Origin of the sequence: Pedobacter antarcticus (assembly GCF_900103515.1) — a bacterium.
GTDB lineage: Bacteria > Bacteroidota > Bacteroidia > Sphingobacteriales > Sphingobacteriaceae > Pedobacter > Pedobacter antarcticus.
Genome location: NZ_FNGZ01000001.1, coordinates 654,874 through 712,544 on the forward strand (window position 1 = coordinate 654,874; position 57,671 = coordinate 712,544).

Below are 57,671 nucleotides of genomic sequence, written 5' to 3' on the forward strand. Positions count from 1 at the left end.
ACGACATACCGGCAGTGAGCAAACCTCCCACCAATCCAATACGCGTATTAAAAATACCTAATAAAGTTAATGAACCAATAATTACAATGGAGGTGCCTAATGCATATGAAAAGCCATAAGTGCCGTTTTGGGTATGCCACTTAATATTATCTTCGACAACTTCTCCTTCTTTATTCTTGTGCGCTTTATATTCATTAGGCTTACCATTGTAAAAGAAACTCATCAGCGGACTATTTGCAACAAACGGTACAATTCCATCTGCCTCATACTGGAAAGCTTTAAGTCCGCCAATCCATACCATCACGATAAAAATGGCCATTCTCATTAAATTAAAAAACTGACTTTGTAATTTGGCTAGGGTAATTAACATGTTCATCGGTTATCGCTTTAAATGTTTATAATTTAATAGCAAAATTAAGTAGCCGCCGCCCTGCTTACAATGGACAGATATGGATATTATCTGGACAAATCTGCAACTATAGATATCCCAACATTGTTCCGAAATGCACTGGGTGTAACACCTGTATGCTTTTTAAAATAGCGACTAAAATAATTCTCATCGTCAAAATTTAGCTCAACAGCAATTTGTTTCATACTTTTATAACTCAAATGAATCAACTTTTTAGCCTCTAAAATAACTCTTTCCTGAATAAGGATTGATGGTGATTTTAAAAAATGCTGTTTACATATTTTAGAAAAATTATTTGGCGAAATACCCATTTGGTCAGCATAAAAAGAAGGTTGTCTTTCTTTATTAAAATTGCATTCCAATAAGGTCTTAAATTTCACTACTGGATGATGTATATTCTTTCCCTCATCAATCACATTGTGTTCCGATTTGATTTTACTACATAATGCTAATATCAATTGTAAATAAGCTCGCACTACTGCGGTATATAAAGATGAGTTTTGCAATTCAACAGATAATTTTTCTAAAATAGAATCTATTTCAATATAACTAGCTGGCTCGAGGTTTATGTAGGGTTGCTGATATATATTATTAAATAAAAGACCATTACAAGCAACTTCTTTTTTATGATATTCTATACAATAAAAATCACCATGAAATTGCAGTATTCTGGTTTTAAGTGGCTGTTCTACATTAAAAGAAACCATTTGATAAGGAGTTGCAAACAATATAATTTTACCTTCAAAAGGGTATTCCACCAAATCTATAGTTACCTTTCCCCTTCCTTGTAAAAGATAGATGGAATACATTGCTGCTCCACCAAGTCGATTGATAGTAGTTGTGTTGAATTCCTGAATGATACAGCTATTTTGATTTACTTGATTTTCTATCATTGGTTATTGTTGGTATTTATAAGCACATATAATGTACAGAAAATATCCATGGCCCTATAGTGTGAAATTGCAGCGATCTTAATTTGAGAACATTGATTACCTGTCATCTAGTTCATCGGCCAAATTAATTATTTGTTTTAAATCATACAGAAAGGTGTTCGAGAAAATGTCTTGAGGCTCACTTAGTGTCACATGGTTTGAACGCTACTAAAAGCTCTTTAATGTTTTTTAACCAAAAGACATTAATTATATATACCTTAGGTTAATAAACGTTTCGCGTCTTATTAAACTCAGGGGTAATAAAACTTTATTAACTGTGAGAGATGCAAGCACTAACCAAATAAATCCTGCAAAAATGAAGCTAAATTATCTCGCCTGTTTAGGTATGTTGTTGATCATATTCAATGCCTGCAGTAAAAATGGCATCGAAAATGTTGCGCCTGAAAAGCCAGAACTAGAAGAATCAGTTTATCTGCTTTTAAATAAAGAAACAATAGATTTTAAGGTCTTTAAAGGTTCTAATAGTGGAGGTAAAGACGTTTCCGCGACTGAGGAGCCCGAATCATTTTGGAACAAAGATAAATTGGCAGATTTAAAGTATGACACTTTAATCGTCAGAAATGACAGTATTTTTGAAAGACCTGCAAAGTATGAGAAAAATGCATTTAAATATAAAATCAGTAATGATACAATTTACCAGTGGAATCGATATGCCAGCTTTTGGGCATTATATGGATTAAAAAAAGCCGATAGAATTGAGCATTATGGGTCTTATTATTCTTTTCAAAAAGTTAGCCCGCCTTCCGTATTTGCAGAGAATGGACATAGAGATGGATTAGTTAATTCATCAAAATATTTCAACGATAGTGAATATATGTTTAAGAGTCCTGCAGACATGAAATCGGTAAATGACCAGGCTGCCTGGTATAATGTCCGATATGTATATAAAAAGGTTAATAAGACACCCGGCTAGCTGCTATAAACTATTATAAAACCAATAGTCCAAAATCTCTTAAACTATAAACCGGCTCGGAATACCAGAACAGCTCAAAATGTTCCATTGTAGTCTCAAAATCAGCTTTGGTTTCCTGAAAAGTATAAACCTTAGTATTAGAAACCGCAATTTTCTGCAAGAAAGCAGAGAGCCATTCTCCTTCTTCCCGACTGGTTTGGATGTTGAAGCTTTCCTTTTTATCATGGAAAGTTAAGATCATCATTTCGATTGCCTTATTTTTTTTATATCTGGAAAAATGCTCCTGCTCGGGCTTCCCTCCTAACCAAATTACCTTAGCAGTTGGTTTCGTATTGAGTTTATGATCATCCTTTAAAGACTTTTCAATGAAATCTGCTGAAATAGTTGTTCTGGGAATCTTAAAATCAAACCATTCCTGTAATTTATAATCGAAGCAAATGCCATGCATAAAATTAAACAGTGATTTCTTTAAGCCGAAACTAAACCTATCATGGTCGATACCTGTTTTATCAATATAATTGATATCATTATTAGCGAATGTTCCTATAGTTTCGGTTTCTTTAACTACACCAAATCTTTCTGGATACATGCCAACAGGACTATGAGCAGTCATCGCGAACTGATGCCAGAAGCCTGATTGCACTACTCCTGCTTCGAATAATTGCCTGACCATTTCCAGACTGTCAACAGTTTCCTGAATTGTCTGGGTTGGGTAACCATACATCAGGTAAGCATGAACTAATATTCCTGCTTCAGTAAGGTTCCGGGTAACCTGAGCTACCTGCTCAACAGATACTCCTTTGTCAATCAGCTTTAACAACCGATCAGATGCGACTTCTAAACCGCCTGACACGGCGATACAACCTGAGGCTTTAAGTAAAATAGCTAAATCTCTGGTAAAGCTTTTTTCAAAACGGATGTTTGTCCACCAGGTTACGGTTATTTTTCTTCTTAAAATTTCGAGTGCAACTTCCCTCATCAGCGCAGGCGGAGCTGCTTCATCTACAAAGTGAAAGCCATTCTGACCGGTATTCGCACTCAATTCTTCAATTCTATCTACAATCAGTTTAGCTGCAACAGGCTCGTAGACTTTAATATAATCCAATGAAATATCACAAAAGGTGCATTTCCCCCAATAACAGCCATGCGCCATTGTCAGCTTGTTCCAGCGTCCATCACTCCACATCCGGTGCATCGGATTCACGATCTCTATAACTGAAATATAACGGTCTAAATGCAAATCACTATAATCCGGCGTACCTACGTCAAATTGCTTATAATCACTTCTTAACGCATCGTTCTTATAAACTACTTCACCATTCTCCAGTACAAATGTTCTTTTATACAGGTTAAATGGAGTATCATTTATAATGGCATTAAAGATCAGTTCTAGCGGTAGTTCTCCATCATCCAGGGAGATATAATCAAAAAACTCAAATACCCTGTTATCAGAAAGGGAGCGCAATTCTGTATTGGCAAAACCACCACCCATTGCTATTTTTATTTCAGGATAATGTTGCTTTACAAATTGCGCGCACCGGAAAGCGGCATACAAATTTCCTGGGAAGGGAACAGAAATAACAAATAATTTAGGCTGAATATCGGCAATTTTATCTGCTAAGATTTTAACGAGAATTTCATCCATATACGTATAGCCTTGATTCAGGACCCCATACAGCTCATCAAATGAATTTGCGCTCCTGCCTAATCTTTCGGCATAACGACTAAAACCAAAATTGGGGTCGATACACTCAATAATGAAATCCGATATATCTTCCAGATACAGCGTCGCTAAATGTTTCGCTTTATCTTGCGTTCCCATTGAGCCAAATGCCCAGTCCAATTCCTCTAACTGCGTAAATCTGGATGCCTCTGGCAGATAATCCTCCTGGCATATCTGCAAAGCTAAGGTTGGGTTTTTGCCCTGTAGAAAAGCGATTACCGCATCGATTGATTTGATATATTCCTCTTTTAAAGCAATAATCCGTTTCGCATTTGGACTTTTGGATTGGTCGGCCCGCCCCTCTGCATGTAAAAAAAGGTTTTCTAATCCTTTACGTGAAAATAAGGCAAGAATCACTTCAATACCCAGATCGGCCTGTGTTGAAGAGATATTTTTAGTGTTCAAAAAACCCTTGATATAGGCAGTGGCAGGATACGGCGTATTCAGCTGTGTAAAAGGAGGTGTAACAAGGAAAATATCTGTTTTCAAAATTGGATTGTATTTCGCTGCAAAATTATCCATAATTATTTAGTAAACAGCATCTGAATTTCCCTGAATTGCCGGCCAGTTCAACTGCCCCAAAAATATAGCCTATTTTTTCTTTCGACAGTTCTATACTTTGATTGATTGAATATCTGCTTTATTTGAAAAGCAAAGGTGTAAATTCTGATAAGTATCTGCGCCATACCTGGTAACTATGCACCCCGTCCGACTCCTTATACTCAAAGCTGATATTCTTAGTCTTCAGCCACTCGATATACTTTCTGACTGACGGTGTTAGATAATCATCTCTTCCAATTGCAATCCAGATCAGCTTAAGCTTTTGATTAATCGATTCATCCAATTTGGGGAATGCCTTTGCATAATCCGGATCGAGCAGAATTACTGCCGGGCTGAAGCCTCCTACATAGTCAAAAACATCCGGGTGGTTCAGTCCGATATCAAGCGACTGTCCTCCTCCCATTGACAGTCCAGCAACAGCGCGGTATTTTTTTGTTTTGCCCACATTATAAAATCCTTCGACCATCGGGATGACCTCTTTGAGGGTTGCTGCGACAAAAAGCCGCTCGTTCTTTTCATAGGATTGCTTATTTCGTACCCCACTTCCGGGATCAAACATCTCCGGAGCTCCATATCCAAGTGTGTTGACAATTATCATAGGTTTCGCCTTTCCTTGCGCAATCAGGTTGTCCATAATGATATTCTCACGTCCTGCGGTAACCCATGCGCTCGTTTCGTCGGTAATACCGTGGAACAGATATAGAACCGGATAAGGTTCCGGACGTTTAGGATCATAGCCTGGCGGTGTGTACACACGCATGTCACGCTGGTCACCGATTATTGCAGATCTAAAAAAATGCTGACTTAAAACCCCGTGAGGTACATCATTCACTTCCCAGCTTAAAGTCGAAGGTCCTGGTACATGTACCAGGCTTTGACCTAATGCTCTTTTAAATAAAGGTTTTATGTAAGGATTGTTTGGATCGGGCATATTATTACCATCCACAACAAATGAATACCGGTAGACGTCAGGAGCGAACGTTTCCAGATAACTCCATACGCCAGCGGTATCGATAGACATTTTTCTGGGCTTGGCGTCATCCATAATCAGCATTACTTTCTTTGCATTCGGCGCCAGAAACCTGAACGTTACAGCACCAAATTTATCAACCTCAGGGGATTGGATGTTCTTCTGTACCGGGGTCGCTGGTATTGTCTGTGCAACTACATCTGCCTGTTGTATCATACATAGGAATAGATAAATAATTGATAGATTATGCTTTAACAGGCTTTTTAGCATTGCATGAATGGGTTATTAAGCCACGAAAGTAGGTCTGTGTTGTTAACTCAACAATAGCGTTTCATTATCATTATTTAACCTCTGGAGCGACTATGTTACCCTAATATATTTTGGAGTTTAAATACACCGGCAGAAACAATTTTTAAGCTAGTTTAGTAATTGATTTAGAAACAGATCTCCTTGCAAATGTTTTCATCCATAAATTTAAGTGGGTGCAACTTAAGTTTTACTCAGGTGTCTTATAAGAGGAATTAAACCTGTTCATTCATGAAATACTATTTAATCGTTGTTTGCTTTTTATTAATTAATACCTGCCTGTTTGCCCAAAATAAAAACCTTAATGACTTTGTAAAAAAATATGCCAGCGAGCATGATTTTAATGGAACCATATTGGTGCAAAAAGGGTCAGCACCCCTCCTATATCATCAAAGCTTTGGAATTGCTGAACGCGCATTTAACAGTCCAATAACCAATGAAACGGTATATCAGGTCTGCTCAATTACCAAAACATTTACGGCCGTTTTAATTCTTCAGCTGGTTGAAAAAGGAAAGATTAATTTAGATAAAAAAATCATAGACTATCTGCCCGCCTATAAAGGTGAAGCTGGCAAGAAAGTATCTATCCACCAGTTGTTAAACCATACCTCTGGAATGAAGAATATAGATACTGCTAAGGACGCCAATTTCATGAAATACGGTATAGGATTCTTTCATGTCCCATATACTTTAGATGAAATTGTTAACAAATTTTGCTCAGATCCACTCGTTAATGAGCCGGGGACAAAATTCGATTACAACAATGGGGAATACATGATCTTAGGCAGAATTCTGGAAGAGCTGTATAAGATGTCATACGAGCAGATTTTAAATCAGCAAATTCTCATTCCTTTAAATATGAGTAACTCCGGCTTACTTTCGCACTATAAATTGATAAAAGGCTTGGCTACACCATATTACAGAAGTGCAACCCAAAATATAATTCCTAATCTCCCTGTCTTCGTCGAAGATTTTTCTGCTTCCGGGGCCATGTATTCTTGTACAGCAGACCTAATTAAGTTTAATAATGCTCTTTTTAATTATAAACTGATTAGGCAGGAAACTCTCGATCAGCTGCTCACTCCCGGATTGGATGAATATGGATATAGTGTCTGGATTAGAGGTGGTAAAGGACCAGACGTAAAATATAAGCGTATGGAAAGGTACGGAAGGATTATGGGAGCGAACGCTGCTTGGTTCCACTATTTAAATGATGATGTGACAATTATCATATTATCCAATACGAACTTTACCGACTTAGGTGATTTTGCCAGAAAAATCGGACAATTCATTTTTTAATTGGGTTCATCTAATGAATTTTAATCCGCTATTTTTACCATTCAGATCTGAGATCGTACCAGCCCCTCACTTTGGCTAATAACTATGGTAATAGACTATAAGAAAATTGACTTATTTGGGAAATCATTTATCCAAAAGATAGTATTACAACCTCCTTTTAAATTTGCATTCCCTGTATCAGAACAAGCCTGCTTTTTATATATGCATAAGGGTGAGATGCAATATCAATTCGATGATGAACACGTAAATATTCCAACTAATTACTCGTTATTTCTAAATTGCATAAACTCGGGACGACAAATACATAATGCCGGTTCAAATAGTAATGGAGAAATTGTAATCGTTACTTTCCACCCGGATATCTTAAAGAAAATATACGAAAGAGAACTTCCTATGTTGCTTCAACGACCAGGGAGTATAATATCCAATCTGTCAAGTGAAAAAATAAATAATGACTTTCTGATACAGAAGTACATTGAGGGGCTCTTGTTTTATTTTGAAAACCCATCCCTGGTAAATGATGATATCTTAATTTTAAAATTGAAAGAAATCATCCTGTTACTATCACAAACTCGCAATGCCGAATCGATACAAGTAATACTATCACAGCTTTTTTCGCCGGTAACCTATACTTTCAAACAAATAATAGAGGCGCACCTGTTTTTACAGGTTCGGGTCGAAGAATTGGCACGAAAGGCCAATTTAAGTGTTTCATCATTTAAAAGAGAATTTGCAAAATTGTATAGTGACACCCCTGCAAATTATATTAAAACCCAAAGGCTGGAAAAAGCTGCAGAACTACTTTTAGCTTCTGGTAACCGGATCACAGACATTGCCTTTAATTGTGGTTTTAATGATTTGGCAAATTTCACTAAAAGCTTTCACGATAGATATGAGGTTACGCCAACTAATTATCGGCTAAAACTAAAGCACAAGCCATAAGCAGCGATCGCCGCTGCCCATTATGGTTCTTCCAGCTGATTTTCATTGATGTATTCAGAGCACCTCTATTCCTGCTTTTCAGGAGGCGTATCTTTCCTGAGAATCCCCTTTTCTACACTATCATTTAATAAGTGCTCAGCATAGGTCCAAATTGAAGACGAACCATCCTGAATGGCTTTTTTCTTACTATAAACAGTATGATATTCCACGTCAAATTCCGCCCAGGTACCACCATTATTAGTGGAATTTTGCAGTAGTGGTTCAAACCTGTCCATAGTTCTGGCAAATTTAGCATCGTCAGTGATCCCTTCTTCAAATTCTTCCCATATCGCGATAAATTCTTGAGCTTGTAATTCCGGTAATATTCCAAAAATACGGTTCGCAGCCAAGCGTTCCTCATCTGTATTGGAGTGGTTTTTTGAGGTGTCGTAGATAAAAGTATCACCCGCATCTATTTCTACTAAATCATGAATCAGCACCATCTTCAGTACCTTAAGCACGTCAATCGGCTTATCAGAGTGCCCTGCCAAAACTAGTGTCATCATTGCTAAATGCCAGCTATGCTCTGCATCGTTTTCATGCCTTTCACTATTAAATAATTTAGTCCTGCGCTGGATATATTTTAATTTATCAATCTCTTTAATAAAAGCCACTTGTTGCAGCAGATCACTTGTAACCATCACTTTGAAAATCTATAATTAGAAATATACGAACGAAAATGCCAAAGTTAGATAAATTGGCTGGAGAGTGCATGACCCAAATTGCCAAATAATTGAGCCAATCCACAAAGTTCCTTCCTCTTTCCTTTGACACCTTTGTGATATGAATAAATGACTATTTAACTATATGTCAATAATATCCTATTCAAATCAAACAATCATAAAATCTAAATCATGGGACTTTCAAACTTAGGGATCTTTCACACAATCGTTGGCATACTTGCCATTGCTACTGCAGTCATATCGTATGTAAAATACGGCAAAATCAATTTGGCAGAATTATATGGGAAGATCTATTTTTACGGAACTGTAATTACTTCATTAACCGCATTAGGTATTTCAAAACATGGTGGATTTAATCCAGGACATGTCTTTTCGATATTAATTTTGATTTTAGTATTTGTAGCATACTTTCTCTATTCAAAGAAAAAAGGGAGCAACCGGAGCCGGTATTTTGAGAACTTTTTCCTGTCATTCAGCTTTTTTCTATCGTGGCTTCCTACCATTAACGAAACTTTTACGCGTATTCCAACCGGCCATCCTTTAGCGAGCGACTCAACTGACCCGATAATAGGTAAAACACTAATTATTATCTTAGTATTATTTATTGTTGGCTCAGTTTATCAATTTAGAAAACAAAAGAAAATAAACACCGATGCAGGTCTTTAGACAAAGGTTGAATCACTGGGATCAACACTCAATTCCTATGTGCTTGCAATAACAGAAGTATTATCATTAAATTTGCCGCCGAAATGAACACCGTGCTGAAGGCCGGGAATACTTTAAACGATTACGAGAAACAAATGGAAAAGAACGATTTTGCCTCGATCTGGCTGGAAGAAAGCGGGAACCCTGCTATAGAAGAATTAGCACAACTGAATCTAGATATTGCCGGTAAAACCGAGAAAACGTTAGCTGATAAAGGACTGTCGGTAAATGACCTGGCTGTCTCCCTAGATATCAATTCACAAGAAATAGAAAGGTGGTTAAAAGGCAGACATACTTTTAGTATGAAGATAATACAGGAGATTTCCGATATACTCGAAGGTTATTCCATACAACCAGAATGATCCAGTAATCTGCAGAAGATAGCTCTTCTTACGCCCCTCCTACAATCTTAAGTTACGAGGGGCGTAAACGAAATCCTACCCTTTCATCTGGCTTTCAAAATTTGCACCCCTTCTGGTGCTGCTATAATAACTTTAGATGCTATTTGATAAAATAAGGAATGATCTATAACGCCTGGTAAAGATTTAATCGTCTTATTTAACTCGCCGAGATCCGGCATGGTATCAAAATATACATCGAGCAGAAAATTGCCATTAGCTGTGATCACGGGGTCATTTGTCTTGTCATTTATACGCAAGCTTAATTTAAGCTGATACTTACTGTATAAAGATTCTACAGTGCTTTTAACAAATGTCAGTGCTTTAGGAAGTAGTTCTACACACAGAGGAAAAGTTGTATTGAGAACGGGAACAGATTTATCCTTATCCACCAGGATAATGAATTCCTGTGCCATAGCAGCGCATATTTTCTCTTCAGTATGAATACCGGCACCACTTTTTAAGGCATTTAGATTTTCATCAACCTGATCACAGCCATCGAAATGATAATCTATTCTACTTAAGTCAGCATAGTCCAGACAGGCCAAACTGAAATTTTGAAGGAGCTGAGCTGTTGGCAATGAAGGAGTCACAAAACTCATGGAATCTTTAAAGGCTATTTCCTTGTAGATCAGATCGACGAGGTGACCTATAGTAGCCCCAGCGCCCAATCCAATAATCTGATTCGGTTTCAAAAAGGGTAAAGCCGCTCTTGCAGCCTCTTTTTTTAATTCGTTCATTAGATGTTATAAAAAATTTAAAAGATCAATTGCTTTCTGATATGAATATTCAAATTATCCAGGCAGTTATTAGTTCGTAATTATTGATTAAACTACCAACCTTTCTGCAGGTTTTTGTAATTTAACGTTGAATATTCGAAAATCACATGAAAAAAGTACTGTTTTTGCTATTACTGATGCATCAGGGGTGGGTACAGTCAGCTGCGAATTCTTTAAAGCAGCCCAAACAACCTGTCGACAGCATGTCTGTATACAATCAGCAGCTTCATCCAAAAGAGATGAAGAAGGACCTTGAGGTGTTCCTTGATATCCGTAAAAAAACTAATTCTGGTCTTTATCGATATCGGACTCAAAAACAGATTGATAGTATCTATAAATGGGCTTTTAAAGAGGTGCGTAAGCCGATGTCCACACTCGATTTTTACAAAATAATTTTGCAGCTGACTGATTTTGAAGGAAGTTGCCACAACTATACAGAACCTCAGGCCAGCCTGGTCAGGTATTTTAATCAGCAGCGCGGCTTCTTTCCGTTTGCGCTTAAATATATTGAGGGAAATATGGTTTTTAACAGCAAAACAGACAAAATCCCTGTAGGGTCCCGGGTGACTAGTATTAATGGCATTACAGACAAGAAGCTGATGCAGTCCTTTTATAAATATTTAACGGCGGACGGTTTTAACCAGACACAAAAGCTATCGGGAAGTGTAAACGGAAGTTATGGTTTACGTTATCTTTATGAGTATGGGATCAATGATAAATTCACCATCGGATTTATCCCCCCTGGCACGACTGAACAGCAAACCGTGACGGTACCAGCTGTAACGCTGGAAGAAAGAAAAGCCAACCTCACCTTGCGACATAGTGCGCCTGTCGATAGTATAATTGATTACAATGTGCAGCCCAAGTACAGTTTTAAGATGGTGAATCCATCGACTGGTCTGTTAAACCTGCGGATATTTTCCATGGCATCTGGAACAGACGATCCGGCATTTCCAATATATGTTGCGTTTATCGACAGTGTATTCCGCTCACTTAGCGACAACAATATACCTAATCTGATTCTGGATATTCGTGGCAATCCCGGCGGCAGTGATCCTACTTATGAACAACCGATGATGTACCTGACGGATTCCACTTTCAAAGAAAATACCCGGGCCTATACTATATTTGATAACGGGATTCCATATGAAAAATATTTTTGGGGAATATCTACTGCAGTAAAAATGGATTCGGCAGATAAAGCTGACGGGAAGCGAATGCTGAAGGACTATTTCCCCGCATTACGGAATGGTAAGAACTTGCAGAACGTCAAGTATAATCCGGTTTATTACCCAAAGCAACCTGGTTTTAAAGGGAAGCTCTATTTACTCATTGATGAAAATGTAGCATCTGCGGCTTCTCACCTGGCTTCGCTGGTAAAAGCTTATGCACGCAACGTAACCATTGTTGGCGTAGAAACAGTTGGAGGATATTATGGTCATAACGGCCATATGTCATTAATATATGAACTTCCCCATTCAAAATTAAAGACTAAGTTCTCTACGGTTTTTGTTGAGCAGGATGCACCGGTAAAGTCAGATCAGCCAATAGGCAGGGGCATTATTCCCGATGATACAGTCTGGCCTACTTTCAGTGATTTTATGCAGAATCGGGACACGCAAATGGAATATGTGCTCAAACTAATCGCTGAGAAGAATGAAATATTCTAACATATTGATCTGTAGGGGTATGTGACAAATGAGCCCCTGTGCAATTCTTATTAACCTGGATGAGCTTATAAAGTTTGGGCACAGAAAAACTTAAACCTGATTTTTGCAAGGGGCTCAGAAGGCGTAAAATTCTTATTTTTTTGTATAGTTTGAATACTCCGAAATGGTCTGTATATCAGCAGACTGACCAAGAAATTTAGCTTGAATACCGAGGTTTGAAGTCGTAGTCACGTAGCGCTTCGCCTGATCATTCCAGGTGTATTTTAAGGTAAGATCTAATTTATCGGCTTTAAGAATCGCGATTTTAACCGGTTTTTCATTCAGTGCTTGTATTTGTTCCAGTTTTTTAGTTCTAAGATTGATAGTCATATATGACCTGCAATCTTTTAAAAACGCAGCTTTTTTAGCAACAGTTCCGGGATCCACCTTGTAGCTGATAACCAGCTGATCTGATGTTTGCTTCTCGATCTTGTAGCTTGCGTCGTCTATTTTGCTCGCGTCGTCTGGTTGATTCTGATTTTTTCTAAAAGAATTAATCTCCGACTTCGATGGAGATTTCCCTTCTATAGAAACTACGGTCCATTGCTCTTCTTTTGGATTGGATGGGTCATAGGTTGCCACGGTAGTTTTTTCTTTACCAGCGGCAATCACTGTTTGTTTCAGTTCGTAGGCAAAGTCTTCTGGTTGCTTAAGATTGTTCGGATCAAGAATACTTTCATCGATATTGTTTTTGGAAAAGGCATCTAATACTGCTACTTTCTGAGCAGAAACATGGAGAGATGCGACTAACAGACATACGACTAATAGCGTCTTTACCCCATAATTTTGAAATCCGGACATTGTTTCTTCAATACTTGCAACTTTAATTTTATGACCAACTATTTTCAACTTTAAGTCGGCCATTGCATTTGTTTTTGTCATCATTTTGATATTATTATTGTTTTGATGCCTCAAAGTTATCGGTAGCTAACTTCGCTAATACGACTACTTAAGTGAAACAACGAAAATATCTGCTGAATTGACGAACGGGTCTCTTGAGTTGACCCCGGCTAATAGTCAAGCCACGTTTTAAACAAAGGAGCTTTTGTTCTGCTGACAATAAGGTCATCATCTGCGCAGTTTTTCACCTTAAGTTTAAGCTTACCGTTGAAGAAATTATGAACTTTTTCTATCGAATTGACATGTACGATATACTGACGATTTACTCTAAAGAAGTTTTTAGGTTCTAATTCCTGCTCCAAGGTTTCCAGGGTATGCGGCACGACATTTTGCTCTCCGTTGAAAAGAACTGCATAACTAATATTCAGATTAGAATAGAAAAAAGCGATATCCTCGACACTCACTTTTTTATAGCCGTCCCGGTAGGGAAGCAGAAAACGAGTTCTGTAGTCCTTTGGCTGGATCTGAGCAATCAGTTCCTCAATCAGGGGGTATTCCAAATTTGATTGCTGCACAGACTTTTCAAATTTGACAATGGCCGCTTCCAACTGCTCTTTCTCAATTGGTTTGAGCAAATAATCTATGCTGTTGTATTTAAATGCTTTGATAGCATACTCATCGTAAGCAGTTGTAAAAATTACCGGGCATGTCACCTCTGCCAGGTTAAAGACTTCGAAACTTATACCATCTGCCAGTTGTATGTCCATTATAATCAGGTCGGGACATTCATTTTCAGAGAGCCAGTCTACGGTTTTCTTTACACTAGTTAAAACACCAACGATCTGAATATTTGGTCTGATTTTTAGCATCAGGCGTTGTATCCGGTCTGAGTTGGGTTTTTCATCTTCCAGAATTAATATCTTCTTCATTATATTCAATAATAAGGGGGACTTTTACAGTGAAACTTTCATCATCTCTCTCTACAACTGGCTTTCTACCACCTAATAAAGCATATCGATCGATGATATTTTTTAAGCCTATGCCAGTAGATTTATTTTCTTTAATCAGCGGTAGTAATATATTCGAGACCACCAGTTCATCGTCATCATTAGAATAGATGTTCACAACTAAAGGATTATCTTCTTCTGTACGGTTATATTTTAATGCATTTTCTATGAACAGCTGAAGCGTAACCGGAGGTATCAGCATGTCGAGTTTAGACTCATCAATATTAATCTGAAAGACACTTCCGCCCCCCATCCTATTCTTAATTAGAAAAAGATAAGCATCAAGAAACCTAAGTTCCTCACGCAGACTGATCAGTGTTTTTTTAGAATTTGTTAAAAGATAACGGTATACTTTAGCGAAATTCTCCGTATAGTCATATCCTAGCTGCTGGTCTTTCAATATCAATTCTGCGAGTACACTGAGGTTATTAAAAACGAAATGCGGGTCAAGTTGTAATTTAAGTGCCTCGAGTTCTATTTCAGCCGCCATCTGTTTATGCTGTGCAGCCTTAATCTCAAATTCGGCTGCCTTCCTGGTGGCCGTCTTCCAGTTTCTCAATAAATAATCACCAGTAGTGAGGGCACTAACTACCAAAGCCCAAAGTATGATGGATATAATTGTATATGTCGCCTCTCTCAGGCCAAGTGCCGGTAATCGGGGATCCACAGCAACTCCAACTATTATTAAATAAGTTATTGATAATAATATGATAAAGAACAGTACTCCTATAATCTGATAAAACACCTGAGTGAGCAGACGTCTGAAAGGATGGATCATCCATGGGACTTTTTTATTGAGCCTTCTGTCTATCAGCATACTTATTGCGAGAATAGCTATACAAAAGGCCAAATTTATAAGAACATCGGCTACTATTCTGAAAACTGGTAAATCAATATATTTCTGCCAATACGAATAAGGGAGTATAACGAATGTTGTCGCATAGGAGCCGATAAAGGTAAATGCAATCAATAGTAAATTCTTTGAGATACTCTTCTTTATCATATTAGATATCTTTTCCCGCCATTCAGAGGTTAAAACCAGTCGGGGTAGTCCGCAAAAATAACAAATAAAGATAGCTCTGTTGAAATCTGCTCAACCTATAACATCAGATATTCCTATTCACTGGCACCTGTGTGTTTTTTGGAGCTGTTCGTTTTCGATTAGACAAGCAAAAAAATATCAGTGCTGAAAATAATATGATTGCCCAAGGAAAAGATGAGGCGCCTAGTTTTTCCAGCAAAACCCCGCCGGTAATACCGCCGATTGCAATTGCCAGATTAAATACAGTCACAAACATAGATTGTGCGACATCAGAATTATCACCGGCCCGATCTGCCATATCCTTTTGAAGTAATGTAGACACACCTCCAAAGGAAATTCCCCACAAAGCTATGCCAAAGTATAATAAAGGTTGGAATTGATTGGCTATAACTAGTGAAAATGCGCCCATGGCAAATGCCAGCAAGCTTACTTTTACAAGAAGAATAAGCCACCTGTCAATTAAAATACCTACTATACCAATTCCTATAAGGGATGATACACCAAAGATCAGCAATATTAAATCAACCCTGTCAGTGAGGCCAAAATCAGAGAGATAAGGGGAAATATAAGTATAAAGAATATTATGGGCCAGTATCCACATGAACATAATAAGCAATATACGCCTTATACCCCCGAGCATAAATACACGGTAAGCACTTAATTTTTTCTGTGGTACCAATCCTTTGACATCAGGTAATGCAATGATCATCCAGATCATAAGTAATAAAGATAATGCAGACATTGTCCAGAAAGCACCCTCCCAACCAAAAACTTTACCAAGCCATACCGCCAATGGAAGACCTATTGCTAAAGCAACTGGCTGTCCGGCACCCACTACCGCTATAGCCCTTCCAACCATACCCGGGTGTACGATACCCCTTGAATACCCGATCAATAGACCCCATGTAATTCCCGCTGCCATACCCGCTATAAACCGGGCACATAAAGTAAGTATATAACTAGTCGATAAAGCAGTTATTGCATTAAATACAAAAAAACCGACCGTGGCCATTAATAGCAATCGTTTTCTTGGCCAGTGAAGCGTCGCTGAAATAATTGGAATTGCCGCCATTACAGACCCCAGGGCATAGAGTGTAATCAGCTGCCCGACTAAAGATTCCTTTATCCCCAGGCTTGCTCCTATCTCTGGTAGTAAACCAGCCGGCATGGTTTCGGTCATTATTGCAACAAAACCCGCTAAAGCCAACGGAACTAATTTTAAAAATGGTAGCTGTTTTGATAACACTGAATCTTGATTCATTTTAGTTCTTTTAATTGTGTATGCTATTTGATTTGTGAATAGGCTCATTTCTGGAGCGCTACATCGAGCAAAAATAGACCGGAAAATCAGTTTGTTATCAGTACTATTTTGGTATAATTAGGTATGTTTGTATGATGAGAAAAGAAAGTATGCACCATCAGGTGGAAATAATCTACAGCCAGACGGATCAGTGTCCGATGACAGACAGCTCATTTAATTTTTTCCAGTTCGTTCATATTGTGTCTGGGAGCGGATCGCATGAAGTAAACGGAAATCGTATAACTTATCAGGCTGGTTCATTTTTACTGATTACACCAAATGATTATCATGCTTTTTATGTAGAAACACTAACCGAATTTCTGATTATCCGTTTTAATAAAGGCTATATTAAAGAATACCAATGGAAGAGTATTGATCATATCGAATGCCTGCTGCATAATGCGTCCCATGTATCTGGATGCATTATTGAAAATGCGAATGACAAATTACTTGTTAACTCAATCGTAGGATCAATCCTGCATAATATTAAATACAATGATCTGTATAATAATGACCTTAATCAACATTTAATCAATGCCTTGATTGTAATAGCAGCAAGGAATATAGCTAAATTTAAACCCGCCAATATTAAAGAACACGCGAATAAAAAGATCGTCGACATTATAAATTATATCCAATCGAATATTTACTCGCCAGGGCAATTGAAAGCACCTGTTATTTGCGGTAAATTCGGTGTATCTACTAATTATCTAAGTGTATATTTCAAAGAGGCATGCGGCGAAACTATCACGCATTTTATTGCAAATTACCGTCTTCGTCTCATTGAATACAGATTAAATTTTAGCGATTGTAGGATTAATGAGCTTGTAGAGGAATTTGGCTTTGCTGACGAAAGTCATATGAATAAGTTTTTTAAAAGGCATAAAGGAATGAGTATGAGCACCTATAGAGGCGCGAAAGATGCGTTAGTTATAAGTGCCTGATCTGATAAGCTCTGGCTAAAAAGAGAACTCCGGTCAGGGCTAGGTTCATCGCTAAAACAGTCAATATGAAAAATGGTGTATGATGAGCTGGCAAACTACCCAGGTAATCCGTTAGCGGCACTTTATTAATCACTGCGTAGGTAAGCAGAAAGAAAAATATCTCGAAAAGTTTTTTGCCCCCTGTTAATATACCAAGCGCTACAGCCAGTAATACAATTAGCGTTGCCCCATTGAGCAGGCCCGCAACACCATATATATTAGAAGCTGATATACTACGAATAATGACGGGTAAAGACAAACTTATCGATAATAATATACCGGCTATAATTTGAGCAGGCAGCATACGCTGTAAGGGTTTATATGATGCATACGCAAAGTAATGAATCCGGTTAGTTTTCTCTTTAGTAACCAGTTCTGACCAGCGTGTCACCTGCAAAAACAATAACACCGGCAGCAGATAATTATAGGCGAGATCAAAGGGAACTAAAAACATAGCTCCCCATAAAGCTGCATTCAATAACCACAACCATTTATTACCCTGCCTTATCAGTAATAAAAACTCAGTTCTGATAAGCGGAAAAATCCCATAGTTAAATGACAGTGGCGGTAATATACCCCTGGTTATTCCTGCCGGATTAATTAACTGGACGGGTTTAAGGGATGCTAATGCCTGGAGTTTCTTTTTTTTATTGGTTACAGCCTGATTGAAATCAAACCGGTGAAAAAAAAGAGAGGATATATATATTAAAAGTAATCCAAAGCCTATCCAGACCACGCGACTGAATATAAATACAGATGTCCAGTTAAGGCCCTCCCATTCAAAAAATTTATAGGTTTTGTGCCCGTTAAAAATAAAGCCAAATGATACAGACTTGATATTTTCGTGAAAATTGGTATTAATATGTTGGGTAATACTTTTACTGATTAGGCTTAAACCAAATGGATCAAAAACACCGGAAGAGTCATTACCGCCTTTATTATTGATAAATGACATACAGACACCGCATAATAGAAAGTATATTATAAACTGCAGAATACTACGCTTACCCAGAAAAACTTCTGCTGTCACAGCCAGAGCGGCTACTACAAATAACGCCGGTATAGCGAAGAATAAATAAGGAAGAATAAAGTTACCCAGAATAAATGGCTGGTCTGTTCCGCGCACGAGAAACACAACAATGCTTACCATAAACGTAATACCGGTAATAGTTAGCAATACCAGGTAATTACTGATCTGCTTGCTTAGCAGATATTTAAAATTAGTAAGAGAGGTGGTGGCTATAATAAGACCTACTTCTGTTTCGATATCTTTTTTAATACCACTGTTAACCAGCACGAAACCATAGAAAGATAACATAACAGTAGTCATAATCCCTGATACGTAACCTACCCAGGCTGAGTTGTAAACTCCCCGGTACCCCGAAGCGCTTAAGGTGGTATAACCTGCGGTATCCGGTGGCACAAATGAGTAAGCTATGAAGACGGTAACCGCCAATGTTATCAAAAATGAATAGCTACGGGTACGCTGCAGGTAATCGGCTTTTATAATGTTGTAGAGATATTGCATAGCTTAGCCGTTTTTATGGGTTAAAAACAGGTAAGCGTCCTCTAACGTGGCTGTAACGGAGATTGATTCAGGAGCTACATTATCTTTGGTACTGATATAACGTACTTTTATCCTATCGCTCTGACGGGCCGTATCAATCACTTTGTATTGATTTTTAAATTGATTAAGTGTATTACTTTCCAGCAGCACCTCAAATATCCGGCCCTCGGCTTGTTTGATAATATCATACTGTGGTGCATGTGTGATTAGCTTACCATCCTGCATAATAGCAACCTCGTCTGCAATAGTCTCAATATCTGATACAATATGCGATGACAGGATAATAATACAATCGTGTGCCAGATCGTAAATTAGCTGGCGAAACCGCATCCGTTCTTCCGGATCGAGTCCAACCGTGGGCTCGTCAAATATCAATACTTTAGGATCATTAAGCAATGCCTGTGCTATCCCGATCCGCTGTTTCATACCACCTGAATAAGTTCCTATCGGCCTTTTGGCATCGGCGGTAAGGTTGACACCCTCCAACAGCAAATCTATACGCTGCCGAAGCCTTTTACCACCAATACCTTTCATAGCGGCTATATACTCCAGAAACTCATAGGCGTTAAGATTAGGATACACACCGAAATCCTGCGGTAGATAACCGAGTACTTTGCGAATTGTATCCGGTTTCTGAACAATATCCGCACCATCTAATAACAATGTTCCTGATGAAGGTTTACTAATAGTCGCAATGATCTTCATTAGTGTTGATTTTCCGGCGCCGTTCGGGCCTAATAAACCTAAAACTCCTTTATTAATGTTAATGGAGTAATCCGTAAGTGCAGGTTTCTGTGTATTGTATTTTTTGGTCAGGTTTGTTATTATGAGAGCCATGTTAGATGATATATGCTGCTATGACACTCATAAGCAGAGGTATGTTACGTAGGTAAGGAAATAAAATCGAATTAGATTGGGCTTTCCATTTGTATTTATGACAGACATATGTCGCACTTAAATAAAATATGTCATATTATTGCGACATGGAAGTGACTAAGAAAAGAATCATTGACGCAGCGATAATTGTGTTTAACAACGACCCGTCCGGGACACTTGACATGGTAGCGGACAAAGCAGAAGTAACCCCGCGTACACTCTACCGCTATTTTAAAGACAGAAAAATATTACTTGAAGCTTGCAGGCAGGAAATGGCTTTGACTTGTAAAGCTGCGATGAATGCTGCCTTTGAAGCGAGTACTGTTCCGTTAAAGCAATTGGAATTAACCTTATACGCAGGCATAGATTGTGGGAGTAAATATGCTTTTTTTGATAAAATATACCAAAGATCTGATTACCAACCATCAGCAGGTGATGAAGAAAACCGCGAGTACGATGATATTAATAGCAGGTGGCTTGCACTTATCATTGCTTTACAGAAGCAAGATATCATAACCAGCGAACTCACTCCTGAGTGGATCTATGAATTATTTAGTGGTATGATTAATACTACGCTCAGGTCAATAAGTTCTGGTAATGTAGCGCCTAATAATATCAAAAAATTTGCCTGGTATTCTTTCAGTAAAAGTATTGGGATCAGTTAATCAGCGCATTAAACACTTTCTTGGCGAAAGTCTCGCTGAGCTTAACCATTATTAATTCAGCTAAAGGACATCAATTTTTAAAAAAATGGAAAAAACTACAAATTTTGACGTGATTATAATCGGCGGAAGCAGCGCCGGATTATCTGCTGGTATGTGTCTTGGACGCGCATTACGCAATGTACTTATTATTGACAGCGGAAAACCATGTAACCAGCAAACGCCACATTCACACAACTTCCTTACGCAGGACGGTTCTACACCGAAAGAAATCCTTTCTATCGCAAAGGAGCAGTTAACGCAATATAAAACAGTTGAATTCCTGACAGATTTAGCAGTCAAAGGAATAAAAACAGATTCTGGCTTTGAAATTAGTACGCGATCAGGCAAATCATTTCTAGGCAAAAAGCTGGTTTTTGCGACCGGAATTAGCGATAGTATGCCTGCGATTGAGGGTTTTGCAGAATGCTGGGGAATTTCTGTCATACACTGCCCCTATTGCCATGGTTACGAATATAGAAATGAAAAAACCGGGATACTCGCAAATGGGGACCTAGGATTTGAAACCGCTAAACTAATATCTAACTGGACAAAGGACCTGACGTTATACACTAACGGTAAATCTGACTTAACCGCTGCCCAGACTGAAATTTTGAAGGAGCATGGTTTTACTATAGAAGAAAAAGTAGTGGAACGGATCGTTCATGAAAATGGCCAAATCGAAAAAATCATATTTAATGATGGTGCAGAGGCTAATTTAAATGTTTTGTACGCGAGACTTGGCTTTACTCAGCATTGTTCAATTCCTGAAGATTTAGGCTGTGAGATGACTGAACAAGGTCATATTAAGGCAGATATGTTTATGAAAACTACCATTCCGGGCGTTTACGCTTGCGGTGACAATATAAGTCCAATGCGCTCTATTGCCAACGCCGTATATAATGGTTCAGTTACTGGTGCTGTGCTTAATATGGAATTGATAAATGAGTCTTTTTCTTAGACACTACTCTCTTTGGGTAAACTTCGGGTTATCCCCGGACGACAAGGTGTGTTTCGTCATTGTATCGAACCTCGTTAAAATTTCCTTCATTATTCCTTCGTTATTTCTTCAATTCCGATTGAAGGAACAATGAAGGAAGTCCGAACAAACCCCGAACAAAGTGTGCAGCAAATGTTGACGAAACCAGCACATGACTTTATTAACCTTTGGTTAATGTTGAATCCTGGACATGTCAAAGGCGCTGCCATTATTTATGGCTATAGTTTTACCAGAAATTACAATTATATTTTCCGCAAAAAGCTCATTGATGGCTCGGAATAAGGACTCATATGAGGCCCCTATGAATGCGGCGAGGTCTTGTCTGCTTAATTCAATATTGATAAATCCTTCTTTGTTAACACCGAACTGTTCCTGCAATGAGAGTAAAGCCTGAGCGACCCTCCCCTTTACACTCATATGTGCAAGGTTTCGCATCCGTCTTTCAGACTCCTGGAGCTCACTGGCAAAGAAAAGCATGAGCTGGATAACGAATGCATTGTTCACATTCATGGTGCTTTCTAAAAAATCCATTTCAATAAAACAGACAATAGCTTCTTCGATTGCAGTGGCCGAAACAGGGTAGTACCCAGAACCACCTAAGCCCAAATGTCCCAGAACATCTCCTTGTTTTGCGAAACGAACGATGAGTTCCTTTTCATCATCCCATTTTTTATGGATCTTCACAGTTCCACTATAGACAAAATAAATTCCTTTAACAGGATCTCCCTCTTTGAATACTTGCTGACCTTTATTCAGTTTTAAATTCTTCTTGTTTACATCTATTGCAGGTTTCCAATCCTTTAGACAGAATCTGCACAAAAAGCAGGTATTCAGATCGCATTTATTTTTCCCTTTTATCATCCTGTTTACAGTCTTAACTGTGTTAATAAGCCTTGTGGCAATATTACCAATAATCTTTATTATTCTTCAACTACGGCAATCTAACTAACTGCCCGTGTATAAATACTGCCATTTACATTGCGCATGCAATACAAAATAAGATAATTTACAAACATAAATACAATTATATATTACATTTGCAATGTTAAATCATACAAATAAAACGACACACTACCTTTTAAAATGAAATACTCTACTTCCAAACGGATTTTCACATTACAGGATACAGTTAAAAACCCGCTGAAATTTAATCCCTTTGTCTACAATAAAAATTTCCTCTTATGGACCTTACTCGGTATTATCGGGGGTATTATAGCCGGCGGTTACTGGATTGTGCTTGAACATTCCACTGCTCTTCTAGCTATTGTTCAGGGAATTTATGTTATTCCACTGATGACTATAGCAGGCTTAATAGCAGGTATAGTTATCCATAAACTCGGTGATCCGGGCGAAATCGATTTGATGGTAGACAATATCCATTTTAAGGGTGGACGACTGGATCCGAAAAATAACCCTTCCATGATCCTTTCTTCTTTAATTTGTATTTCTGCAGGTGGTAGTTTAGGCCCAGAGGCTCCCCTCGTGCAAGTTGTCGGTTCTACCGGCACCTATATTGCGAGAAAACTAGGTTTTAAGGGAGAGGATATACGCTCAATTACGATCGCTGGAATGGCCTCTGCTTTTACTGCCCTTTTTGGAGCACCGCTGGGTGGAAGCCTGTTCGCTTTAGAAATTTTAGATCACAGACATGTAACTAAATATTACAAAGCTTTTATGCCCGCCTTAGTAGCCAGCTGTGCGAGCTACCTGGTCTTTATATTAATTACACAGCTCAATCTCGGCCCCACCTGGAACTTCCCGGCTTACAAAGATCCAAAAGTTAGCGACATCTTTTATGCGGTCGGCTATTCGTTGGCTGGTGCGGCTACAGGGTGGATTTTCATCGCGTTTGTCAAGAATTTCAAACTGGTTTTCAAAAGTATTAAATTAGCTGTTTACTATAAGTTAGCTATCGGAGGCTTCTTCCTGGGGACCATAGCTTATTGTATTCCACTTACACGATATTTTGGACATGACCAGCTCTCCCAGGTTCTGACCGGTAATTTTACGATAGGGTTCTTAATAGTCTTACTACTGCTGAAGCTGGTTGCCATTGCAATTACAGTAACTTCCGGCTGGCGTGGTGGCTTCATAATCCCGTTACTCTTTGCAGGCACTGTTTTGGGATTAATTATTTACCAGGTTTTCCCTGGGCAAAATCTTACTTTGATAGCGGTATGCTGTATGGCGGCTTTAAATGCCTGCGTTACACGTACACCTGTGAGCATTATAATTCTACTCGCCACAATGACTGGCTTCCAAAATATTGCTCCCATTATATTTGCCAGTTTAACGGGGTATTTTCTCTCCCCTAAATCACCATTAATCAGCGCTCAGCTAGGGATAGAGAAAGTAACTATCGGTTAGTAAACGTAGCGAGACTGTTACACGCTGACTGACAGGCCTTTGTCATGAATGATTATTTTTGAATACTAAGCCTGTGAAATATGAGCAAAATAAATAATAATGACATCAGTCAGGAAGTTTTTGATTTGTATGATGACTATGCACACAATCGGCTTGACCGGCGTAGCTTTATGCAGAAACTTTCTATTTATGCTGTTGGAGGATTAACAGTGCCGGCATTAATGAGTTTCCTGATGCCCGATTATTCAGGGAATGTACAAATTCAGCCTGGCGATCCGCGTTTGAAATCGGACTTTATTAATTACCCTTCGCCAAAAGGCGGCGGATCTATTAAAGGCCTGCTCTCTAAACCAAAGGATTCCAAAAAGAAATTAGGAGGCATTATAGTCGTTCATGAAAACCGTGGTCTAAATCCTTACATTGAAGACGTGGGAAGAAGAGCTGCACTAGCAGGATTTATTTCATTGGCTCCGGACGCCCTTACTCCTTTGGGTGGTTATCCCGGGAATGACGACGAAGGTCGTACTATGCAGAGTAAACGGGATAAAGGTGAAATGGAAGAAGATTTCATTGCTGCATTTAATTATCTGAAAAATCATAAAGATTGCAATGGTAAAGTTGGCGTAGTAGGTTTTTGTTTTGGAGGTGGTATATCCAATATGATGGCCACTCGTATACCGGATCTGGCTGCTGCAGTCCCGTACTATGGAGGGCAGCCGTATATTGCCGATGTGCCTAAAATAAACTCCCCGCTGATGCTTCATTATGCTTCTTTGGATACAAGAATAACAGAAGGCTGGCCTCCTTATGAAGCAGCTTTAAAACAGAACGGTAAAAAATATCAGGCATTTATCTATGAAAATGTAAATCACGGTTTCCATAATGACACAACGCCACGTTATGATAAGGCTGCTGCAGAACTTTCATGGAAACGTACAATCGATTTCTTTAGTGAAAATCTGGCATAAAGATAAAACTTGTTAATGCGCTGGCTTTGAATTAAGATAATTAGAAGCCAGCGCATAATAATCCACATTTACCCACTTATTTACTTTTAACTGTAGTGGAGAATAATGCTTATTGCGCTTCTATTTGAAATCCCGCGCAGCTGGAAATATTTCTCCCTGGATTACCTTACTAACTGATGATTTTTTATTTTTCCCACGATAAATACCGTTATCTTCTTCACTGGCACAGGATATGGTCTGCAGCAACGAATCTTCTTCCTTAACAGTACCCAGATCTGTTAATAATGCTGACATATCGTAACAATGTTTAACGACCACATGAGTTACTTGCCCTTCTCTCTGCAGCTTCCCTTCTACCATTAGCAATTTAGACCTGACAATTTCTTTCCGGTACTTTTCAAATAATTTCTTAAAAACAACAAGGTTCGCAGTACCTGTTTCATCTTCAATAGTAATAAAGCAGATACCATTCGCTGTTCCGGGTCTTTGCCTGATTAGAACAAGCCCGGCAATTCTTACCAGGGTTCCATCTGGCCAAAGCTGAAGCTCCCGGGCCGATAGAATACCGCCTGTAAATAATTGTTTACGCACAAAGCCAACCGGATGAGCCTTCAGTGAAAGAGAGGTTGTACTATAATCCTGCAGCACATGTTCCGAAGCTGACATTTTCGGCAAATTAACAGGTTGTTCAGCAGCGCTCTCAGAGGGCTGTCCCTGAAACATGCCTACAGGCCTGTCATTTAGAGACGAGATCTCCCATAAGGCCTGACGCCTGTCCAGGCCTATTGAACGGAAAGCATCTGCATCAGCTAATTTCTCTAGTGCTATGATCGAAATTCCTGTGTCCAGTAATGTGTGAATGTGTTTATAGGATGGATATCTCCCTCCAACCAATACCCTCATTTCTCCCTCTTTTAGTCCTTTTACCTGACGAAACCCAAGTCTGACTTTATAATATTTACCATTACGTTCTTCCAGCGTATTATCCCAGTCAGAAAAATTAATATCGACCGGCAACATTTCCACACCGTGTTTCTGTGCGTCAATAACGATCTGCGCAGGTTGATAGAAGCCCATAGGCATGCTGTTAAGCAGCGATGCGGCAAAAATATCAGGATAATGACATTTAATCCAGGAAGATATATAGACCAGTAAGGCAAAACTTGCTGCATGACTTTCCGGGAAACCATAACTACCAAATCCTTCCAACTGCTTAAATACCCTTTTTGCAAACTCTTCCTCATAGCCATTTGCAACCATTCCTCCTACCAGCTTTTCTTTATACTGGCTAACCAGGCCTTTCGCTTTAAATGTTGCCATACTGCGCCGTAAACCATCTGCTTCTGCAGGAGTAAAGCCTGCAGCTACAATAGCTATTTCCATTGCCTGCTCCTGAAATAAAGGAACTCCACATGTCCGGTCCAGAATGCTCTTCAACTCTTCTTTAGGGTACTCAATCGGCTCTTCCTTATTCCGCCTCCGCAGATAAGGATGTACCATATCGCCCTGAATAGGTCCTGGTCTCACAATTGCAACTTCAATCACCAGATCATAGAATTTTTCCGGTCTTAACCTGGGCAGCATAGACATCTGCGCCCGGCTCTCAATCTGGAATACGCCTATAGTATCTGCATTGCTAATCATTTCATAGACTGCCTTATCACCCTGTGGAACGTTAGCTAAAGTGAGTTCAAGATTGTAATGCTCCTCTGCAAGGTCAAATGCTTTCCGGATGCAGGTAAGCATTCCCAAAGCCAGGACATCTACTTTCAGAAATCCAAGGGCCTCTATATCATCCTTATTCCACTCTATATTGGTCCGGTCTTCCATTCTTGCATTCAAGATCGGGCAGAGATCGGACAGTTTATCCCTTGTAATCACGAAACCACCGGTATGCTGTCCAAGCTGACGGGGAAACCCAATATATTCTTCGGTCAGCTGCAGCACCTTCATCAGATGTTTATCATTAGAATCAAACCCCTCACTGGAACCTGATTTTCCCTCCAGCCATTCTGGTGTAAGTTCATACCTGGATTTGGACAACCGGTCAACAGCATCTGCAGATAATCCCATAGCCTTGCCGACATCACGTACTGCACCTTTCCAATGTACCTGCGTTACCGTTGCAACAATACCAGCACGGTCCCTCCCATATTTATTATAGATATACTGCATAACCTCTTCACGACGTTCGTGTTCAAAATCCACGTCAATATCAGGCGGTTCATCCCGGGCATCTGACATAAAACGGGCAAATAATAATTTGAACTCCCTCGGGTTAACCGAAGTAATACCCAGACAGTAGCAGACCACAGAATTGGCTGCCGAACCCCGACCCTGGCAAAGAATGCGTTGTTCCCTCGCAAACCGGACATAATCATAGACTGTGAGAAAATAAGAGGCGTAATTTTTCCGCTCCATAAATTCCAGTTCCATATTTATCGTTTTACGGATGTCTTCTGGTATTTCGTCTCCAAAATGTTCTTTAGCTCCCTTCCAGGTCAGTTCGACAAGCTCCTGCTGCGGAGAACGGCCGTCACTGGTAATTTCTTCGGGATATATATATTCCAGCGTATCCAGCGAAAACGTACATACCTCCGTAATCTTTTGGGTAAGTGTTATAGCATCTGGATATTGACGAAACAAACGGATCATTTCATGGACAGGTTTCATATACCTTTCTGCATTCTGAAACAAACGTAATCCCGCAGTGTAGATCGTACATTTTTCCCGGATACAGGTCAGGATATCCTGCAGTTCCCTACGCCCCCTGTTATGATAGTGAATGTCATTTGTAGCCACCATAGGTATGTCAAACTGCCTGGAAAGCAACGAAACACGAAACAGCCTTTTACTGTCATCGCTTTGGTAAGACCGGATTGCAGCTATATAAAGCTCTTTTCCGAACATCTGTTTATATTCCTGAAGTGCTGATTTAAAATCTGTATCAAAATCAAATTGAGTATTCAGCGTATCTGGTGGTAATAAAATAAATTGAATGCCTGCTGCATATTTATATACATCGGCTTTGTATAAATGACACTGGCCTTTTTCCGCGCGCATATTACCTTCAGTTAGCAAGCCTGAAAGGCGGCCATACGCATCCCTGTCTTTTGGATAGGCCAATAAACTGGGACCATCCAAAAGATTCAGGCGACATGCAGGAATAAAACGGATACCTTTCGCTTTTGCGGCAACATGTCCCCTCACAATACCGGCCAATGTATTGTGATCTGTAATGGCAATAGCAGTATAACCTAATGCTGCTGCTTGCTCCACTACTTCTTCGGGATGCGATCCTCCGCGCAGAAAACTGAAATTAGTCGTAACCTGTAATTCTGTATAGTGCATATTGTTCTGTTTAAGCAAAAAAGCCGTGAACAAACCATTCCGGCTTGTCCTCACCATAATTCCCCAGTCTGAAAAGCCAATAACGGGCCCCTGTATCATCTTCTACACAATAATAATCCCTATGTAAACCCTGCTCCAGCCACCATTCCTGTTCTATACGCTCCGGGCCGTCTGCCTTGCGTACCTTATGCACTTTTCCTTTATAGCGAAATAACATGGGTGGATAATCGGGTATAGGTGCAGTAACCTCAATTCGTTCTGGAAGTGGCAGCAAGCAAACCGGCCTGGGCAAGTCTGTTCTCCAGATCAGTGGATTTTTCTCCTGTAAAGAAGCAGCAAGCCTGACAGACCGCTCCGGCCAGTGGTGTTCATCTGGCAGATACCGGTGTATGGCATTAATTCCGACCCTCACACCGATCCGGTCCAGCAGATTCATGACTACCTTATTTGCGGAACCTTTTGTAATATTCCAAAGCGTTTCCTGTTCCATTGAAAGTATCTCCACAACAGGGGCTTCCAGCAGAAATAACTCCAGACCTAATCCGGGTCTGATCGTGTTTATTTTCAGTTCGAAAAGTTTAAATAAGTGTGAGACATTCCGGGTCGGATGATTGGTGCCAATTTCAATCTGCTGCATTTTACCATCAACACGGCAGCCTTTAAAAATTGCCTTACGAAGCCCCTTACCTTCCTGTAACAGGCGTATGCAAAGGGCTTCCAAAAGATCTTTCAATGCAATTTCAATTCCAGCTGCGGTACGGATCGGCTCCAGAGACGGAAGTCGTTCCTGATAAGGCTGGACGGGCCGGATAGGCTGTATTGTTTCTTCAACTTCTCCTAATGCCTGTGCTAACTTTTCCAATAATATCGGGCCAAAGCGCCTTTTAAGTGCATTATGAGGCATGCTGACGAAACTTCTGATCTGATAAAATCCTAATTTATGCATCCGCTCCAGCACATTGGTATCAAGCCTTAATGCAACAGGTGGTAATGGTAATAAGGCTTCTGCCTGCATACCCGGCTCTATAATAGCAGTAAGACGGCCATACCTGGCAATAGCCCAACAGGCACCTATAGTATCAGCTATTGCCGCACGTACCTGATATCCGAAGCTCTTAAGTTTGGCTATGATCTCTTTGAGATACTGCCGTTCTCCCCCCCAAAGATGGGCGCATCCACTTATGTCCAGAATCAGACCATCCGAAGTATCTAATGCCACTATTGGCGTATAACGGATACACCATTCTGCCAATTCATTTAATAGTTTATCTTTTCTTGAGGTTTCCTCATTAAATACCTGTAGCGATGGTAATATCGCTCTCGCATCTGCAACCACCATGCCTGGTTCGATACCCAATACTCCGGCAGCAGGACTGGCAGCTTTAATGATTACACGACCGCGATCCGGAGCAACCAGAACAAACGGTTCATCTTGCAGCCCGGGATTATGACGGACGAACCAGTCTGTCATCAAATGATGAAACCAGATATTTATAAATCGCTTTCCCATATCAGGCTGTTCTTCCAAATGGTATTTCAACCACCGGATTAGGTTTATCTAGATTGCGGAACTGACCAGATGACCATTCAAGTTCCCATATTCCGGGTTTACCATTCCGGATCTTCAGCAACTCTACGCTCCACCGCGGATAACCTACACCAGGCATGCCTTCTTCCATAATACTGGCAAGGGAAGTAATTTTCCAGCGAGCAACAGCAGTTGTATGATTGATTTTCAGAGGATTAAAGCAGTGCATCAGTCCTGTTACTTTACTTTGCTCTACAGCAAGCTGAAGGCGGCGGGATTCCGTGAAAGTGATTCCGTTTAGCTCTCCTACCACAACTGAAACTGCATCACACTTTAAGGCCTCTTCTATAGTCCATAACACATCTTTTTCTCTAATAAGATCTATAAAAATGACCTGGTCTGGATCTATACCAAAGATCTTTAAAGCTGGCGCAAACACTGTTCTTCTGGCACCGATCCAAAGACAGATGCCTGTCTGCCCCACAAGTCTCCCTAACAGACCAGCCATAAATCCAGTTGTAGCTGCAGCATGCTCTGCTGCCGGACTCAAAAATTCGTGTATTGCACCTGTTGGAAAAACACTGTTGGGAAATGCCATTTCTAAAGCACCTAGCCCAGTATTTACACCCTGGGCTGCGGTCTCCCTGAATCCTTGCATTGACAGAATTTGTTTTTGCAGTTTTTCGATAATCTCACCTTTATTCGCCGGTCCCATAATAATTAAAATTAAATAGTTACATTTGACATTATTAATGGCAAATGTTTGACACCAATAATAACAATACAAAATGAATGATCAAAAAGTTTTTTTTGGAAGTAATATAAAATTCATGCGTGAGCGCACAAAAATGAGCCAGGAGGATCTGGCTGGTGAATTAAAAATCAAACGCTCTAAACTCAGTGCAATTGAAAATGGCCAGACAAAATTACCTTCGGCTGAAGACATCATTAATTTCTCAGCATACTTTAAAATCAGTATTGACAGCTTATTCAAAATAGATCTTTCCAAGTTAGGGGGATTGAAAATGCGGGAACTGGAAGCCGGAAATGATGTATATATAAATGGAAGCCAGATTCGGGTTCTTGCTATTTCAGTGGATAAAAACAATAAAGAGAATATGGAGTATGTGCCGGTCAAAGCAAAAGCCGGCTATCGTGCCGGCTTTAATGATCCAGAATATATTGCTGCTTTACCTAAATTTAACCTGCCTTCATTACCCGAAGGAAAGACCTTCCGTATGTTCCCTACTACAGGAGATTCTATGCTTCCTTTTCCCGATGGCTGTGAAATTGTATGCCAGTATCTTGAAGACTGGGAAAGTCTAAAAATACAGACACTATGTATCGTAATTTTAAAAGGTGAACAGGATTTTGTTTTTAAACAGGTTACGTTACAACCCGATGGTTTGCTGATGGAATCTTATAATAGCCTTTATAAACCTTATGTCGTACCGGTTTCAGAAGTATTGGAAATATGGCAATATTACAGTTACCATACCATTGAGATTCCAGAATCGAAGGACATACAAAACATAGCCGCACTCCTAAAAGAAATGCAGTCCGACATCAGAATCATTAAAACTAACCTTTAAGATATCACAAAGTTAAACAGCATAAAAAAACAGCCGAACAATTTCTTGCCCGGCTGTCAACTCAAACCTAACCTAATTCTATTTCCAACCGCCACCTAAATCGCGGTAAACATTTACTACAGCATTCAGCTGTTCTTTTTTCGTTTCTATCAGTTCTAATTTAGACTCTAATGCGTCACGCTGAGTCATGAGTACTTCGAAGTAGTCTGCCCTTGCAGATTTAAACAGATCATTTGACACCTCAATAGATTTGTTTAATGCATTTACTTGCTGTGATTTCAGACCATAACTTTTCTCCAGGTTACTTATTTTGGAAAGCTGATTGGATACTTCCAGGTAAGCATTTAAGATGATCCGCTCATAATTATACATCGCCTGAAGCTGTTTCGCATTGGCACTGTTAAACTCTGCTTTGATCGCATTCCGGTTAATGAGAGGCCCGGCAAGATCCCCTGCCAATGAATAAAGCACGGACTCAGGAAACCTGAAAAGATAAGATGGTTTGAATGCCTGCAACCCTACTGCTGCAGAAATATCCAGAGATGGATAAAATTCTGCACGAGCGACTTTCAGGTCCAGTTTCGCAGCTGTAAGCTCCAGTTCCGCCTGCTTAATATCTGGTCGGTTCGCCAGCAATTGTGAAGGAATACCCGAATTAACGGCCGAAGGTAGTAAATCCAGAAAACTACTTTTATCCCTTTTAATCGGTTCAGGATAGCGGCCAAGTAAAAGATTTATTTTATTCTCTGTTTCCCGGATTTGCTGAAGGATATCAAATTCCAGGCTTCTGGATGCTAATACCTCTGCCTGAAACTTTTGAACAGCCAGTTCAGTTGTTCTTGCAGCTTCTTTCTGGACCTTTACTATTTCGAGTGCATTTTTCTGCAGCTCTATGTTCTGCTTTACAATCTCTAACTGACTATCCAGCGCCATCAATTCATAATAGGAATTAGCGACTTCGGCTATAAGGTTTGTCAACACGAAGTTTTTCCCTTCAATACTGGATAGATACCTGCTCACTGCAGCTTTTTTTGAGTTCCGTAGTTTCTTCCAGATATCCACTTCCCAGTTTGCGTATGCTGAAAGTGATAAATCTGTGAGTGGATCCGGAACTTCCTTGCCAGGTGCAATATCTGTACTGGCATCGCCCGCACCCTGACTGGTATATCTCCCCACTTTTTCAACACCGGTGCCTACTCTTGCACCTACTGTTGGCAGGAGTGCTCCTTTCCTGATACGAATTTCATTCTTAGCAATTTCAATTTCCTGAAGGGTAACCATCAGTTCCTGGTTATTTTTCAACGCCGTATCAATTAGAGCAACCAGATTCTGATCTTTAAAAAAAGACTTCCAGGGCATGTTTGAGACATTCACTGTATCTTTTGTATTGCCGTAAAATTCAGGCACAGCTTTACTAGCTGGTAAAGTTGCAATGGCCGGCGCCTTACAGCCTGCGGCCGCTGCGCTAATACCTATCGCAAGTATATATCGGTTTAAATGGCTTTTATACATTATGATCGATTTCTTCGGTTAATGGATTCTCTTCTTCATCTTTAACAAAACTGTGTTTCTCTGCAATTCGGCCGAATATATAATACAACCCAGGAATAACAAGCACACCGAAAATAGTACCTAGCAGCATACCTCCGGCAGCGGCAGAACCGATAGTCCTGTTACCTATTCTGCCCGGTCCTGAAGCAAAAACTAAAGGAATTAGACCTGCTATAAAAGCAAAAGATGTCATCAAAATCGGACGAAACCTAACCGCAGCTCCTTCCATCGCAGCCTGCAGTACTGTTGCTCCGTCGCGATGTTTCTGAATAGCAAATTCAACGATTAGCACTGCATTTTTTCCCAACAGACCGATGAGCATAACCAGTGCTACCTGTGCATAAATATTGTTTTCGAGCCCAAATAACTTCAGCAGGAAAAATGCGCCAAAAATACCTGCAGGAAGAGAAAGAATAACCGATAAGGGCAGGATAAAGCTTTCATATTGCGCAGCTAGAATAAGATAAACGAACCCCAGACAGATCATGAATATATAAATAGCTTCATTTCCTCTGGACACTTCATCTTTGGAAATCCCGGCCCAATCTATACCGTACCCTCTTGGTAAGGTTTTCTGAGCTACTTCTGTAATTGCATTTATAGCTGCACCACTACTATAGCCAGGTGCCGATGAACCGCTGATTTCAGAGGCATTATACATATTATGCCGGGTAATTTCAGACAAGCCATATACTTTTTCCATCTTCATAAAGGCAGAGAATGGAACCATCTCATCACGGTTATTTTTAACATACAGTTTCAGTATATCTTCCGGTAAAGCACGGTATTGCGGCAATGCCTGAACCATGACTTTATATTGCCTGTCGAATTTGATGAAATTGGTTTCATAATTACTACCGACCAGTGTAGATAGTGTATTCATCGCATTTTCAATAGTCACACCCTTCTGCTGGGCAATATCATTATCTACCCGCAGCATATATTGAGGAAAGCTGGCACTATAAAAGGTAAAAACTGAAGACAGCTCCGGACGTTTGCTCAATTCTTTCACAAAATCTTTACTGACTGTTTCCATCTTCTTGAAATCACCGGATCCTGCTTTATCCAGCAAACGTAACTCAAACCCACCTGCGGCTCCATAGCCAGGGACAGCTGGTGGCTGAAAGAATTCTATAGAAGCACCGGTAATTTCTGAAGATTTTTCTTCGAGGTCTTTCATAACCTCTTCTACAGAATGTTTACGTTCATCCCAGCTCTTCAGATTAATCAGACAGGTTCCAGAGTTGGAGCCGGTTCCTTCTGTCAAAATCTCATAACCAGCCAAAGATGAAACAGATTGTACACCTTCAACACCCTCTGCTATTTTCTGCAGTCTTTCTGCAATTTGGTTAGTCCTTTCCAGTGACGAACCCGGAGGGGTCTGAATAATCGCATAGAACATCCCCTGATCTTCATTCGGAATAAAACCAGATGGCAAGCTATTATTCAAGAAATAGATGCCGGTACAGAAAGCAATCAACAGACCAAAAGTTACAGCCCTGCGGTTAACGATAATGCCAAGTACTTTCTGATATTTCCCTGAAAGACGGTTAAAACCATTGTTAAATCCATCAAGAAATTTATCCAGCCCTACTTTCTCTTTTTTCTTACCATGGTTATTCTTAAGCAGCATCGCACATAATGCCGGTGTAAGCGTTAGTGCTACAATACCGGAAAGAATAATAGCTGTAGCCATTGTGATGGAGAACTGCCGGTAGAATATACCCACTGGCCCAGACATGAAAGCGACAGGGATAAATACTGCTGCCATTAAAAATGTAATCGCAATGATGGCCCCGCTAATCTCATGCATAGCTTTTTTAGTCGCCTTAAGTGGTGAAAGGTGTTCTCCCTCCATCTTGGCATGCACCGCTTCAATCACAACAATGGCATCATCTACGACAACCCCAATAGCGAGCACCAGTGCAAATAAAGTAATGAGGTTAAGTGTAATTCCAAAGAACTGCATAAACACGAATGTTCCGATTAGTGATACCGGTACAGCAATAGCAGGAATTAACGTAGACCGCCAATCTCCCAGAAACAGGAAGACTACTAATCCAACCAAAAAGAATGCTTCTACCAATGTGTGAATTACCTTTTCTATCGAAGCATCGAGAAATTTAGAAACGTCATAACTGATCTCATAATCCATACCTTTTGGAAAAGAGCTTTTCTTGATCTCATCCATTCTGGCTTTAATATCCTTGATAACCTGACTGGCATTACTGCCATAAGACTGTTTCACAGTGATAGCGGCTGAAGGATTTCCGTTCAAATTGGAATAAATATCATACATAGAACTACCAAATTCCACTGTTGCAACATCTTTTAACCTTAGAATTTCGCCATTAGGGTTAGAACGAAGGATAATATTTTCATATCCGTCTTTTGTTGTAAACCTGCCTGGATACTTCAATACATATTCAAAAGACTGAGAACGTTTCCCAGAGCTTTCCCCTGTTTTACCCGGGGAAGCCTCCAGACTCTGCTGATTAAGTGCTTCAAGTACTTCGTCAGCAGAAATTTTATAGGCTAGCATACGGTCTGGTTTGAGCCATACACGCATTGCATATTCACGGTTACCCAGGATATCGGCAACACCGACACCGTCTACTCTTCGCAATTCAGGTAAGATATTGATGTCGGCAAAATTGAACAGAAACTTCTGATCCATTTTGGAATCCTTGCTGTACAGGTTAATGTACATCAGCATATTAGACTCCTCACGGGTAATTTTCACACCTTCACGTACAACAAGCGGCGGGAGTTTATTTACTACCGATGCTACCCTGTTCTGTATGTTTACTGAGGCCTGATTTGGATCAGTACCCAGATTAAAGACAACCTGGATAGAAGCCTCGCCATCGTTCCCGGCATCAGAAGCCATATATTTCATGCCCGGCACGCCATTAATTGCTCTTTCTAATGGTATGATAACGGATTTAATCATGAGCTCACCATTTGCTCCGGGATATTCTGCGGTGATATTCACCTTTGGTGGTGAAATGGAAGGGAACTGTGTGACCGGCAGATGGGTCATAGCCAGAATCCCCAGAAAAACTATAATGAGTGATATCACTATAGAAAGGACCGGCCTTTGTATAAACTTGTTAAACATTTGATTTTCTTTTAAGATGGAACGGAACTGTATTTAAATAATACTTCAGTTTAACCGGTTATTCTGCTTTTAAGCGTAAATGAGAAATAACTTGCTGGGGCGCCAGGTATTGGTAATGAATTTTTTCATCATCCTTTACTTTCTGTACGCCGTCTAAAAGGATTTTATCACCTATAGTAATACCATCTCCTATTACATAAAGATCCGGCATTTCACTGTTCACGGTAATATTCCTTGACCGTACCTTATCATTCTTGTCTAAGACATAGACATATTTCTTGTCCTGAATCTCATAAGTAGCCTTCTGGGGGATAACCAAAGCATTATGAAGAGGAACAACCATTTGAATTTTACCGGTTTGCCCATTTTTAAGGAGCCTGTCGGCATTTGGGAACCTCGCCCTGAAAGCAATGTTTCCAGTTTCGCTATTAAATTCACTTTCTATAATCTCCACATTTCCCTTATGCGGCAAAAGCTGATTATTTGCCAGTAACAGGCTCACTTTATTCTCGCCACGATCTTTGACGTTGGTCTGATAGTCCAGATATTCTGGCTCCGAAACGTTAAAGTAGGCAAACATCTGGCTGTTGTCTGAAAGGCTGGACAGTAATTCGCCCTCATCTATAAGACTTCCCAATTTAAGTGGAATACGGTCAATCGTGCCATCAAATGGTGCTCTGATCTCTGTAAACGACAAATGAACCTTAGCTAATGAAACTTCTGCCCGTGCCTGCTCCAGTTTTGCCTGAGCCATTGCCTGTTCATTTTTAGAAACTACATTTTTATCTGCAAGGGTCTTCGCATTTTGCAGCTCTATCTCAGCAGCTCTGGCTTCGGCCTGTGTCTTTTGCAGTTCTGCCTCATAAAGTTTAGGCATAATGCGAAACAAAACCTGCCCTGCTTTTACAAATTGGCCTTCATCTACATAAATATTCTGCAAATAACCCTTTTCTTGTGCCCTGATTTCGATGTTCCTTACCGATTTGATTTGTGAAACATACTCTTTAGTATAGGAAGTATCTATTTTGACCGGGCTGGTCACTGTAAACTTACTTTCTTCTTTTTTTTCTTCTTTTTTGGATGTACAGCTGGAAAGGTACAACAGGGCAGCAAAGCCCGTTAACACGACTATTCTCTTCATGGTATAAAATGGAAATGAGCGATTGAATGGATTGGAATGCCTGTGAAAAATAAATTCCTCACAGCATCAATAACTAATTAGTATTGTTGCTCAGATCCTTAGTACCCTTTGTGTAATATAAAGTGGCGAAGATTGTATGTAAGATTGTTGAAGGGCTTTAAAAGGCTCTTCATATTCATTAGAGATGAACTGTTTATATAGTGTTACATACCATTTATTAAGTAGACTGTACTTACCGGATAAGAATTTATAACTATCTGCTGCATCCTTAACATCGTCGCCATGAAGAGATTCATCTTCCAGATCGACTTCAGAATTTTCAATGATACTAGAATCCTGATCTGCACTTTTAAATTTTACATGATGACTTTTTGAGTGCGTATGTCCAGGAAGCCCGTTTGAAGAATGAGGTTGTGTATTTGCATAAAGATCATACCCCCCGCCTAGCAGCAGAAAAAACAGAGATACAAAAAAGACTAATACTCTCATCGGGTGGCCAAAAGTAATGAAAGATTGAAATAAAAAAAATAAATATCAATTTGATTAAATAAAAGATAGCTAAACTGATGCTGACAAACAGTTGTCACCAGGCCTTTTTACTTTTGATGTGTAAACCATAAAAAGATACAATATTATGAATACTATCGCGCAAGTAATCAGTCCGGAAGATTTATTAAAACATTGGCAGGGACACCGGAACCTGACCCGAAGGGTAATTGAAGCATTTCCTGAAAAAGAATTCTTTGAATTTTCAATTGGTGGAATGAGATCATTTTCAGCATTAACATCCGAGCTTCTGGCTATAGGTGGGCCCGCACTTAAGGCTATTGTAGAACGTAAGGAAAGGCCTTATCAGGAAAGTTCCGAAAACCTGGAAAGCAAATCTGATTATCTCCAAAAATGGGATGAAGAAACAGATGAAATTAATAAATACTGGAGTAAGCTGACAATTGGAGATTTTAGTCAGACATTCAACCTGTTCGGTCAGTATAATTCTCCAATCGTTGAAAATATACTTTATTTTATAGATAATGAAATCCATCACCGCGGACAAGGATACGTTTATCTGAGAGCCTTAGGTATCGAACCACCTCATTTCTGGGAAAGATAATTAGTACCGGGCTCCATAAGTATTTATTTGAAAGATCATTAGTCTTCTTCGGATTAAGTACTTGTGGAGTCCTTCTTTATATCAGACTGCATTTTATCCAGTAGCGCTGAAACTCTTGTCTTTAAACGTTCGGGCTCTAAGATAATGGCATAATCTCCAAACATCAGAAACCAACGCGCAAAACCATTTTCTAAATCCGGTGAAAGAAAAGTCATTTCTATATTTGACCCAATTATCTGCTCGGATACAAGGCCGTGATATTTTTTCTCGTATTCAAGATATTTCGCTATCTTTTTATCAACCAATATCCGCACTTTAGTAGTCGGACAGATTGATTTATCCTTTTTTAAATATGTTTCGAGTGGCTGATGTACGATGGTAAATGGTATTTCTGTTGTATAAATCTCCTGAATCCTATCTGCCCGAAACTGCCTGTAATCATTACGCAGATGACAATACCCCAGCGTATACCAGTTATTGTTATCATGAAAAACTCCTACAGGTTCTATAGTTCTTTCAATAGTTTCTTCTGCATCGGCCGTTTTATACTGCAAGATAACCTGGCTCTTCTCAGCGATGCTTTTAAAAAGCAAAGCTAAAGTATTGGGCGATTTTTCGTTAAACAATTGGGATGCAGGTTGCATCAGGACATTGGATTCGATACTGGAAACCCAATCTTTATCTGAGTTGTGCAAAACGGCTTTCAACTTGAAAGTCGCTGATGCATAGTGACTGCCAAGCTCTTTATCGATAAATTTTTGCATCAGTTTCTCAGCAGCAATAAAACTACTGGCCTCTTCACGTGTAAACATAACGGGAGGTAAACGGTAGCCTTCCAGCAGAGAGTAACCAATTCCAGCCTCACTGTACAATGGAACGCCTGATGCTTCCAAAGTTCTAATATCCCGGTAAATTGTACGCAAACTAACCTCAAACCGTTCCGCTAACTCATGTGCTTTAACAATTCTTTTAGATTGTAATTGAATAAGGATCGCTATAATTCTATCGAAGCGCTTTGGCGTTTCATTCATCTTTTAGATATTTTGTCAAATATAAGTTAAAGATCGAACGAACGCTCCCACTGCCGGTTTAATTGCCTGCCAAGCCAGATACAGCAGACAAATGACCTGAATTTTTAACATTGATTATATATTATTGTATTTTACGTTGACGATATAATTCTAAGTAAAAAACAGGAAATATCCTTTTAATAATCTGAAAGCACCACTTATCAAGCATGCATGATAAAATCAATATTTACTCTTTTATTAGTCACTGTATTTATATCCTGTGGATACCGGAAACATATGACCAAAGCTGATTATTCCCTTTATAACCCTGATTTTGAACTAGTAAACACCTCTCCATTAAGAACTGATGGTGTATATGTCCTGGTAAAAATCTGGACCAATCAAAACGGAGGTACTGAAAGAGTTGCAACTGAACGAAAAATCTATAAGTTTTACCCAGGCGGACAAGTAAACCTGATTTTAGATCCGGAACACAAACTCACCACTTGTGAAGCTTACGTCCAGGCATTTAACGAACGGATCGAAGAAAGCAAGAAAAAAGGAAGCGCGACTTTGTTTGAAGGTTACTATAAGATTGAAAACGATAAGATGGTTTTGCAACGCTGGGTAACACCAAGGAAACAGTTTTCTTATGATTATTTCCTTCTTGAAAAAGATGATATCATCATCGGGATTTCTTCCACCATAAATGGTAAAGGTCAGATTGCAGCTAAATATTTCACAGAATATTATAAAGCTTACTATAGTTTTATTCCTACTGAGGATAATTACTCAATACCCAACTGGTGAATAAAACCGATTATAAAACTGTATAGTTTTTCAAAAAACTATATACTCCTTCAGCATTTTGCAAAAAAATCTATCAAAACACTAGTTTAAAAACACCAATTAATTCTCCGCAATTTAAAACGCAGGCTTTCCTCAACTTACTGAAAAACAGACAAGTATAGTCAATAAATATTTTTTATCTGTTGTAACATCAAATATTGTTTAATAGCTAAATTTAGTAATTGGCAGTATTTTTGTTTTAATTTTCAGTATCTAATTGATCTGTATATCCTGTGAAAACGCGCATAATCTACCTAGGAGTATTAGTATTTATTGTTTTAATTCTGTTCCTGTTACCCATTGTCAGGGTTCCAATCTCCGTATCTTCCAGAGGTATTATCCGACCTGAACAAGAGAACACGAAAGTGGTTTCACTCGTGAGTGGAAAAGTTGTAAAAAGTAAAATAATAAATAACAACCAGTTAGTTAAAAAGAACGACACCCTCCTTGTCATTATTTCTGATGAACTTGTTAATCAGGAAAATCACCATAACCGGTTATTGAGTGACTACTCCAGCCAATACTCAGATTTAACCAAACTGGTTAGCAAGCAATATACGGGGTTAACTACCGGTCAATATCAAAAAGAGCTGTCAGCAATGCTAGAAAAGCTAGCAGAAATTGAGACACAACGTAAGCTCTCTGGCAAAGAGCTGCAAAGGAATAAACATCTTTTTCAGCAGGGTGTGATCCCGGAAGCTGAATATGAGAAAAGCCTGTTTAACTATGAGCAGCTGGTTGTTCAGAAGAGATCTATTGAACAGCAACAACTCGCACAATGGCAGGCGCAGAAATTTGATATTCAGAGGAACCTTAATTCTGTAAATACAGATCTGAGAGGTGTGAATATTGAAATTAATAATTATATAATTAAGTCACCCGTTAATGGCCGTTTGGTAAATTATTCTGGTGTAAAACAAGGTAACTATTTACTGCAGGGTCAGGAAATAGTAGAAATATCTCCTGAAGACAAAATAATTGCCGAATGTATGGTCTCCCCTTCCAATATCGGATTTATTAAAAAAGGACAAAAAGTCAAATTTCAGATAGACACCTATAATTACAACCAATGGGGAATGGTTGATGGTGATGTTTTTGATGTCGACAAAAATATCGTTTCAAATTCTCAGACAGGTGAGCATTTCTTCAAGGTCAGGTGTACTATAGACAAAGATTTTCTGGAACTAAAAAATGGATATAAAGGAAATATAACCAAGGGGCAGACTTTTACCGCTAGATTCTATCTGATCGACCGTACGCTCTGGCAGTTATTATTTGATAAAGTAGATGATTGGTTTAACCCCAAAATAATATAAGAACATGCAGAAAGGTTGTCTGATCAAACAACATGATATAAAAGATTGCGGAGCCGCCTGTTTGTCTTCTGTTGGTGCGAATTATGGTCTGAAATTGCCTATTGCTAAAATAAGACAGCTCTGTCATACTGATACCAGAGGAACAAACGTACTGGGCATGATCCAGGGTTTGAACAACATGGGGTTTAATGCTAAAGGTGTTAAAGGTGGTGTAGATGCTTTAGATAAAATACCTCTGCCTGCTATCGCACACATAGTGGTACAGCAGCAATTACATCATTATGTGGTAATCTATAAAGTAGATAAAGGTATTGTAACAGTAATGGACCCTGCTTACGGCAAGCTGGTAAAGTATACAGTTGAGGAGTTTGCTAAAGTCTGGACTGGGGTATTGATCCTGCTGGAACCTAATGAATACTTTGAGCAGAGAAATGAGAAAACTAATAATTTCAGTAGATTCTGGAATCTTATACAACCACATAAATCTATTGTTTTCCAGGCTATTTTCGGCGCCATTGTGTATACAATCCTGGGTTTGTCTACTTCCATTTATATTGAGAAAATTACTGATTATGTACTGATTGATGGTAATACACGTCTGTTAAACCTGCTATCGGGAGGCATGGTGATCATCTTGCTATTCCAGATTTTTATAGGCTCTTTTAAAAGTATTTTGATTCTTCAAACTGGTCAGCGCATAGACAGATACCTCATCCTGGGATATTATAAACATCTTTTAACGTTGCCACAGAGATTTTTTGATACAATGAAGGTTGGTGAAATAATCTCACGTGTCAATGATGCAGTAAAAATAAGAGCATTTATTAATGATGTATCTATTCAGATGCTTGTTAATATTTTTATCATTATTTTCTCTTTCGTTCTCATGTTCACCTACTATTGGAAACTTGCACTGATAATTGCAATCGTTATTCCCTTCTACTTCCTAGTATACTGGATTTCCAATAAACTGAATAAAAAGGTAGAACGTCGATTGATGGAAGAAGGTGCTGAACTCGAATCGCATTTGGTAGAGTCTCTGAATGCAATCAGAACGATCAAAACTTTCGGTGTAGAAGGATATTCCAATAATAAGACCGATACCAGATTCAGCCTTTTATTAAAAACGATCTATAAATCTGTAATGAATAGCCTGTTCTCGGCAAATGCGGCAGATTTCCTGTCCCGTTTATCTACTATAATATTAATGTGGTTTGGAGCAAAATATGTAATTGACCGTGTGATCACCCCTGGGGAGCTTCTATCATTCTATGCATTGATAGGCTATTTTACAGGTCCGGTTTCACAATTGATCGGCATGAACAAAACAATTCAAAATGCATTGATCGCTTCCGACCGTCTGTTTGAAATTATGGATCTTGACCGAGAAGAAAATGAACAGGATAAAATCGATTTAAAGCCTGAAAATGTAGGTAATATCTATTTCAGAGATGTTTCGTTCAGCTATGGATCCAGGGCCGATATATTCAAGAAGTTTAACTGTGTATTTGAAAAAGGTAAAACATCTGCAATTGTCGGGGAAAGTGGTTCTGGTAAAACGACTATCGCTGCGTTGCTTCAAAATTTGTATGCAATTAAAGAAGGGAAATTATTAATAGGCGATTACGACGTCAATTATATCTCCAATTTCTCATTGAGGAATATGGTATCGGTAGTACCTCAGCAGATTGATTTATTTTCAGGCAATGTTATCGAAAACATTGCTGTCGGAGAAGACTTTCCCGATGTCCAGCGGATTTTAGATATCTCCAAAAGTATTGGTATACTGTCTTTTATAGAAAAACTACCGAATGGTTTTCAGACCTATTTAGGAGAAAACGGCGCATTATTATCAGGTGGCCAGAAACAGCGTATTGCTATCGCAAGAGCACTGTATAAAAATCCGGAGATTTTGATATTGGATGAGGCTACTTCTTCTCTCGACACAGAGTCAGAACAAATAATTCAAAAAACACTCAAAGCCTTTAAAGACCAGGGAAAGACTATGATTATTATAGCCCACAGACTGAGTACAATTGCACATGCAGATATTATATATGTATTAAAAGATGGTCAGATTCTGGAGCAAGGGTCTCATAAGGAGCTGTTAGAAAGCGGGGAATTTTATAAAGAGATGTGGCGCAAACAAAGTTTATCACTTTCAAACTAAGATCGCATGTTAAGAGTTTATCTGATTATAACCATATTATTGGGGATTCAAAATATCATGTTTGCCCAAAAAACATGGAGTTTACTCGACTGTATTAGGTACGCTGAAGAAAATAATCTGAATATTAAAAATAAGAGGATCGAAAATGATATTAAACAAATAGGTGTCAAACAGGCCAAAAACTCAAGATTACCCGATATAAATGGCTATGTAAATGCATACTCGAATTTCGGGCAATCACAAGATGTTTTTGGTAATACACAAAGAAATGATAACCTGAATAACAGCATGGGTGTTGCTTCCGAAATCACGATTTTCAACAAGGGAAAGCTTAAAAAACAGATAGAGCGGTCTAAAATAGATGTTAGATTATCTGAATTTGATGTAAAAATAGAAAACAGAAATTTAATTATTGAAGTTATACAGGAGTACCTTAACGTATTACTAAACAAGGAGATTGTGAAAATGACCGAAGCTGCCGTAAGTTATTCATCCAGACAATTTGAAAAAGCCGTAATTACAACAAAGGCTGGAAGTACTGCGCTTACTGTCCAGTATGAGGCACAGGCAAATCTTGCACGTGAAAAGCAAAAACTTGAATCTTCTCGAATAGATGTAAAAAGATCACTAATGCAGTTAGCGCAGTTACTTCAGCTAAATGATTATACTTCATTTGAAATACAGAATAGCGAAGTCAGCGAGACTGAAATTAATGCAATGATTTATAACCGCCAGCATTTACTGGAGAAATCTTATCGCGTGCAGCCGTCTCTGTTAAAATATACTGACCTGATCAAGGGAGTAGAATACGATACTGAACTTCTCAGAACACAGTACTACCCTACTGTATCCGGAAGGGCAACATTGGGTACAACCAATTTCAGCGCTATCGGTGCAGGGCAGCATTTCAACTTTTTCAGGCAGACAAAGGACAACTTCGCTCAGCAAATAGCACTTACTATAAATATACCTATTTATAACAGACGAAAAACTGAGCTTCAGATTAAACAAAATGACTTCCTGAAAAACCAAATGCTAAACCAACAGAAGCTAGAGAAAGAGAATATCCGAATAGAAGTCGAAAGTGCCTACTTTGACTGGCTATCCAATTATCAGAAATATTTAGCGGCAAAGGAAGTCGTTAGCAGTAGTAAAATTGCCTTGGAGTACACCGAGAAGAGTTACGAAGCGGGACGCAGCACGATATATGATTTAAATAATTCCAGGAACAACTACCTGCAGTCCCAGAGTGATCTGATCAGTTCGAAGTACAGCTGCTATTTCAATAAAAAGCTTTTAAATTATTATATAAGTGAGACAGTTAATTGAAAAATCTAATCTTTAAAAACAACATTATGCAACTATTTAAGTATATCGACAGAATTAATCTGATTGATAAGTTAATAAAGCAAAGAAGAACCGGAACCCCAAGTGAATTGGCTAAAAGATTAAACATTTCGGTATCCAGATTAGCAAGGATGGTAGAATATATGAAAATTAAAGGTGCGCCGATATGTTTCGATAGAATCTGCTGTAGTTATTACTATAAATATGAATATTCATTCCAGATCAAAATCCAGATTGAATCCATTGAAGAAGCAGATCTAAAAGCCATATCTGCTGGTCAATCTTTTTTTTCAAATAATTTTCCCAATGCTTTTTTTGTGCATTGAGTAAAGCTAATTTAGATATGTTGATCAACACAAGGGAATTTCGAAAACCTTTAACAGAGTAGAAACTTAAATTTTAAATTAAAAAAAATGGAAAATTTACAATTAGCGACATTAAACGTAGAAGAATTAGATTCAGACAATTTAATGAACACTGACGGAGGTTTTATTCCTCTTGTAATTTGGGGTGTTTCATTTACAGCTGCACAGGTAGCTGGTGGTGCGGGTGCAGTTTTTCTAGCCGGAATGGGCATAGGCGCCGCAGTAGCCGCACAATAATTTAAAAATTAACCTATTTTATCATTTAAACCTAATACCTATGAATTCATTAGAAGCAATTGATGAGAAAATCTTTTCTTTAAATAGTTTAAGTCAGGAAGAACTGACGGAAACGGAAGGCGGAATTGCTCCTCTTCTTGTAGTTGGCGCAATCTATGTAGGATCTGCTGTTGCAGGGGGTCTTGCCGGGTACGGCTTGTATAAAGCTCTGGACTGGGCATTAAATTAAAAACTAAAATATATTATTATGGATTTAATAAAAAATAAAAAGAACGTAATCACATTTGCTTTTTGGATTTTCTTAGTATCCATGTTAATAGGAGCTTATGTAGCTTATAATTCGCACATGTAGGGTTTATTCCCAAAATGTGTATTTAACGAAAAGCAGGGTTTATTACCCTGCTTTTCGTATTTAAGGACCAATCTCCAGCATATTTGAGTCAAAAAATGTATCTTATCAAGACTTACCAGTTTATACTATGAAAATTGACAGAGATTTAAAGCTTGCGGTATTAATTGATGCCGATAATGTACCCTACGCCAACGTAAAAGAAATGTTCGAAGAGATTGCAAAATATGGTACACCAACTTTTAAAAGAATCTATGCCGATTGGACAAAACCAACCGTTTCAGGTTGGAAAAAAGTTCTGCTGGAAAATGCAATTACGCCTATCCAGCAGTATAGTTATTCAAGTGGAAAAAACTCGAGTGATAGTGCACTTATTATCGACGCCATGGATATTCTTTATACCGGTAAAGTTGATGGTTTTTGTATTGTGTCAAGCGACAGCGACTTTACCCGTCTGGCAACAAGGCTTAGGGAAGCAGGAATGAAAGTGATTGGTATAGGAGAAAAAAAGACTTTGCTCCCATTTATTACAGCGTGCGATAAGTTTATTTACATAGAAATTCTTAACCGAAATCCGGTTCCATCAGAAGAGGTTAGTTCGTCTCCGGAAACATCAATTAATAAGACAACTGCAATACAGCCACTGAATAAAGTAGACCCATCAATTATTAAATTATTCACGGACAGTATAACAGATTTGGCAGACGAGGACGGATGGGCATATCTTGGTGATTTAGGCAACCTTATGATTAAGAAAAAACCTGACTTTGATTCCAGGAACTATGGATTTTCAAAACTGCTTCCGCTGATTAAAAGCACGAACCGTTTTGAAGTAGATGAAAGAGATAGTGGTAAGCCAAATATCAAACATATATATATTAAAAAGCTTACCAGCGCTACCGAAAAAGTAACCAAACAACGCAGAAATGGCCGGAAAAGGGATTCAGGTACATAGACCTGAATTATACCAGTTCCGGTGCTTCATTTCCTGAAAGGCTTTTCATAATAGTTTCAGACGCTGCTTCGCAAAAATCTATGCCTGAATAATCGGGGTTAAATCCACCAATATAGGGCACAGCCATAATATAAATCCGCTCATTAGTTTTACCATAACGGTCAATAATCTGGAAATTATCATTAATTGTTACACCAGGCACTATCAGGTGATACTTTTCATTATTATCTTTTATTACCATTTCATTCCCCTTGTCCTGCTCTGCCCTCCCGGCATCTTCAGATTGAAATTGTAACATCGCAGGGCTAACTGCACCGGCATTGACCAGCCCTTTAAATGGGAAATCCTGAAATGACAGATGCGGTTGGCCAACACAATCGACAAAAGTCTGAAAATGTATGCTGATATCATTTCCACTTTCATCCTTATATAAATAGACTGCGCCGCCTGTTTCTCCAGGACTAACCTCACTTTCATTGCCAACTGCTACAATACTTAAAACACCAGCGTCATGCAGCGCAAACAACTCTTTACAAGAACTCTGTGGTACAAATGCGATTACAATTGAAATAAGTGGCATGAGCACATTCTGCAGTCTCTGCATATCTTCGGCAGAAAGATATTTAGCGGGATAATTCATGGCATAACTCAATATTGCCAGCATCTCCTTCCAATAAATAGATTCCTCTCTTTCAATAGATTGTTCGGCCTCCACATATTCTTTTCGGAATAACGTAAACGGCTCGATCTCTTCGCGCATACCCATCATTGTATCTACGAATTCTTCTAGCGCCATATCCTTAACTTTCGCATAGAATGCCGGAGCTTTTTCCCTAAAGAGCTGCTTGAAGTTTTTTTCAAAAATATAGTCCAATGAGATAAATCCACCATTATGCTGAATGTTATTTCTCATTTCCTGACGACTGATTAGCACTTCTTTTCCCAAATGTGAATCTTCCAGGTGAAAACGGATCGCCGGCAATAATCCATTTCGCGAATGCATCACCAGACGAAATTCCGGGCTATCTGAGTTTAATACATAACTCACCCTTCCATTATTATCAGTTTCAAATTCTCCGTTGAACCGGGCCATAGTCCTGATTGCATCAATAGCCGTAAGTGAAGAGCCTTTAATTCCAACAGGATGATTGAGTTGAAGCGCAAGTTTTTTAGGTGGATAAGGTGAATCATAATAACCAGAAACCTTACCCTCGTATTTCTTTGGCCAATTGTGCCCTGTGCAAATTATAATTGTATCGAAGGATTGCTTACCGGTATCTGCAATAAAAACATCGACCTTCCCCTGAGAAGGATGGTCTATAATATCGGTAACCTCACTATTCAAATTTACGATTGTACGGATTCCGATTTTCTCCGCTTGCTGACGGAGTAATTCGAACTGAGCTGACAAATATTTACCAAAAAAAAGGCGTGGCAAAACTTTGTATTCATTAAAGTTAAGTGGATCGATGCCAAATAAGTTTAAAATCTCCTCCGGTGCAGTCTTCACCCAATCTTCAATAGAACTGAACAGGACAGGAATCTCATTATCTGAGACATTTGTGATGTGCTCGGAATTCGCCCCCTCAATACTGTATGGCATGCCCGCGCCCAAATAGCTTTTTCTTTCAAAAATTTGTATCTCAACGTTTGTATTACCGGACTCTAAAAGTCTTTTATACATAAACAAACCAGCAGGTCCTCCACCAAGGATAGCAATTCTTTGCATTAAGTTTTGGCTCATAAGTTAATGAGAGTGCCTGTTTATTCAGGCGAGACTCAGGCACATATAAGAACAAAAACTGGAAATTGTTTGCCCGATTTTTATAATTCGAATTAAATGCTATCCCTGTCCAAGTTTCATTAAATACGAATACAATACAACGTCGAGTCCATAGATGTCCTTTCTGAATTGTAAACCCCCTAACTCGTCTGCCCAGCAGGTAAAATAGGTGAGATGAACCGGTATTTTAACGGGCAAAGCAATATCTTTTGCTTTTTGATTAGCCGTTAGTGCCATTTCTTTCTTAATCAGTTGAAATTTTTCTCCCTCTCCAAATAATTGCTGCGCAAGTTCCAATGGTTTTTCTAATCTGATACACCCATGACTCAAAGCTCTGTCCGATTTATCAAAAGCTGCTTTTGCGGGTGTATCATGTAGATATACAGAACTTTGATTCTTGAACAGAAATTTAATTTTACCAAGCGAATTTTCCTCACCCGGACGTTGCTTAAATGTATACTTTCCTCCAGCGGAACCATTAGACCAGTCAATGGTCTCAGAATCTTTAATCAGTTTACCGTTTTCGTATACGTCTATGTTATTATTAGATAGATAATAGCGGTCTGCAGATGCATGCCTGGATATTTCTTTGGTTGCAATGCTTTCCGGAATATTCCATACTGGATTTACCTGCACGCTGTAAATCATACTGGATAATTGGGGCGTCTCGCGGGAAAATGGACGATCTTTCTTGAGATCCTGCTCATCATATTCCTTCAGATCCACTGTCTTTTTGAGATCTCTCCCCTCACCGACACAGACTTTCATATTCAATAATGACGTACCTTTTTCCATAACGTCCAGACGGTAATCAGGAATATTCACCCAGACACTTTTCCCCTCTCCTTTTTCAACTTTCCATCGCATGCGTTCCATATTTACCGCCAGTTGTCTGGATGTCTCTTCTTTGCTCATACCAGGCGCGATAACACCTTCATTTAAGGCTTTTTGCAGGGCTAAATACGATTTATCTTTAGGCTGAATGCTGTCCAGATATTCACTAAGATTATCCAGTTCAAAAAGTTTAAGCATATCGTTGTCCTGCGGACGGCTGGTCTGGGTATAATAATTTGCATAAATTCTTTTTGGGCTTATTGCACCAAATACAATCGCATTACTATAAGACGTTAAAGAATTTGCAGCCGCGATTTCCATCTCTTCGAGGGTTTGGCAAGCATCTTCTATATCAGCAACTTTACTCTTATCATAAACCCTGTTTATTAGGGATGAGAATAATTTTGCATCAAACATACTGGCTGCTAAACCGTGGTTTCCCGCTTTAGCAAGATAATTTGTCAGCCCTTTTAGTTGCCCATCCGGCAAGTATCGTTTAATAAGAACAGGTTCATAACCATTTTGCTCATAAAATGACGTGATTAATTTGGGGTTGCGCAATTGTTCTTGCTTCGCATTCAATACCTTTTTGAGAAAGGTTGCCATTTTTTCATCTGGTATATCTTTGAAAACCTTGTTTTTTGTTTCCTTAAAGACAATTTCACCAATATCTGAGCGATTTTTCTTACAAGATTGGAACAGAAAAAATGAGCAAATAATACCAGTCGTAATAAACAGGTTAAGCCCTGAAAGGAGTCGCTTCTTCATAAATATGTTTAAGATTTAAATATCATTAAACGTCGGCCGGGCTAAAAGCAAAATATAAAAAATGCGATTAAACAAATTCAACGTCTATTTTTAAAACTAAACAAGACCAGGATTTATTTGTTAGAAAAAAAAACTGAAATAATCATGAAAGAAGGAAACTTAGAAAGATTTATTGATGCCCAGCAAAGAGACTATCCGATAGCGCTAAAAGAGATTAAGGCAGGAAGAAAGCAGGGTCATTGGATGTGGTATATATTCCCGCAATTACAAGGACTGGGAAATACAGAGACCTCAAAATTTTATGCTTTAGCCGATCTTAACGAGGCAGACACCTACTTAAGCCATCCTTTACTGGGAAGCAGATTAGTTGAAATTTGTAATGAACTATTAAAGTTAAATGAAAACGATCCAAACACTATTTTTGGTCATCCAGACGATCTAAAACTCAAATCCTCCATGACATTATTCGCAGAAATACCATTGACAAACCCTGTATTTATTCAAGTATTGAATAAATTTTATGACGGAAGCAAAGATGATAAAACATTAAACCTTCTAAAAAACCGACAGAATATCTGATTAATTAAGAGGTTTCCTCCGTCTGGGCTTCCAACTGCGTTATCAAAGCCTTGGCTGCTGGCCCCGCAGATAATGGATTCTGCCCGGTTATCAGTAAACCATCAACTTCTATATGGCTCATAAAAGGAACTACGGAGGAATGCAATTCTGCACCCAATTCTTTGAGACGATCTTCCAGTTTATACGGAATTTTATTACTTCGTCCAACCATCGTTTCTTCTGTGTTTGTAAAAGCTGAGATATGTCTTTCGGTCAGAAATCCTGGCTGCAGTTCCGCTGCTTTAATTAGTGCAGCCGGACCGTGACACACCGCTGCAACGGGCTTTCCCGAATGATAGAAATCGAGTATAAGTTTCCCGCTGGCTTCATTTGTAGCAAGATCCCAGATTGGGCCATGCCCGCCAGGATAAAATACTGCATCATAGTCTTCAGCATGAATCGTACTTAACACATTTGTCCGCTCAAATGCAGTTTTAGCGATTTCATCGTCTTGAAACCTCCGGTTAGAACCGGTAATGTTTTCAGTCAATTCACTCATCGGATCAACTGGCGGCCTGCCACCGAGCGGACTCGCAAGCGTAATCCGGTATCCTGCATCTATAAATTCATAATAGGGATCTGTAAATTCTCCGAGCCAGACGCCTGTTTTACTATCTGTATTTTCCATCTGTTCGTGAGATGTAAGCACAATTAAGATCTTTTTCATCAGTCTTTATTTAATATGATATAGCTGGAAACACAACCAGCTATATTTGGTTTTGTTTTCACGTTATAAACAGAAGAAAAATACTCAATATATAAAGACAAAATAATCCTGAAAGAGCGGGCTACTTAATATTGGTGGGTTTTGGATTTAACAATCTCAAAGCATTAAAAACTGCCTGATGTGTTACTGTGGCGTGATCCTCGCTAGGTAAATAGTCAAAATACACTTTTAGATTTTCACTTTTGGTTCCTTTTATTTTTTCTGCAAGGAGATTGGCGTCGACCTCCATTACATGAGGAGCCTCAGATGGGGCCAGGCCTTCTTTCCCTACCCCTATATAAATTTTGGTCTCATCCGTAAAACTTTTATCCAATATATCGCCATTCAAGCCAAATAAGGAACCGTTATCCCACCACAAGCTCGGGCTAATGATTATATAGGAGTTGAAAAGTTTTGGTTTTTTCAATAGGATCTCAGTTGCTACCAGTCCTCCTAGAGATTGTCCTATAATGGTTCTTGAAGAATTTGTATGATATTTTTTTTCAATATAGGGCTGAAGTTCTTTTTCAATAAAAGCTATAAATTTATCAGAATGACCGGAAGTGGTATATGTCTTTTGGTCGGACTTGATAGTAGTAGGATAGGTAAAATCTCTTTTTCTATCCACATTAGCTATTCCTACAATGATTGATTTAGGAACCCTGTTAATCCACGGAAAATTGTTGTAATGATATAAACCTACGACTTGTATGAAATCTTCGTCTGCCGACCCATCAAGCAAATAGACCACCGGATATTTGGTGCTGTCTTTCGGATTATATCCTTCCGGCAAATAAATATTAAGCGTTCTATTCTCTGAAAGAGTAACAGATTTAATAGTCTCTATATTACCAAGAATAAATGGCTTAGCGGTTACCGTATTGTTTTGCGCTGAGGCAATGTGGAACATCAAAAGAAGGACAATACTACAAATGGTTTTCTTCATCCACCAAAACTACCCAAATTATAATTGATACTAATTATTGCTTAACCAATTTCAGCTAACGGAATAACCACAGCTGCTCTATATGAATCAGCTGTGGGTTGTCAAATAAGTGATTAATTGTTAACTAATTTCATCGCTCCTTCGCTGTAGCGTGCCCCCACATTTGGATAACGTTTAATTAGCTGGTTGATGTTGGCTAAGTCATCACCGTTCAATGAAATATCAACTGCGCCTGCATTTTCCTGTAGATACTTTCGTTTTTTTGTTCCCGGAATCGGGATAATATCTTCACCCTGAGCAAGTACCCAGGCTAAAGCAAGTTGCGCAGGTGTACAATCTTTATGCCGCGCAATGACTGCAAATTCCTGCACCAATTTATTATTGTTTTCAGCAAATTCTCCTTGATAACGTGGCAAAGATCTTCTAAAATCTGTATCATCGAGATTTTCAACCTGTAAAGTACTAGTTACTAAACCTCTTGCTAATGGAGAATATGGAATTAATGAGATCCCCAGTTCGCGCACTGTGCTTAAGATCTCTCCTTCGACATCGCGGGTGAACAATGAATATTCACTTTGTAAAGCTGCGATCGGATGTGTTGCATGTGCCTTACGAATGGAGGCCGGAGACGCTTCACTTAATCCAAGATAGCGAACTTTCCCTTCTGTCACCAGATCTGCCATCGCGCCGACCATCTCCTCCACCGGGACATTCGGGTCTATACGATGCGCATAATACAGATCAATTACATCGATATTTAGGCGCCTTAAGCTAGCTTCAGCTGCTTGTTTCAGCCACTTAGGTGAACCATCGAAATACGTCCCATTACTGTTCCCTGGTCGTACGACATCTTCCTTATAACGAAATCCGAATTTGGTTGCAATAAAAACCTTATTCCGGTTCGGCACCAATACTTTCGAAATTAACTCTTCATTCGCTCCATTAGCATACATATCAGCTGTATCCCAGAAATTGATTCCAAGATCTATTGCCGTTTCCAGTGTCGCAATACTTTCCTTGTCGTCTCCCGGACCATAAGCGAAGCTCATTCCCATGCAACCTAAACCCAATGATGATAATTCTTCTCCTGTCTTACCTAATTTTCTGTATTTCATAATTGATAATTATTATTTGTTCGAATTCTGCGGATTATTTCCCATCCTTAATTGGCCGGGTAAATCAATGACTCAAAAGTACAATACAACGAATAGCGGCATTTATAATAATCAAGCAGATATTTATAATAATCAAACAACAAGCTAAACTTGTTTTAAAACCTTATAAAATTCAAACGCCGGCATCTTGTTTAAAAAAGAATACCGGCGTTTATTAATAAGTTTTAGTATAAAAATTAGCTCCAGGCTTTTCTCAGGAATCTTAACCAGTTACCATGCATTAAATTGTTTATATCTGATTGTGTATAACCGCGCTTTTCCATTATAGCGGGGATGTTCTGCAAATCAGCTATGCTCTGGATATCATATGGACACTGCTCCTTGCCAAAAGCACCGTCGAGATCCGATCCAACGCCCACATGTAAAGTATTGCCCGCGATCTGGCAAATATGGTCAAGGTGATTAATCATTACTTCGAGATTGCATCCAGTCCCCCTGGGTGTTGATTGCCCTCTTACCCATCCAGGAACCATCATCCAAGCGTCTAAAGCAAGCCCGATTACGGCTCCTCTCTCGATTAATGCTTTAATCTGTTCGTCGCTATACTGACGGTTGTGATTAACGAGTGAACGGCAATTATTGTGTGACGCCCATATATGACCATTGAAGTGATCAAGCGCCTCCCAAAAGCTATCATCACATAAATGCGTCGCATCTAAAATGATATTGAGCTTCTCCATCTCACGAAGCAACTCATGCCCTTTCGGCCCCATTAAACCTGTAGCATCTGTTCCCTGGGCATATCTCCCGGGGCCATAATGCGCCGGACCAACAGCCCTTAAGCCTTTAGCATGCGCTTTATGCAAATAGTCAATATTAATTATAGAGTCTGCACCTTCCAGACTAAGTATATAGCCTATTGGTTTACTGGCATCTGAAAGTTCATTGTTCGTCCATCGGGAGATATGCTCGTTCAAAAGCTCAAGGTTATTAATCTGCACCATCTCTCCACTGTCTTCCATAGCGTTGTACCAGGCAAGCTGGCCCTGGGTCTGTGCCCAGGCCTGCTCCGGAGAATGCCAGCCAGGAAGGTGGTTGTCAGGTGCCACATATCTTGCGATTTGTGTCGCTACTACAAGTCCAATTTTTCCTTTCCTTAATTCTGGCAAAGACACTACTGCCTTGGCCCTGTCAGGTTTATCTGATAAGCCTTCTTCCCTTTGGTTAATGGATGTTACCGGTAAACGCAGATCACGGTTCCATTCCAGGGCATTCATACTCAAATCTAAATGTGCATCGATAGTAAACATACTTCTGATTAAATAGTGATTTTTCTAGTTCTGGAAGTTATCTCCCACTCATCGTTAATTTCCTGATTATAAATGACACTGGCATAGTTATATAAAGCGACAGTAGGGCAAATATGAATAGGTAATCCATATAATACATCACCTATAGAAAACCCATGTTTAGCACCCAGGTCAAGAACCAGATGCTCCTCACTCTGGCTCACAAATACGGCATCTGGCGCATTTAAAAAGAAGACCCTTCGCTCCAGTTGATTTTCTGCAGCGATCGATTTATGACCGAGATCCAGACTCACAAGGTTGTCTTGTGTCAGAGAAATAACCCTCGTAATTACTACTGCTGCAGTTAAATATAACTGTTCTGCAAAAGCATCCTGATAGCCCTTATCCCAAAGTATAAAAGTTCCCGGGCTGCATTCTACAAAATCTTCCCCGGCATAAAAAGGAAAAGTCGGGGTTCCGCCCGCTATAATTACAGGCCGCGGCATCCCTGAATCAAGCACTTGTTTTTCCATTTGACACAAGGTTCTCCAGATTGGCAGCCACTTTTCCTTTCTTACCTCATAGGATGCGTCGTGAATATGCCCGTCATATGCATGAAACCCTTTAACGATCAGACCGGGTGTATCAAAGGCCTTTTTATATATTTCTAAGCATGCTTCTCCGGGTGAAATCCCTGTGCGGTTCATTCCTACATTCAGGTCAGCAAAAACGTTCAGTTCAAGTCCGGCAGCTATTGCGGCAGCAGCATATTCCACGATTGAAATTTCATTGTCAAATAAACAGGAAAACTGTGTGTCAGGATAAGACCTGATTAATTTAATAAACCTGTCTATTTTCGGCCCGGTAAGCTGATATGCCAATAGAACGTCAGGTGCCTTACACATACCCAGCATCTCGGCCTCAGCAATTGTAGCACATTTAAATTTAGTAATACCTGCATCGATCATTAACAAGGTCACAGCTGCAGATTTGTGCGTCTTAACATGCGGCCTTAATCTCGATATATCCTTGATATTTCGTTTTAACCGCTTTATATTTTCTGTAATCCGATCCGCGTAAAATACTAATGCAGGAGAATCCAGCTGTGCGATGTTAGTAATAGTGTACCAGGGTTTCTCTTCCAACATATAGATATTTAGTCGTGCAGTTCAAATAATGCTTCAATTTCAACAGGGATATTATCGGGCAAAGACCCAAATCCTACGGCACTTCTTGTACCGATACCATTTTCTTCACCCCAAACCTGTGCAAAAAGTTCGCTGCAGCCATTAATAATAAAAGGATGCTTTTCGAAATCCGGTGTACAATTAACCATGCCCAAAACCTTGATAACCCGCTTTACTCGATTTAAGCTACCTAAATTCGTTTTAATAGTTGAAAGCATAGTCAGTCCAACCTGTCTGGCAGCCAATTTCCCGTCCTGTTGATTAATATCATCGCCGATTCGACCAATAATCAGGCTTTTATCTGGATTTACCGGCCCATGTCCCGATAAATAAAGATATTTTCCATCTATCAGATAAGGTTTATAAACACCCAGTGGAGTCGGGGCTGGAGGTAAAACCAAACCTAATTTTTCAAATTGTTCGTCTGCATTAAAATTTTCCATAAAATATATCTAAAGTATTTGATTTAGTAAAAGTACACCCAATAAGCCAACTACACCAACAATTGATTCCATTGCTGCCCAGGATTTAAAAGTGTCCTTCATACTTAGGTTGAAATACTCCTTAAACATCCAGAATCCAGAATCATTGACATGAGAGAACATTAAACTACCAGCGCCAACAGCAAGAACCATCAGGTTTGGATCGGTATGGGTTGTATTCATCAGGGGCAGTATAATTCCGGCAGTCGTTAATCCTGCAACAGTTGCTGAACCAACGCAGAAGCGTATAATGGCAGCGATCATCCAGCCTAAAAACAAAGGCTGCATGTGCAAATCCTTTAGTAAAACAGCAATCTGTTCGCTTACCCCGCTATCTACCAATACCTGTTTAAGTGCACCAGACCCACCTATAATAAGCAGGATCATTGCAACATCTTTTATCGCATCAACATAAATCCCCATGATATATGGTATTTTTTTACCTTGAAATACGCCAAGGGTTAATGTGGCAGAAAACAAAGCGATAAGCATTACAATAGTTGGACTACCCGCAAATGCAAAGAATTCTGCCACTGCCGGATCGGAGCTTGGAATCAAAGCAAACACAGTTGCACCCAATAAAAGGAGAACCGGTAAGAGCGCAGTAAAAAAGCTGTTGAAAGTACCAGGCAGGGATGATTCAGGAACTTCTACGGGTACAAATGACGCTAACGGATTAGATGGTATATTTTTTAATACCCTGGAGAAAACAGGTCCCCCGATAACAATAGCTGGTATCGCGACGATCAGTCCGTATAAAAGCGTCAACCCCATATTCGCTTTAAACTGGATGACCAGTGCCGATGGCGACGGATGTGGCGGTAGAAAGCCATGTGTAACAGATAACGCAGCAAGCATCGGTAAACCGATGTAAATTACAGGGAGCTTATACTTATAAACAATCGAAAAT

52 protein-coding genes (2 of these 52 only partly in view) are annotated in these 57,671 nt (G+C 39.3%); 22 read left to right on the forward strand and 30 right to left on the reverse strand.

The window, feature by feature from the left end:
* Nucleotides 1–370 carry the 5' portion of a DUF417 family protein gene (locus BLR53_RS02735; RefSeq protein ID WP_244889442.1) on the reverse strand. It extends 185 nt beyond the left edge of the window, so only the first 370 of its 555 coding nucleotides appear in the window; the start codon lies at nt 368–370; its stop codon lies off the left edge, out of view.
* 86 nt (nt 371–456) lie between these two features.
* Nucleotides 457–1,302, reverse strand: a complete 846-nt coding sequence (locus BLR53_RS02740) for a helix-turn-helix domain-containing protein (protein WP_244889443.1) — start codon at nt 1,300–1,302, stop codon at nt 457–459.
* A gap of 355 nt (nt 1,303–1,657) precedes the next feature.
* Here BLR53_RS02740 and BLR53_RS02745 point away from each other — a divergent pair, with 355 nt between their 5' ends.
* Nucleotides 1,658–2,275 (forward strand): hypothetical protein, encoded by a 618-nt coding sequence (locus tag BLR53_RS02745; RefSeq protein WP_074963856.1) that lies wholly within the window; start codon nt 1,658–1,660, stop codon nt 2,273–2,275.
* A 13-nt stretch (nt 2,276–2,288) separates the two neighbouring features.
* Here BLR53_RS02745 and BLR53_RS02750 read toward each other — a convergent pair whose 3' ends face one another.
* Both BLR53_RS02750 and BLR53_RS02755 read right to left on the reverse strand, forming a co-directional pair.
* A complete protein-coding gene (locus tag BLR53_RS02750; RefSeq protein ID WP_218122959.1) occupies nt 2,289–4,520 on the reverse strand; it encodes a B12-binding domain-containing radical SAM protein in 2,232 nt (743 codons plus the stop codon).
* Between the two features lie 118 nt (nt 4,521–4,638).
* Nucleotides 4,639–5,745, reverse strand: coding sequence for an alpha/beta hydrolase-fold protein (locus BLR53_RS02755; RefSeq protein WP_176763504.1), 1,107 nt, complete (start codon nt 5,743–5,745; stop codon nt 4,639–4,641).
* 321 nt (nt 5,746–6,066) lie between these two features.
* Here BLR53_RS02755 and BLR53_RS02760 point away from each other — a divergent pair, with 321 nt between their 5' ends.
* Both BLR53_RS02760 and BLR53_RS02765 read left to right on the forward strand, forming a co-directional pair.
* Nucleotides 6,067–7,134, forward strand: a complete 1,068-nt coding sequence (locus BLR53_RS02760) for a serine hydrolase domain-containing protein (protein WP_074586932.1) — start codon at nt 6,067–6,069, stop codon at nt 7,132–7,134.
* A gap of 84 nt (nt 7,135–7,218) precedes the next feature.
* Entirely contained in the window at nt 7,219–8,076 is an 858-nt protein-coding gene (locus BLR53_RS02765) for a helix-turn-helix domain-containing protein (protein WP_074586934.1), read from the forward strand.
* A 65-nt stretch (nt 8,077–8,141) separates the two neighbouring features.
* Here the strand turns inward: BLR53_RS02765 and BLR53_RS02770 are convergent, their stop codons facing one another.
* On the reverse strand, nt 8,142–8,756 hold the full coding sequence (locus BLR53_RS02770; protein ID WP_074586936.1) for an HD domain-containing protein: 615 nt from the start codon (nt 8,754–8,756) through the stop codon (nt 8,142–8,144).
* Nucleotides 8,757–8,969: 213 nt separating this feature from the next.
* Here BLR53_RS02770 and BLR53_RS02775 point away from each other — a divergent pair, with 213 nt between their 5' ends.
* Nucleotides 8,970–9,464, forward strand: a complete 495-nt coding sequence (locus tag BLR53_RS02775) for a hypothetical protein (RefSeq protein ID WP_074586938.1) — start codon at nt 8,970–8,972, stop codon at nt 9,462–9,464.
* A gap of 83 nt (nt 9,465–9,547) precedes the next feature.
* The gene (locus tag BLR53_RS02780) at nt 9,548–9,865 is read left to right on the forward strand and encodes a helix-turn-helix domain-containing protein (protein ID WP_074586940.1); all 318 of its coding nucleotides are present in this window, start codon (nt 9,548–9,550) and stop codon (nt 9,863–9,865) included.
* Nucleotides 9,866–9,948: 83 nt separating this feature from the next.
* Here BLR53_RS02780 and rpiA read toward each other — a convergent pair whose 3' ends face one another.
* A complete protein-coding gene (gene rpiA, locus BLR53_RS02785) occupies nt 9,949–10,641 on the reverse strand; it encodes a ribose 5-phosphate isomerase A (RefSeq protein WP_074586942.1) in 693 nt (230 codons plus the stop codon).
* Between the two features lie 146 nt (nt 10,642–10,787).
* On the opposite strand from rpiA, the gene BLR53_RS02790 reads away from it, so the two are divergent.
* A complete protein-coding gene (locus BLR53_RS02790; protein ID WP_083331974.1) occupies nt 10,788–12,350 on the forward strand; it encodes a S41 family peptidase in 1,563 nt (520 codons plus the stop codon).
* 132 nt (nt 12,351–12,482) lie between these two features.
* On the opposite strand, the gene BLR53_RS02795 is transcribed toward BLR53_RS02790, so the two are convergent.
* From BLR53_RS02795 to BLR53_RS02810, 4 genes are all read right to left on the reverse strand, one after another.
* Nucleotides 12,483–13,274 carry a hypothetical protein gene (locus BLR53_RS02795; protein WP_143007806.1) on the reverse strand — a complete coding sequence of 264 codons (792 nt, stop codon included), beginning with the start codon at nt 13,272–13,274 and terminating at the stop codon, nt 12,483–12,485.
* Between the two features lie 125 nt (nt 13,275–13,399).
* A complete protein-coding gene (locus BLR53_RS02800; protein WP_074586947.1) occupies nt 13,400–14,158 on the reverse strand; it encodes a LytR/AlgR family response regulator transcription factor in 759 nt (252 codons plus the stop codon).
* Nucleotides 14,130–15,239: a sensor histidine kinase gene (locus tag BLR53_RS02805; protein ID WP_037442924.1), complete on the reverse strand. Its 1,110-nt coding sequence runs from the start codon at nt 15,237–15,239 to the stop codon at nt 14,130–14,132. The genes BLR53_RS02800 and BLR53_RS02805 overlap by 29 nt, the downstream gene beginning before the upstream one ends.
* A gap of 103 nt (nt 15,240–15,342) precedes the next feature.
* The gene (locus BLR53_RS02810) at nt 15,343–16,539 is read right to left on the reverse strand and encodes an MFS transporter (RefSeq protein ID WP_074587322.1); all 1,197 of its coding nucleotides are present in this window, start codon (nt 16,537–16,539) and stop codon (nt 15,343–15,345) included.
* Nucleotides 16,540–16,670: 131 nt separating this feature from the next.
* Here BLR53_RS02810 and BLR53_RS02815 point away from each other — a divergent pair, with 131 nt between their 5' ends.
* Complete coding sequence (locus BLR53_RS02815; protein WP_244889444.1) at nt 16,671–17,522, forward strand: helix-turn-helix domain-containing protein; 852 nt, start codon at nt 16,671–16,673, stop codon at nt 17,520–17,522.
* On the opposite strand, the gene BLR53_RS02820 is transcribed toward BLR53_RS02815, so the two are convergent.
* Together BLR53_RS02820 and BLR53_RS02825 are read right to left on the reverse strand one after the other, a co-directional pair.
* Nucleotides 17,509–19,089, reverse strand: coding sequence for a hypothetical protein (locus BLR53_RS02820; RefSeq protein WP_074586951.1), 1,581 nt, complete (start codon nt 19,087–19,089; stop codon nt 17,509–17,511). The genes BLR53_RS02815 and BLR53_RS02820 overlap by 14 nt on opposite strands.
* A gap of 3 nt (nt 19,090–19,092) precedes the next feature.
* Complete coding sequence (locus BLR53_RS02825; protein WP_074586953.1) at nt 19,093–19,965, reverse strand: ABC transporter ATP-binding protein; 873 nt, start codon at nt 19,963–19,965, stop codon at nt 19,093–19,095.
* Between the two features lie 128 nt (nt 19,966–20,093).
* Here BLR53_RS02825 and BLR53_RS02830 point away from each other — a divergent pair, with 128 nt between their 5' ends.
* Nucleotides 20,094–20,669 (forward strand): TetR/AcrR family transcriptional regulator, encoded by a 576-nt coding sequence (locus tag BLR53_RS02830; protein WP_083331975.1) that lies wholly within the window; start codon nt 20,094–20,096, stop codon nt 20,667–20,669.
* A gap of 85 nt (nt 20,670–20,754) precedes the next feature.
* Nucleotides 20,755–21,666: an NAD(P)/FAD-dependent oxidoreductase gene (locus tag BLR53_RS02835; RefSeq protein WP_074586957.1), complete on the forward strand. Its 912-nt coding sequence runs from the start codon at nt 20,755–20,757 to the stop codon at nt 21,664–21,666.
* Between the two features lie 210 nt (nt 21,667–21,876).
* Here BLR53_RS02835 and BLR53_RS02840 read toward each other — a convergent pair whose 3' ends face one another.
* On the reverse strand, nt 21,877–22,566 hold the full coding sequence (locus BLR53_RS02840) for a Crp/Fnr family transcriptional regulator (RefSeq protein ID WP_074586959.1): 690 nt from the start codon (nt 22,564–22,566) through the stop codon (nt 21,877–21,879).
* A 222-nt stretch (nt 22,567–22,788) separates the two neighbouring features.
* On the opposite strand from BLR53_RS02840, the gene BLR53_RS02845 reads away from it, so the two are divergent.
* On the forward strand, nt 22,789–24,072 hold the full coding sequence (locus BLR53_RS02845) for a chloride channel protein (protein ID WP_074586961.1): 1,284 nt from the start codon (nt 22,789–22,791) through the stop codon (nt 24,070–24,072).
* An 80-nt stretch (nt 24,073–24,152) separates the two neighbouring features.
* Complete coding sequence (locus BLR53_RS02850) at nt 24,153–25,040, forward strand: dienelactone hydrolase family protein (RefSeq protein WP_074586963.1); 888 nt, start codon at nt 24,153–24,155, stop codon at nt 25,038–25,040.
* Between the two features lie 120 nt (nt 25,041–25,160).
* On the opposite strand, the gene BLR53_RS02855 is transcribed toward BLR53_RS02850, so the two are convergent.
* From BLR53_RS02855 to BLR53_RS02865, 3 genes are read right to left on the reverse strand one after another with little or no spacing between them, the layout of a single operon-like run.
* A complete protein-coding gene (locus BLR53_RS02855) occupies nt 25,161–28,391 on the reverse strand; it encodes an error-prone DNA polymerase (protein ID WP_074586965.1) in 3,231 nt (1,076 codons plus the stop codon).
* A 10-nt stretch (nt 28,392–28,401) separates the two neighbouring features.
* A complete protein-coding gene (locus tag BLR53_RS02860; protein WP_037442943.1) occupies nt 28,402–29,901 on the reverse strand; it encodes a Y-family DNA polymerase in 1,500 nt (499 codons plus the stop codon).
* Between the two features lies 1 nt (nt 29,902).
* Nucleotides 29,903–30,634 (reverse strand): ImuA family protein, encoded by a 732-nt coding sequence (locus BLR53_RS02865; protein ID WP_037442945.1) that lies wholly within the window; start codon nt 30,632–30,634, stop codon nt 29,903–29,905.
* Nucleotides 30,635–30,707: 73 nt separating this feature from the next.
* Here BLR53_RS02865 and BLR53_RS02870 point away from each other — a divergent pair, with 73 nt between their 5' ends.
* Complete coding sequence (locus BLR53_RS02870) at nt 30,708–31,511, forward strand: XRE family transcriptional regulator (RefSeq protein ID WP_037442947.1); 804 nt, start codon at nt 30,708–30,710, stop codon at nt 31,509–31,511.
* 78 nt (nt 31,512–31,589) lie between these two features.
* Here the strand turns inward: BLR53_RS02870 and BLR53_RS02875 are convergent, their stop codons facing one another.
* The 4 genes from BLR53_RS02875 to BLR53_RS02890 all read right to left on the reverse strand — a co-directional run bounded on the left by BLR53_RS02875 (nt 31,590) and on the right by BLR53_RS02890 (nt 37,813).
* Nucleotides 31,590–33,023, reverse strand: coding sequence for a TolC family protein (locus tag BLR53_RS02875; protein WP_074586967.1), 1,434 nt, complete (start codon nt 33,021–33,023; stop codon nt 31,590–31,592).
* Nucleotides 33,016–36,183 (reverse strand): efflux RND transporter permease subunit, encoded by a 3,168-nt coding sequence (locus tag BLR53_RS02880; RefSeq protein ID WP_037440042.1) that lies wholly within the window; start codon nt 36,181–36,183, stop codon nt 33,016–33,018. Before BLR53_RS02880 ends, BLR53_RS02875 begins: the two co-directional genes overlap by 8 nt.
* 58 nt (nt 36,184–36,241) lie before the next feature.
* Complete coding sequence (locus BLR53_RS02885; RefSeq protein ID WP_074586970.1) at nt 36,242–37,324, reverse strand: efflux RND transporter periplasmic adaptor subunit; 1,083 nt, start codon at nt 37,322–37,324, stop codon at nt 36,242–36,244.
* Between the two features lie 90 nt (nt 37,325–37,414).
* Complete coding sequence (locus BLR53_RS02890) at nt 37,415–37,813, reverse strand: hypothetical protein (protein WP_037440046.1); 399 nt, start codon at nt 37,811–37,813, stop codon at nt 37,415–37,417.
* 145 nt (nt 37,814–37,958) lie between these two features.
* Between BLR53_RS02890 and BLR53_RS02895 the strand changes: the two genes are divergently transcribed.
* On the forward strand, nt 37,959–38,435 hold the full coding sequence (locus BLR53_RS02895; protein ID WP_074586975.1) for a DinB family protein: 477 nt from the start codon (nt 37,959–37,961) through the stop codon (nt 38,433–38,435).
* Between the two features lie 53 nt (nt 38,436–38,488).
* Here BLR53_RS02895 and BLR53_RS02900 read toward each other — a convergent pair whose 3' ends face one another.
* Nucleotides 38,489–39,466 carry a helix-turn-helix transcriptional regulator gene (locus BLR53_RS02900; protein WP_074586979.1) on the reverse strand — a complete coding sequence of 326 codons (978 nt, stop codon included), beginning with the start codon at nt 39,464–39,466 and terminating at the stop codon, nt 38,489–38,491.
* Nucleotides 39,467–39,676: 210 nt separating this feature from the next.
* Between BLR53_RS02900 and BLR53_RS02905 the strand changes: the two genes are divergently transcribed.
* From BLR53_RS02905 to BLR53_RS02940, 8 genes are all read left to right on the forward strand, one after another.
* Nucleotides 39,677–40,255, forward strand: a complete 579-nt coding sequence (locus BLR53_RS02905) for a hypothetical protein (protein ID WP_074586982.1) — start codon at nt 39,677–39,679, stop codon at nt 40,253–40,255.
* A gap of 272 nt (nt 40,256–40,527) precedes the next feature.
* On the forward strand, nt 40,528–41,610 hold the full coding sequence (locus BLR53_RS02910; protein ID WP_037440054.1) for an HlyD family secretion protein: 1,083 nt from the start codon (nt 40,528–40,530) through the stop codon (nt 41,608–41,610).
* A gap of 4 nt (nt 41,611–41,614) precedes the next feature.
* Entirely contained in the window at nt 41,615–43,780 is a 2,166-nt protein-coding gene (locus BLR53_RS02915; protein WP_074586985.1) for a peptidase domain-containing ABC transporter, read from the forward strand.
* Between the two features lie 6 nt (nt 43,781–43,786).
* Nucleotides 43,787–45,109: a TolC family protein gene (locus tag BLR53_RS02920; RefSeq protein WP_074586988.1), complete on the forward strand. Its 1,323-nt coding sequence runs from the start codon at nt 43,787–43,789 to the stop codon at nt 45,107–45,109.
* Nucleotides 45,110–45,135: 26 nt separating this feature from the next.
* Nucleotides 45,136–45,453 carry a hypothetical protein gene (locus BLR53_RS02925; RefSeq protein ID WP_074963857.1) on the forward strand — a complete coding sequence of 106 codons (318 nt, stop codon included), beginning with the start codon at nt 45,136–45,138 and terminating at the stop codon, nt 45,451–45,453.
* Nucleotides 45,454–45,540: 87 nt separating this feature from the next.
* Nucleotides 45,541–45,729, forward strand: a complete 189-nt coding sequence (locus tag BLR53_RS02930; RefSeq protein WP_037440060.1) for a hypothetical protein — start codon at nt 45,541–45,543, stop codon at nt 45,727–45,729.
* Between the two features lie 40 nt (nt 45,730–45,769).
* Complete coding sequence (locus BLR53_RS02935) at nt 45,770–45,958, forward strand: class IIb bacteriocin, lactobin A/cerein 7B family (RefSeq protein ID WP_037440062.1); 189 nt, start codon at nt 45,770–45,772, stop codon at nt 45,956–45,958.
* 250 nt (nt 45,959–46,208) lie between these two features.
* The gene (locus BLR53_RS02940) at nt 46,209–47,033 is read left to right on the forward strand and encodes an NYN domain-containing protein (RefSeq protein WP_081857494.1); all 825 of its coding nucleotides are present in this window, start codon (nt 46,209–46,211) and stop codon (nt 47,031–47,033) included.
* 7 nt (nt 47,034–47,040) lie between these two features.
* Here BLR53_RS02940 and BLR53_RS02945 read toward each other — a convergent pair whose 3' ends face one another.
* On the reverse strand, nt 47,041–48,777 hold the full coding sequence (locus BLR53_RS02945; RefSeq protein WP_074586992.1) for an FAD/NAD(P)-binding protein: 1,737 nt from the start codon (nt 48,775–48,777) through the stop codon (nt 47,041–47,043).
* A 99-nt stretch (nt 48,778–48,876) separates the two neighbouring features.
* The gene (locus BLR53_RS02950; RefSeq protein WP_083331976.1) at nt 48,877–50,418 is read right to left on the reverse strand and encodes a L,D-transpeptidase family protein; all 1,542 of its coding nucleotides are present in this window, start codon (nt 50,416–50,418) and stop codon (nt 48,877–48,879) included.
* A gap of 144 nt (nt 50,419–50,562) precedes the next feature.
* Between BLR53_RS02950 and BLR53_RS02955 the strand changes: the two genes are divergently transcribed.
* Nucleotides 50,563–50,997, forward strand: coding sequence for a DUF1810 domain-containing protein (locus BLR53_RS02955; RefSeq protein ID WP_074587000.1), 435 nt, complete (start codon nt 50,563–50,565; stop codon nt 50,995–50,997).
* A gap of 4 nt (nt 50,998–51,001) precedes the next feature.
* Here the strand turns inward: BLR53_RS02955 and BLR53_RS02960 are convergent, their stop codons facing one another.
* From BLR53_RS02960 to BLR53_RS02990, 7 genes are all read right to left on the reverse strand, one after another.
* Nucleotides 51,002–51,703 carry a type 1 glutamine amidotransferase domain-containing protein gene (locus tag BLR53_RS02960; protein ID WP_074587002.1) on the reverse strand — a complete coding sequence of 234 codons (702 nt, stop codon included), beginning with the start codon at nt 51,701–51,703 and terminating at the stop codon, nt 51,002–51,004.
* Nucleotides 51,704–51,824: 121 nt separating this feature from the next.
* Nucleotides 51,825–52,688: an alpha/beta hydrolase gene (locus BLR53_RS02965; protein ID WP_074587004.1), complete on the reverse strand. Its 864-nt coding sequence runs from the start codon at nt 52,686–52,688 to the stop codon at nt 51,825–51,827.
* Nucleotides 52,689–52,801: 113 nt separating this feature from the next.
* A complete protein-coding gene (locus tag BLR53_RS02970) occupies nt 52,802–53,803 on the reverse strand; it encodes an aldo/keto reductase (RefSeq protein ID WP_074587006.1) in 1,002 nt (333 codons plus the stop codon).
* Between the two features lie 236 nt (nt 53,804–54,039).
* Entirely contained in the window at nt 54,040–55,113 is a 1,074-nt protein-coding gene (locus BLR53_RS02975; RefSeq protein WP_074587008.1) for a dipeptidase, read from the reverse strand.
* An 8-nt stretch (nt 55,114–55,121) separates the two neighbouring features.
* Nucleotides 55,122–56,240, reverse strand: a complete 1,119-nt coding sequence (locus tag BLR53_RS02980; protein WP_176763505.1) for a D-TA family PLP-dependent enzyme — start codon at nt 56,238–56,240, stop codon at nt 55,122–55,124.
* A gap of 8 nt (nt 56,241–56,248) precedes the next feature.
* The gene (locus BLR53_RS02985) at nt 56,249–56,722 is read right to left on the reverse strand and encodes a RidA family protein (RefSeq protein WP_037440079.1); all 474 of its coding nucleotides are present in this window, start codon (nt 56,720–56,722) and stop codon (nt 56,249–56,251) included.
* Nucleotides 56,723–56,731: 9 nt separating this feature from the next.
* Nucleotides 56,732–57,671, reverse strand: partial view of a gluconate:H+ symporter gene (locus tag BLR53_RS02990; RefSeq protein WP_074587010.1) — the 3' portion only. Its footprint extends 374 nt past the window's final position; the window shows 940 of its 1,314 coding nt (coding positions 375–1,314); the start codon falls outside the window, past its right edge — the gene reads right to left on this strand; it ends in the stop codon at nt 56,732–56,734.

Excerpts from the sequence above, each read along its gene's own strand:
- BLR53_RS02800 (WP_074586947.1), bottom strand. The coding sequence starts at position 14,158 with ATGAAGAAGATATTAATTCTGGAAGATGAAAAACCCAACTCAGACCGG.
- BLR53_RS02815 (WP_244889444.1), top strand. The coding sequence starts at position 16,671 with ATGATGAGAAAAGAAAGTATGCACCATCAGGTGGAAATAATCTACAGC.
- BLR53_RS02935 (WP_037440062.1), top strand. The coding sequence starts at position 45,770 with ATGAATTCATTAGAAGCAATTGATGAGAAAATCTTTTCTTTAAATAGT.
- BLR53_RS02950 (WP_083331976.1), bottom strand. The coding sequence starts at position 50,418 with ATGAAGAAGCGACTCCTTTCAGGGCTTAACCTGTTTATTACGACTGGT.
- BLR53_RS02770 (WP_074586936.1), bottom strand. The coding sequence starts at position 8,756 with ATGGTTACAAGTGATCTGCTGCAACAAGTGGCTTTTATTAAAGAGATT.
- BLR53_RS02880 (WP_037440042.1), bottom strand. The coding sequence starts at position 36,183 with ATGTTTAACAAGTTTATACAAAGGCCGGTCCTTTCTATAGTGATATCA.
- BLR53_RS02820 (WP_074586951.1), bottom strand. The coding sequence starts at position 19,089 with ATGCAATATCTCTACAACATTATAAAAGCCGATTACCTGCAGCGTACC.
- BLR53_RS02960 (WP_074587002.1), bottom strand. The coding sequence starts at position 51,703 with ATGAAAAAGATCTTAATTGTGCTTACATCTCACGAACAGATGGAAAAT.
- BLR53_RS02885 (WP_074586970.1), bottom strand. The coding sequence starts at position 37,324 with ATGAAGAGAATAGTCGTGTTAACGGGCTTTGCTGCCCTGTTGTACCTT.
- BLR53_RS02895 (WP_074586975.1), top strand. The coding sequence starts at position 37,959 with ATGAATACTATCGCGCAAGTAATCAGTCCGGAAGATTTATTAAAACAT.
- BLR53_RS02980 (WP_176763505.1), bottom strand. The coding sequence starts at position 56,240 with ATGTTGGAAGAGAAACCCTGGTACACTATTACTAACATCGCACAGCTG.
- BLR53_RS02755 (WP_176763504.1), bottom strand. The coding sequence starts at position 5,745 with ATGATACAACAGGCAGATGTAGTTGCACAGACAATACCAGCGACCCCG.
- BLR53_RS02845 (WP_074586961.1), top strand. The coding sequence starts at position 22,789 with ATGAAATACTCTACTTCCAAACGGATTTTCACATTACAGGATACAGTT.
- BLR53_RS02865 (WP_037442945.1), bottom strand. The coding sequence starts at position 30,634 with ATGGGACCGGCGAATAAAGGTGAGATTATCGAAAAACTGCAAAAACAA.
- BLR53_RS02795 (WP_143007806.1), bottom strand. The coding sequence starts at position 13,274 with ATGATGACAAAAACAAATGCAATGGCCGACTTAAAGTTGAAAATAGTT.
- BLR53_RS02920 (WP_074586988.1), top strand. The coding sequence starts at position 43,787 with ATGTTAAGAGTTTATCTGATTATAACCATATTATTGGGGATTCAAAAT.
- BLR53_RS02860 (WP_037442943.1), bottom strand. The coding sequence starts at position 29,901 with ATGGGAAAGCGATTTATAAATATCTGGTTTCATCATTTGATGACAGAC.
- BLR53_RS02830 (WP_083331975.1), top strand. The coding sequence starts at position 20,094 with ATGTCATATTATTGCGACATGGAAGTGACTAAGAAAAGAATCATTGAC.
- rpiA (WP_074586942.1), bottom strand. The coding sequence starts at position 10,641 with ATGAACGAATTAAAAAAAGAGGCTGCAAGAGCGGCTTTACCCTTTTTG.
- BLR53_RS02915 (WP_074586985.1), top strand. The coding sequence starts at position 41,615 with ATGCAGAAAGGTTGTCTGATCAAACAACATGATATAAAAGATTGCGGA.
- BLR53_RS02900 (WP_074586979.1), bottom strand. The coding sequence starts at position 39,466 with ATGAATGAAACGCCAAAGCGCTTCGATAGAATTATAGCGATCCTTATT.
- BLR53_RS02750 (WP_218122959.1), bottom strand. The coding sequence starts at position 4,520 with ATGGATAATTTTGCAGCGAAATACAATCCAATTTTGAAAACAGATATT.
- BLR53_RS02975 (WP_074587008.1), bottom strand. The coding sequence starts at position 55,113 with ATGTTTACTATCGATGCACATTTAGATTTGAGTATGAATGCCCTGGAA.
- BLR53_RS02965 (WP_074587004.1), bottom strand. The coding sequence starts at position 52,688 with ATGAAGAAAACCATTTGTAGTATTGTCCTTCTTTTGATGTTCCACATT.
- BLR53_RS02925 (WP_074963857.1), top strand. The coding sequence starts at position 45,136 with ATGCAACTATTTAAGTATATCGACAGAATTAATCTGATTGATAAGTTA.
- BLR53_RS02875 (WP_074586967.1), bottom strand. The coding sequence starts at position 33,023 with ATGTATAAAAGCCATTTAAACCGATATATACTTGCGATAGGTATTAGC.
- BLR53_RS02775 (WP_074586938.1), top strand. The coding sequence starts at position 8,970 with ATGGGACTTTCAAACTTAGGGATCTTTCACACAATCGTTGGCATACTT.
- BLR53_RS02930 (WP_037440060.1), top strand. The coding sequence starts at position 45,541 with ATGGAAAATTTACAATTAGCGACATTAAACGTAGAAGAATTAGATTCA.
- BLR53_RS02805 (WP_037442924.1), bottom strand. The coding sequence starts at position 15,239 with ATGATAAAGAAGAGTATCTCAAAGAATTTACTATTGATTGCATTTACC.
- BLR53_RS02835 (WP_074586957.1), top strand. The coding sequence starts at position 20,755 with ATGGAAAAAACTACAAATTTTGACGTGATTATAATCGGCGGAAGCAGC.
- BLR53_RS02870 (WP_037442947.1), top strand. The coding sequence starts at position 30,708 with ATGAATGATCAAAAAGTTTTTTTTGGAAGTAATATAAAATTCATGCGT.
- BLR53_RS02740 (WP_244889443.1), bottom strand. The coding sequence starts at position 1,302 with ATGATAGAAAATCAAGTAAATCAAAATAGCTGTATCATTCAGGAATTC.
- BLR53_RS02970 (WP_074587006.1), bottom strand. The coding sequence starts at position 53,803 with ATGAAATACAGAAAATTAGGTAAGACAGGAGAAGAATTATCATCATTG.
- BLR53_RS02760 (WP_074586932.1), top strand. The coding sequence starts at position 6,067 with ATGAAATACTATTTAATCGTTGTTTGCTTTTTATTAATTAATACCTGC.
- BLR53_RS02945 (WP_074586992.1), bottom strand. The coding sequence starts at position 48,777 with ATGAGCCAAAACTTAATGCAAAGAATTGCTATCCTTGGTGGAGGACCT.
- BLR53_RS02955 (WP_074587000.1), top strand. The coding sequence starts at position 50,563 with ATGAAAGAAGGAAACTTAGAAAGATTTATTGATGCCCAGCAAAGAGAC.
- BLR53_RS02850 (WP_074586963.1), top strand. The coding sequence starts at position 24,153 with ATGAGCAAAATAAATAATAATGACATCAGTCAGGAAGTTTTTGATTTG.
- BLR53_RS02745 (WP_074963856.1), top strand. The coding sequence starts at position 1,658 with ATGAAGCTAAATTATCTCGCCTGTTTAGGTATGTTGTTGATCATATTC.
- BLR53_RS02780 (WP_074586940.1), top strand. The coding sequence starts at position 9,548 with ATGAACACCGTGCTGAAGGCCGGGAATACTTTAAACGATTACGAGAAA.
- BLR53_RS02855 (WP_074586965.1), bottom strand. The coding sequence starts at position 28,391 with ATGCACTATACAGAATTACAGGTTACGACTAATTTCAGTTTTCTGCGC.
- BLR53_RS02940 (WP_081857494.1), top strand. The coding sequence starts at position 46,209 with ATGAAAATTGACAGAGATTTAAAGCTTGCGGTATTAATTGATGCCGAT.
- BLR53_RS02790 (WP_083331974.1), top strand. The coding sequence starts at position 10,788 with ATGAAAAAAGTACTGTTTTTGCTATTACTGATGCATCAGGGGTGGGTA.
- BLR53_RS02825 (WP_074586953.1), bottom strand. The coding sequence starts at position 19,965 with ATGGCTCTCATAATAACAAACCTGACCAAAAAATACAATACACAGAAA.
- BLR53_RS02840 (WP_074586959.1), bottom strand. The coding sequence starts at position 22,566 with ATGATAAAAGGGAAAAATAAATGCGATCTGAATACCTGCTTTTTGTGC.
- BLR53_RS02985 (WP_037440079.1), bottom strand. The coding sequence starts at position 56,722 with ATGGAAAATTTTAATGCAGACGAACAATTTGAAAAATTAGGTTTGGTT.
- BLR53_RS02765 (WP_074586934.1), top strand. The coding sequence starts at position 7,219 with ATGGTAATAGACTATAAGAAAATTGACTTATTTGGGAAATCATTTATC.
- BLR53_RS02890 (WP_037440046.1), bottom strand. The coding sequence starts at position 37,813 with ATGAGAGTATTAGTCTTTTTTGTATCTCTGTTTTTTCTGCTGCTAGGC.
- BLR53_RS02905 (WP_074586982.1), top strand. The coding sequence starts at position 39,677 with ATGATAAAATCAATATTTACTCTTTTATTAGTCACTGTATTTATATCC.
- BLR53_RS02810 (WP_074587322.1), bottom strand. The coding sequence starts at position 16,539 with ATGAATCAAGATTCAGTGTTATCAAAACAGCTACCATTTTTAAAATTA.